Source organism: Rhodococcus jostii NBRC 16295, assembly GCF_001894825.1.
In the GTDB taxonomy this organism is placed as follows: Bacteria; Actinomycetota; Actinomycetes; order Mycobacteriales; family Mycobacteriaceae; genus Rhodococcus_F; species Rhodococcus_F jostii.
On record NZ_BCWY01000022.1, the window covers coordinates 57,672 to 112,636 of the forward strand.

Below are 54,965 nucleotides of genomic sequence, written 5' to 3' on the forward strand. Positions count from 1 at the left end.
TGTCATCGCCCGAGTGGCCGCCGCGGGTGCCGTCGATGTGGATCGTGCGGTCACGGCCGCACGCGCGGCGTTCGAAACCGGACCGTGGTCGCTCCTGGGTCCCCTCGATCGAGCAAAGATTCTTCGTCGATGGGCCGATCTGATCGACACTCATCGCGAGGAACTTGCGCATCTCGAGTCGCTGAACAACGGCATGACGCTGGCGACGGCGGTTGCGTCGATCACCGATGCAGCCGAGACGGTCCGATTCTTCGCCGGCGGCGCAGAACACATTCACGGCGATACGCCGCAGACCGACCCGGGCTCGTTCAACTACACACTCCGCGATCCGATCGGCGTGTGTGGTGCCATCATCCCGTGGAACTCCCCGGTGACGAACTTCGTATGGAAGTCCTCGCCGATTCTGGCTGCGGGCAACGTACTCATCATCAAGCCCGCGGAGACGACGCCTCTGACGGCGGTTCGCCTGGGGGAGTTGCTCGCGGAAGCCGGCCTCCCGGGGGGCGTTCTCAATATCATCACCGGGTTGGGGCATTCTGCCGGAAGTGCGATCTCCGAACATCCGGGAATCGACAAGATTGCATTCACCGGTTCAACGCCGACGGGCCGTCAAATTCTCGCTGCGTCGGTATCCAATCTCAAGCGCGTCTCGCTCGAACTGGGCGGCAAGTCTCCCAACATCGTGTTCGACGATGCAGACCTCGACGCCGCGGTGACTGCGTCGATTATCGGATTCGTGTCCATCACGGGCCAGGTGTGTCTCGCCGGAACACGGTTGTTCGTGCAGCGTGGGATTCACGATCGGTTCGTGGAGGCGATGGTGAAGCAGGTTTCGGCGCTCACTGTCGGTGATCCGCTGGATCCGAACTCGTCGGTGGGACCGCTCGCGTCTCGCCAGCAGCTCGACAAGGTGTCGAGCTATCTCGCATTGGGCAAGGACGAGGGTGCGGTGGCAGCGGTGGGCGGAAATGCCTCGGGCGGAGGCGGAAAGGGTTTCTTCGTCGAGCCAACGGTATTCATCGGTGTCAGCAACGACATGAGAATCGCACGAGAGGAAATTTTCGGACCCGTGCTGGCCGTCATTCCATTCGATGACGAGGAGGAGGCGATTCGGCTCGCAAATGACACCGAGTACGGCCTGGCAGCGGCGGTCTGGACGAGCGATCTTCGTCGAGCACACACTGTTGCGAGGCGTATCAAGGCTGGAACCGTTTGGGTCAATGATTATTTCAAGCTCGACCCCAGGATGCCGTTCGGTGGTTTCAAACAGTCCGGGATCGGACGCGATTTCGGGCTCGACTGGTACCACTCCTGCACCGAACCGAAATCGGTGTTCGTGACTCTCTGACGTCGCCGATCTTTCGCAACTGCGCACGCGCCTCCTCCGTACATTTCGGAGGAGGCGCGTGTGCTTTGGCGTGGGGACTAGATTTTCCTTAGGCAATATTGGAGCCAATATTGCCTAAATGACGTGACGCGCATTACACTTGCCTTGCATCTCCGGGTGGTCCGAGGAAGTGTCGGTCATATCGAACGCGCAGGACGGGCATTCGTTCCGTACCCGCTGCACCGGTAATCCGGCTGTACCTCGTGCGTTCTGATCGACCCGGTCGTTATCGAGAGCATCTGTCGAAAGTATTGGTGGGCAACGGAAGTTGTCCTGGCAGTCTCCAGTCCCCCTGACTCGAAGGATCACTATGCGATACTTCCATGCGGCATCCGGCGTGCTGACAAAATATCTGTCGATCTGGATCATTTGTAGCGCAGGTCTCGCCTTGCTGATTCCCGACCAACTCGCGCCGATCGCGGCCTATGCGAAGTACATCATCATGCTCTTGATGCTGATGATGGGATTGACTCTCTCTCCGCAGGATTTTGCGACTATCGCAAAGCGTCCGGTATCGGTGGTGATCGGTACGGTCTGTCACTTCACGATCATGCCGTTGCTGGCACTGGGCATCGCCACAGCACTTCAACTAAGCTCCGATCTCACAATCGGACTCGTGCTGCTCGGTTCCATCGCAAGTGGTTCCGCCTCGACCGTGATGGTGTTCATCGCCAAAGGTGATGTAGCGCTTGCTGTTGCGTTGGGAACGCTGTCGACGTTTCTTTCCATCGGATTGACACCGCTGCTCATGAAGCTGTTGGTCGGTGAGATGATCACGATCTCGGTTGCGTCCATGGCTCGTGACATCGCCCAGATCGTATTGGTCCCGATCGTGTTGGGTCTGGTCATCCGGTATGCGTTTCCGAAACTGGTACGCGGCTTCATGCCGTTGGTCGGTCCGATATCAGGTGTCGCGATCATCGTGATCTCCGGTGGTGTCTTCGCAGCAGGAAACGCAGCGTTCCTCGCGAGTGGCCCGATCATCATCCTGGCTGTCATCCTCCACAACGTTGGCGGTTTCGCTCTCGGTTATCTGGGTAGCCGTGCGACAGGTCGATCCTTCCGGGAAACTCGCGCGATCACCCTGGAGGTCGGTATGCAGAATGCCGGGCTTGCGTCGGCTCTCGCCAACACCTATTTCAGTCCGGCTGCAGCTCTCCCGAGCGCAATCGCCGGATCATGGCACGTCATCTCCGGTGCGATCCTCGCTAGGTTCTGGGCAAGCAGAACCGAGTCGGAGGATCGTCGTACATCGACTGGTGTAGCAGCAGATGTAAGAGAAGGGACATCGGGTGTGCTCGCCCAGGAGTGAGCTACCCCGCAGATTCATGGACGGAAGCGGTCCAGTACTTACCGGGAAGGTCTTCACATGAACTTCCCGTCGCACTATGAGGAGCATGCCGCATGACAACGGACACGATTCGTACTTCCGACGGCGCGGATCTCGTGCAACCCGGTCTCCTTCCCGAACTGCGAGATCGTACGGTGGACAACCTGTGGCAGCGGGCGGTGCGGTCGAATCCGCAGGGGACGTTTCTACTGTGGGAGACCAGTGAGTTCACCTACGCCGAGGCGGATGTCGAGGTCGCGAAGACGACCCGAATGTTGCGTGACGCCGGCGTCACGCCTGGAACTCATGTCGCGGTTCTGCTCGACAACAGGCCGGAGTACATCTGGCTTCTCCTCGCGATCGGACGGATCGGAGCAGTGGGGGTACCCATTCACGCGGAGGCCAAAGGCCAACTGCTGGGTCACTTTCTAAGATCCACCGACTGCAGCTACGGCGTCATTGCCTCATCCCAGACGGCGAACGTCGAATCCGTTCTGGGAGAGGACCGTCTCGGCTACGTGTGGATCCTCGATGACGTACCGGCCGGCGAGATCGGTACGGTCCCTCGGCTGGGACGCGTTCAGGAACCGTACGCGCCCAAAGATGTCGCGGATGGCGGCAAAGATGATGAGCACCGAGTTCCGCGTTTCAGCGACAACTATCTGCTGATGTTCACCTCTGGGACGTCGGGACCGTCCAAAGCCGCCGTAGTGAGCCAGGCTCAACCGATTACCCACGCGCTGAAGATTGCGGAATCCTGCGGTTGGAACGCACAGGAGCGCTTCTACACCTGCCTGCCCCTCTCCCATGCCAATGCGCAGTGTCACACGCTCCTGCCGGCCATCGGTCTCGGTGCGACGGTAGTGTTGGGCCGCCGCTTCTCGGTGCGCAAATTTTGGTCTGATGTACAGCGTTTCGACTGCACAGCAGTCAGCTTGCTCGGGAGCATGTTGCAGCTGTTGTGGAAGAAGGCGCCGTCACCGGAAGAGTCCGACAACCGCGTGTCGACGGTGCTGGTGGTGCCGTTCCCGCGCAATGTGCAGGAATTCGACGACCGCTACCAAGCCCGGTTCGCCACTCTCTACGGCCTGACCGAATGTGCACCGGTGTCGATTTCTCGACCTGGGGAGGGATACGACCGTCCAGCAGGAATGGCAGGTCGTATCCTGCGGGACCACAACGACGTGCGAATCGTCGATGCCGATGACATCGAAGTTCCGCTGGGAACGGTTGGCGAGATCGCGGTGCGTCGACACGACCCCTACATCACCGTGCAGCGCTACTACGGACGTGAGCGCGAGACGTGGGACGACTTCCGCAATCTATGGTTCCACACCGGTGACTTCGGCTACGTGGACGAGGACGACTACCTGTATTTCGCGGGGCGCAAATCCGATTCACTTCGACGACGGGGTGAGAACGTGTCCATCAGAGAGCTCGAAGAGGTCCTGCAGTCGTTCACCGGGGTGTTGGAAGCGGCGGTCATCGCCGTCCCATCGGACCTGGGCGACATGTCCGAGGACGACATCGCCGTGTACTTCACGTCCGAAGACGGTGCACAGCTCACCGCAGAGCAACTCGATCTGCTGGCGGAGGCGGAATTGTCCCGATACATGCGTCCCCGCTACATACGCCACGTCGACGACCTACCCAAAACCCCGACCTCGAAGATCCGCAAGGACGTTCTCCGGCGTGATGCCGAGGTCAACCTGACCCAGTTCTTCGACGCGGAGACACGCAGGCAGATCTGATCCAGCATTGTTCACGTCTTCGCCTCGACAGCGCCACGACTTCGGTCTATGTCGCGTATGCGCCCCGGTTCCACCATTCGTCCTGATTTTCCCCCTCGAGAAGGAGAAATCATGCACACCGCCACCGCAGACGTACCCGACATCCTGTCGGACGAGCACGACAACGATCCGCAGATCGCCTACCAGTATCTGAGGGAAGTGTCTCCGGTGGTCTACCATCCGGGATCCGACAGTTACCTGGTTTCGAGGCATTCGGACGTCCAACGGTTACTGCGCGGACAGGAAACCAATTCACAGAATTACGCGGACGGACTCGGTCTCATCTTCGGACGTACCGTGCTCGAGTTGGACGGCAAGGAGCATCAGTCACACCGCTTGTTGCTGAACCCCTTGTTCCATACTGTCCGAATCGACGACCTGCGCCCCACTGTGACGACAACGGTGGAGCAGATGTTCCTGCCGCAACTCGATGCAGCAGCAGACCGCGTTCGGACCGGCGAGCGAGAGTTCGCGTCGATAGATTTGGTGTCTACCTACTTCGGCGAACTCCCCATCTCCGTCATCGAAACGATGCTCGACCTTCCACGAGAACGGCACGAGGACTTTTCCCGCTGGTACCGGGCTTTTCATGCTTTCACCGCCAACCTGTCGGGTGATCAGGGAGTCATCGACCGCGGATTGGCGGCCCGAGCAGAGATGACGGAGTACGTGCTACCCCTCATCGAAGAGCGGCGTGCCAAACCTGGCGCCGACCTGATATCGCAGATGGCGTTGGCGGAGATAGACGGCAATCGACTCAGTGACGAAGAAGTACGCGCGTTCGTCAGTCTCATGATCACGGCCGGTGGAGAGACGACCGACCGCGCGCTCGGTCTGATGCTGCTCAACCTCTTACAACATCCGGACCAGCTCAGTGCGGTTCGAGACAACCGCGAGCTCATCGTAGACGCGTTCGTCGAGACGATGCGTTACACGCCACCCGTCGGGATAGCGGGTAGACAGGCTGCAGTCGACATCGAGCTACACGGAGTGACAATTCCGAAGGGCGCACGAATCAACCTTCTGATTGCCGCAGCTAACAGGGACCCGCGAAAGTTCCACAGACCGAACGACTTCGACATGTTCCGCCAAGACAACAGCACATCGAAGGGTTTCAGCGGTGCGTCTGATCATCTGGGTTTCGCAACGGGAAGACACTTCTGTGTCGGGGCCCAGTTGGCGAAGGCCGAGATCGAGATTGCAACCGGCATGATCTTGGATAACATGTCGAACTTGAGGCTCGCCGAAGGGTTCGTGCCTAAGCCGACCGGGCTGTGGACGCGAGGCGTCGATGTCCTCGAGGTCGCGTTTCTGCCGAACAGGTAGACCAGCGTGAGCAGATCCTCGGCAGCCGGAGCATTGCGGTGCCATCGCCCCCAGATCACGCGCACCGCGTTGATCAGGACTCGCGGCCAAGGGCTTGCTTTGGAGCGAACCTCGCTACCGGCCATCTGTCCGCAGGTCGGTAGCGAGGTTCGCAAGACGAAACATCGAGGCTAGAGGAGGCTAGAGGCAATTCCGTTTACTTATGGAGACGGTACGGAGTCGCCCGAGAGGACGACAGGGCGGCGGCCGATGGGGTGCTTGACGTGGAAGACGGACATCTTGCGTTTGACCGCGCGGGGTTGACGTGGGGACGTCGGGGCGGCAGGCGGTCGTGGAGGATCTCCGTGGTGACACATATCCTCGCGTTCGGTCAACGACAGGTACCTTCCCGAGACCGGGGTCAACTCGATCGGTGACATCCCACCAGCCTGGCGGAACCACCGGGTCCCCACCGGCCCCGACACGCCGCACGTCTTCGCTGCGTCGTCGCTCGTGAGGCCCTCGGCGATCCGCGCCCGGAACGCCAGCTCAAGGTCCCGGCGCACCGGAGGGCGTCCCGGCGACCGCATCACCGCACGCCCCGTTAACGCTGCCGCCCATCCTGGTGGTCGTCCCATCCCACACCTCCATTGTCGAGGTGTTGCTTCCACCGGTTGAACCTGGTCAGTTCCGTTCTGGATTGTTCGTAGAATTGTTGGCCTGCAATGGTTTACAAGGCTCTATGGGGAAGGTGGGGGCATGTGATGACAATGCGGCGATGGAATCGTTCTTCGCGTTGCTGCAACGCAACGTCCTTGACCGTCGCCGCTGGAGCAGCCGTGAGGAACTACGGTTGGCGATCGTCGGGTGGATCGAGACGACCTACCACGGGCGGCGCCGGCAACGCGGGCTTGGTCGACTGACGCCCGTCGAGTATGAGACGCTCCATCAGACCGCACACGTGCACACCCCGTGTGTCAACCAGGGTGGGGGCAGTCCCGAATTCGGCCCCTTGAACCTACAACCGCACCGGGCCGATAGTGGGCCGAACGCGGCGGCAGGCACAAGGACCCCGAGCGTGAACCGAGACGCCGCCGACGGGCCACATGCAACCGCCAAAACGGGGTGCGGCACCTGTTCGCCGCCTACGATTTGGCCACCGACAGGCTCTACGGGCATGTCAAGGACACCAAAACCCGCACCCAGTTCCTTACGTTCTGCCGCTACCTGCGCAGCCTCTACCCGGCCGGCATGCGCCTGGCGATCGTGTGCGACAACTTCTCCCCGCACCTGACTACGAAGAAGTGCCGCCGGGTCGCCAACTGGGCGGAGGCGAACAACGTCGAGATCGCATACACGCCCACGAATAGTTCGTGGTTGAACCGGATCGCGGCGCAGTTCACCGCGCTGGGCTACTTCGCGCTCGATGGCACCGACCATGCTTATCATCGCGAGCAGGCCAGCATGATCCGCCGCTACATCATCTGGCGGAACAAGCATGCCGCCGACGAACGGTGGCGGGAGATCGTGAACAAGGCAAACGTTGCCTGATGCGGCACTAGTTTCCGTATCTCTCGATGATCACAGCTCGATTCAGGAATGACCTGCCACAACTGCTCGTTGAATTGGCGCGTTGTCATTCCGAAGTGGATGAGATTTCTTCTTCGGTGGCACACTCGTATGGCGCCCACATGCTGGCGAATTCGATGAGGAACTCCGCCTCACTGTCGGGATGCTTGCGCTTGCGGTTGACTTCACTCCTGGCGGCGCGACGTTGTGGCGCCATCGGCGATACGATTGAGAGTCCATAGGGTTCCACACATCTATCCGGGCCTGAGGAGGCCGTCGGAATCAAGATCGCCTCCGCCGCAACGAGGTGGACACGCGGTGCTGTCAGTCGTTCTCGCGTGACCGTCAACTTTCCTATCCAATGCCGAACTACGCACCGTAGGGACGCGGGAATACGACCGTTGCTTGTTCTGATGCAGCGGCGCGAGTTTGAGGGTGCACAGCGCGTCGAGCCGGCGTCGGACGCTGTCGTTCACGCCGGGGTGGTGGGTGAGGAGACGTTGTAATCGCTGGTAGAACACGGTGGGGAAGACGCCGAACTCGGGCAGGATGTGTTCGTCTCCGCCTCCGAAAGGCGCCCACTTGACCGCGAAGTCGAGCATGGCGAGTTCGCCTTCGGTCACGTCGTCTCCCATCTTCCAGCCTGATATATGCGGGTGTGTAGGCGTGGCCGCGCGAGGCGTCGCACGGCCACGCCGACCGGTCATTGCACGTCGAGATAGACGCTCGTCCGGTGGGCGCATCCACCGACCCGATCGCGGTCGTGTGGACCACCTCCGGGACGCCGAAAGCCACTGGCCAGCCGTGTCGGTGGTACTACTCCCTGGGGGTGTTCCAACGCCAGGTCAATCATGGTGGTGAGCAATCGGTTTCGCCGGCGGCCTGGGCACGATGAGGAGTGCCGTGCCGGCAGTCTGCCCATCGGTAGGTGGCCATCCGAAGGGGACCGCTTCGACTGCAACCCCGACGGCGCAGACTTGCATACGCGACATCGATTCGGCACGCGATCCACCATGTCGGCAGTGAGGGGAATGCCGCGTAGCCGGCCAACCTTGGCGCCCTCGTCCCGGCCGCCGGTGCTACAGGTCGAGGACCAGTCGTGGGCCGAGGGCGCGGGACACGCAAATCATCATCGAAGTGCCTGCCTCCCGCTCGTCGTCGCCGAGGAGCAGGTCGCGGTGGTCGGGCACGCCGTCGAGTACCTTCGTCTCACACGTGCCGCAGACGCCCTCTCCGCAGGAGGTCGGGACGACGACGCCTATGCCAGCCAGCGCGTCGACGATCGACTGCCCCGGCGCTACCGAGCAGACCACGCCACTGCGTTCGGCGACGACGGTGAACCCGTCCGTCGGCGCGTCTGTGATGGCGCCGGAAAACCGCTCCAGGTGCAGCGACCCCGCGGGCCACGGCTTGCACAACCGCTGCACGGCGTCGAGCAGACCGGTGGGGCCGCAGCAGTAGACCTCGGTGTCTGGCCGAGGCGTACCCAGCAGAGCGGGGAGGTCCACAAGCCCGAGCTCGTCCTCCGGGACCAGTTGCACCCGGTCTCCATAGCGCTGTAGCTCGCCGGCGAAGGCCATCGAGTCGCGGGTCCGCCCGCCGTAGACGAGTGTCCACTCGTTGCCGTCCCGCTCTGCCTGTGTGATCATGGCGAGAATCGGGGTGATCCCGATTCCGCCGGCGATGAACAGAGTCCGGTGCCGGGCAGCGAAGGTGAAGTTGTTCCGTGGCCCACGCGCGGGAATCACGTCTCCGATGCGCAGTTGCGTGTGTATGTGCTCGGAGCCACCGCGACCTTGCGGCGCGCGCAGCACCGCGATCTCGTAGCCCGCATCGTCCCGGGGGTCGCCACACAGTGAGTACTGGCGCACCAGTCCGTTCGGCAGCAGCACGTCGATGTGCGCGCCGGGCTCCCAGCCTGGCAGCGGGGTGCGGTCGCGACGCTCCAGGCGCACCTGCCGCACCCCCGCTGCCGGAGAGGCTACGGCGGTGACCTCGAGTGGAAACTCGGGATCACTGGTCATCGCGACCGCCGAAGCTGATGGATTGCGCTACGTCCCAGCGTCCGGTGAGGTAGGCGGAGGCGAGCTGGGCCTGGAAGGCGCGCACGCCGTCCTCCCGCGCGTCGAAGGGGCCAGGCCGGTACCCGTTGCTCAGCAGGCCCTGGTACACGGACTCGCAGGCCGCGAAGTCCTGTCGGTTGGTGATGTCCCAGAACCCCGCGGCGTACGAGGGGTCGAAACCGGGGCGCTCGGCCACGTGGCGGGGGAAGAGCCAGGAGCACTCCACGAACGTCTCACCGGGTGACAGCGGCACCAGACGGTGGGTCATCACGTAGTCCGGCTGCAGGGTGAGCAGCAGATTGGGTGCGAGCATGAAGTAGATCGTCCGACGGGCCTGCTCGTCGCTGATCCCGGCGATGCGCTCCCCGTCGCTGCGGCCGTCGAGGCTCATGGTTTCGGCATCCTCGCGCAACTCCAACGGTCCGCCCAGCCACATGCCGGTGTGCCGCAGGCCCATCGCCGTCTCCGGCGGGCTGACCCGGCAGAGCTCCGGGTGGATCGAGGGGCAGTGGTAGCACTCGAGGTAGTTCTCGATCACCAATTTCCAATTGGTCTGGAGCGTGTAGCTGTGCGACTCGCCGACGACCATGTCCGTGGGATCCCAGGGGGCGACGACATCGGTCAGATTGCCGACCCACTCACTGAAGTCGGGGGCGTCGTCGGAGGCGTTGACGAAAATCCAGCCGAACCATTCGACCGAGCGTAACCCGACAAGCGGCCATTCCTCTTTGGCGAGGCTCTCCGTGCCGGTGAACTGCGTCGCGGAGCGGAGCGCGCCGTCGAGCTCGTAGACCCACGAGTGGTACGGGCAGTGCACGACTCTCTTGTTCGTGCACGTGTCTACCGCCAACAATTCGTGCCCCCGGTGCCGGCACGCGTTGTAGAAGGCGTGGATGGTGCCGGAGGCATCGCGGGTCAGCAGGATGCCCTGGGTGCCGACCCGGACGGCGCGCTGGTCGCCGGGCGTGCCGACGTCGCTGCTGCGCCCTACACAGACCCAGGCGGCCTCCATTAGGTGTTTGCGCTCCCAGTCGAGGACGTCGGGGGACAGGTAGGCTTCCGCCGGAAGCGTCCGTGCATCGGAGAGTTGTTCTTGCAGTACGGAGTCCAGCGCAGCAGGGGTGAGGGGTGCGGGCGGGAGGGCGGTGGTCATGTCGTCTCCATCGTGGGGAGTGCGGATCAAGTAAGAATGAACTTAATCACTAATTCGACCCGCCAACATATACGCGTGCACAGTTTGAGGCGCGCATTCTGTGCATGCCCACACTCAGGTGGTGCTTGATACGTACTCTCTGAGGAGATCGTCGGAGGCGGGCGTCTGGATTCCGAAGGTGACCCCGAATGGATCGGCGAGCACGGCGAAGGGACCCATCGCTGATTCGGTGGCCGGCACCCGGACCCGGGCGCCGAGGTCGCTCAGGCGGGCCACCTCCGCTTCGAGGTCGAGAACTCGCAGGAAGGGGATCCAGTGCGGCGCAACGGCAGAAGGTAGGACGTCGAGCATGTCCACTACGCCGGCGCCTGGACGGTCTGCGAACACCAGCAGGCGGTAGTTGCCCGGGCCGGGCGCAGGCTCGTCGATCACCTCACAGGCCAGCGTCCGGGCGTAGTAGGCCGCGGCTTCTTCGGCCAGCGGCGTGTACAGATCGACAAAGGCCACGTCCCCCAGCTGCCGACTCGAGGGTCGGGGACCGGCCAGCTCGGTCAGGGCGAACAGTGCTCCGTCGGGCGCGGAATACACGGGCAGCGTTTGGCCGTCGGCAAGTACCGTGCCTGCCGGGCGGGCGCCGAGGTCGAGGGCGCGGCGGCCGGCGGCGGCGCTGTCGGTGGTGCCGAAGCAGGGTACCCAGCATCCTGACGGTGGTGTGGGTACGTCACCGGCGGGTACGAACGAGATGCGTTGTCCGGAGTCGTCGCCGTCGCGCGCGTGGTCCATGGCGAGGGTGTAGAACGCTTGACTGGCCGTGGTGTCACCGCCCACGAAAAGGACGGTGTCGAGGGCGATCTGGGCGCTGTCGGTCATTGTGGTCCCCGTCCGTCGAGTAGTGACGACAGGTCGGCGGCGGAGCCGAGTTCCCAGCCGGTCGTGGCGAGCCAGAAGTGTGTGCGGCTGCTCGGCGAATCGATATCGCGGCCGGTGAGTTCCTCGATCAATTTCAGCCGGTTGCGTAAAGTGTTGCGGTGCACGAACAGTGCCGTCGCAGTCGCCGCCGGTGCGCAGTCCTCGGCCAGGTAGCGGCGCAGCGTGGTCACGAGTGAGGTGCCGTTCTTGCGGTCGTACTCGAGGAGCGGCGCCAGTGCCTCGGCCGCTAGATCGCCCAGCGGCATCCCGGCCTCGATACTGGCGATCAGCAGTGCCGTGGCCAGATCCTGGATCCGGTGCACGTGCACGCCGTGCCCTTCAGCCAGGGCGTTGCGCGCCTCGAAATAGCCCAGACGAAGACCGCGAACCCCAACGCGCGGCTTGCTCACCCCCACGCGGGCGTCCGGTCCCAGACCGGTGAGGTGCTCGTGGCACAGTCGGGCCACGAACAGTCCGGCGCCCTCGGGGACAACCAGGACGACGCGGTCGTGCACGATGGCACGCAGGTGCGGGTCGTGCTGCTGGCTCAGCAGGGTGTGCAAGTTCCACGGGTAGGAGCGGAGCCGTCGAGGCGGACAAGCCACGGACCCGACGACTACCTCATGTGCCTTGGCGGCGTCCAAGCCGTGCTCGCCGAGCCGCCGCGCGGCCTCCTGTTCACTGGATTGACCGGCGATGACGTCCTCGAGCACCTGGCCCAGCAGCTCCCGTCGCCCGCTCAATACGGCGTGCCGGCGGGACAGCTCGATGCCGGCCAGCGTCGCGGCGAACGCGAGCAGCGCCGGTGGGATGTCCTGTCCCCGCGCGCACAGCACAGCGACCGGCTCGCCTTCCAACTCCACCGGCCGGAGCATGCAGCCCGCCACCAGTTCCCCGGGCGGGGGCGAGGCAGCGACCAGTTCCTCAGCCTGCCACTCGGCCCTCGCTGGAACGCTGACCAGCACCCCACCGCGCAGATCGATCACGGCCACCGGTGCGGCAGAGAGCCCGTGGAGCGCGGTCACCAGCGCATACAGCGGCCGCTCAGCGGTCAGCGCGTCGGCCAGAACACGGTGGTCGGCGAGGTCAGGGTCGGCCGACGTCATAGCGTGCATCCTACGCACGTGCGACGTGGGTCACGCCAGTCGATGTCGGCGCGGAACCGGTAGGCGATTCCTCCGAGACCTACGGAGCCAAACGCGGAAAAGTGCGGACTTCTCGACGTCGACGCGATCACCACTGCCGTTGATTCAGCGTGCCGGCGACGCAGCCGGAGGTGTTGTCCGCGAAGAGGAAGGGCAAGCGCTGCCCCCGCCGAGCACGGCGACGTTGACTTCTCGCTCGTTCACTGTGGCTCCTCTTCCGAGTACGTGGCGAGGCCCGCGTCGAGGACTGCCTCGCGAAGGAACCGCACGACCTTCCGGGTGATTTCCCAGCGCAGTTGCGCGGCCGGCAGGACCGTCCAGTATTGGCCTTTGTACGTGACCTCCGAGGGGAGGACGCGGATCAGGGACGGGCGCCTGCGTGCGATGTAGGAGGGCATGACGGCAATCCCCGCCCCTGCCAGTGCTGCTTCCTCGTGTATCAGGAGATTGTTGGACTGTAATCGGATGATGTTGGGCAGCAGCGGTCTGAGAGTCGCAAAGTCGGGTACGGCTGCGAGTGGGTCCTCCGCATACCAGCACAGGACGTGGTGCTGTAGGTCCTCGATCCGACTGATTCCGGGGTGTTCGCGCAGGTAGTCCTCGGTAGCGTAGAGCCCGATTTCGTAGGTGACGAGTTCTTGGGTCCTCACCCGGGGAGACGTGGGCTTGGTGCGGACCACCGCCGCGTCGTAGGACACTCCGTCACGGCTGGCCAGGGAGTCCGCGGTCACGATACGAAGGATGATCCCGCTCTCGGCGATCAGGCGACCGCAGCGCGGTGCCAGGACTGTGGCCGCGAACCCGTCCGGGGCCAGGACGGTCCATTCTTCGGGGCTGGAGACGATCGGGTCGCCGTCCGCGAACACCTCGACACCGAGGGAGACCATGCGCGCGGCCGGTAGTAGACCTTCGCCCGTGGGTGTCAGCTTCCACCCAGCCGTGCTTCGGCTGAAGAGTCGAGTGCCGAGCGTTTTCTCCAGCCGACCGATCCGGCGGCTGACGGTGGTGTAGTCGACCCCCAGCTCTTGGCTGGCGCGGACCAGCGATTTGGCCTCGGCCACGACGTGGAAGTACTTCACGTCTTCCGCGTCCACTCTCATTTCGATCCCCTCATTGCCGATTTCACTTCGATGCGATCCGGACGGTCAGCGATGCGGGACCGTTGCCACTGCCCGGAAACGAGAGATCCGAGTGCGTTGTGCATCCCGCGAGTTGACGTTCGCGGGATGCACAACGTTTGTAGCGCTCAGCGGGATTCCGGGGTCGACCACCGCACCTGGAGCGGGCGAGCTCGAACTGACCGAGGTTCATCGCCTTGTCTGCGGGGCGTAGTGCTTGCAGGGTTCCTCACAGATGTTCTTTCTCGAGTTCGGTGGGCGTCATCGGGTCACTGTGCTTCGCGCGGGTGGGCGAAGCATGCATCTGCCGCATCTCGTGCTCGAGGGCGAGAGCGTCGGCACCCTGAGGCATCGCCGGAGCGGGAAGCCGCCAGAGCATGGGAAGTTTGTCTTGGACCACGCGCCGATACGCATAGAGAACGACCGAGAACAGCAGAACAGCCACCGCGACCAGAGACTCCCTGGCGCCCCCATAGCCCAGCAGTTCGGGATTCAGGACGCCGATCACTGTGATGAAGACATTGAACACCACCAGGACTGCCACGACAGGAATCCAGCCTTTGCTCCGCCGAATCGGCCGTGGCCAGTTCGGTCGGTCCTTACGCAGCAAGAGGAATGCCGCCAAGCCCAGGATTATCGCCAGCAGGTAGCCGAGGTTGCTCGCCAGCAAAATACTCACCGGATGGCCCACCAGGACCATGACAGTCGCGTTGAGGAGCACGTCCAGAGTCAGGGACCGGCCAGGCACACCCCAACGGTTGACCCAGTCGAGTTGCTTGATGGTCATGCCTTCCTGCGCTAGCCCGAAGAGCGCGCGGCCCCCGTCGGCGGTCGTGGAGATGATAGAGATCAGCAGGGCCGACGCGATCACGATCGTTCCGATCCAGGCCGCGCCACCGAACGCCTGGTCGAATGCCACAGCGACATAATTCACCGGGTTGTCCCGAATTGCGTCCTCTCCAAGACCGCCTGCGAGGGCGGTCGGGACGACGACGAACAATACGATCATGAACAACGAAATTCGCGACATGGCCTTGGAAGTGTCGCGGGCGGTGTCCTTGTACTCGGGTGCGAACGAAGCAACGATCTCGCCCGCGTAGATCGTCCACGCGGTCACGTAGAACACGACAGCGACCGTTCGCCAGTCGCCCGTGACCGACCACGACAAGTTGGTCGTCGACCAATGGATCGACGGGCTGACCAGGCACGCCACCGTTATTACCGCTAGACCCGCGACAACCAGCAACCCGAGCACCTTGTTGACCGTGGCGCCGAACTTCAAACCGAAGTAGTTGAAGGCCCAGGCGAACAGCATGGCACCGAGAGCGAAGAGGTGTTCGAGGCCTAGTTTGTTGCCGAAGATGCCGAAGGTGAGAGTGTTGTCCTGAAACCAGGTCGCCTCGATCAATTCTCCGAAGACGACCGAGGCCATCGAGATGGACAGTGACCAACCGAGCCAGTAGCCGAACGCAGCGACGGCTCCAAGCGGGGCAAAATACTTCTTCCAGCCCTCGATTGCGTAGCGTGCGACCCCTCCGGAGTCGCGGGGGAACATTGCCGCCATCTCCGCAAAGACTTGGCATTGCAGGAAGCTGATGACAGCGCCGATGAACCAGACCGTAATTGCGGTCCACGCGCCGACTACGCCGAGCAGGTACCCGAACGTCACGAACAACCCAACCGGCAGGGTCAGCGCCATGGCCATGCCATCGCGCCAGGTGAGCTTCTTGGCGAGTCTTCGATGGTCCATGCTGTTTTCGGTCATGTCTCGTCCTTTGTTGTTACTGTATGTCCCCCCGGTTGTCAGGTCGACGCGATCACGTTGCCCGGACACCGCCCGATGATCCGTACGACGGCAGGGCCGGGACGCTAGGCCGCCACTAGCGTCCCGGCCGGCAGGCCTGGCCTTCATCCCCGACTTCGTGTCCATTCGAGTGGCGCGAGTGTGGGACAAACCCGTGACGTGGGGCTAGCCATGATGCCCAGAGATCTGCGCATGAACCTCTCGATCAGCCCGGATTCCTGTTTCGATTGCGCCATCGATAAACCCGTTCCATCCGTTGGCGATATCCGAACCAGCAAAGAACAGCCTGCCTTCGGGCTTTTGTAGCTCGGCGAGCAAATTCGTTGTCTGGCCCGGTCTGAACATGCACCACGTGCCGCGAGAAAATTCGTCACTCGCCCAGTCGTGGCCTGTGGTAGCGACGACTTCCAGATCCCCAAATAGTTTTTGCAGTTCCGCACCGACTTGGTCAATGTCATTGGCATTCAAATCTGCCCCTTCGGGACCGAATGCGATCAGCAACTGGCCGTCATCGAGAACCTTGTCCGTGACGACATAGTTGATCAAGTGGTTCTCCGGAGCAACGGCGAAGAAGGGCTTGGGTAAGTCGCCTCGAACGTGCACCCACGCTTTCGAACCACGACCGGGCTGGCCCTCGGAGATTCCGGTCTGTTTCGCGGCGGATAGTGCGGGACTGAATTCAATTGCACCGAGGGTGTTCAACGGTGCGGCGACGACCACGTATGTGGCCCGCAAGGTATCGCCTTGTCGGGTGGTAACGATCACTTCTTCATCGGATTGTTCCACCGCGGAAACCGGAGTGCTCAGCCGAATTTCGGCCGAGGAGTCGTCCGCGATGGCCTGGATCAGAGAGCGTGTTCCGTTCTTGAGTTTGTAGCGCCCTACCGTATCGAAAACTGCGTTGATGTCGAATCCGCTGAGTGCATACCAACGCAGCGCGGCAACCAGGCCGACGTCCCGACACGGAGCGGAGCCCATGGCCGTCCACAAGCCGTTGGCCAGGTCTTTCTCTTCTGGAGTCAGGTCGAGTTCGTCGATCCGATCTTGGATCGACAACTTGTCGACCACCTCTAATGCGTCCTTGTGGAAGAAGGGCTCGAATGGTCGCTCGAGAACTTCCCGGGCGTCCTGAACGACCATCTCCATGAGGGACTCGATGGCCGAGGAGGCCTCCTCGTAGGGGACGCTCTTTCGATGGCCTCCAGTCACCGTGGCTGCGATTTCAGGCGCGGAGACTCCGATGGTTTCGACAAGCTCCAGGTTGTACCGCGAGATCTCCGCGAATGCATGTGGCTGGAACCAGTGGACCCACGTGCCGCCCAACTCCAGCGAATGTCCCGGCAGAGCGTCGTCTTTGTACCATGTTCTGCCTCCAATGCGATCCCTGCCTTCCAGCACCACCACGTCGTATCCCCGGCGACTGAGTTCCCGAGAGGCGGTGATGCCGGCGAAGCCGGCGCCAATGATCACAACATCACACGACTGATTATTTCCCATGTCCTCATCCACTAATAGCAAAGAATTTGGCTATCGGTGATACACCGATTTGGTCACCTTCGGAACGGAGTAACGTCCCAGGACTTGCGGAGTTACTGTCCTCCAGCTATCTACACGTCACGCGGCCTCGAATAGGCACTCCCTCACTCCATGAACGCTTCAGTCGCTTTTCTTAACGATGTGAATAACGCTGGTATCGGTGAACTCCAGGAGGCCCTCCATGCCGAACTCAACGCCGAGACCCGATTGCTTGCGTCCGCCGAAGGGAACGTCGGGTAGGACTGCGCAATGCGTGTTCACCCAGACGGTTCCACTATCGAGGCGCTGCGCGACACTGGTGGCGCGCTTCACGTCGGTGCCCCATACCGAATTGCCCAGGCCGTATTCGGTCCCGTTGACACGCTCGATCACCTCGTCGAGGTCGTCGTACTTCAAGATGGCGCGGACCGGCGCGAAGGTCTCCTCGGAGACGAGCGGACTGGCGTGGTCGATGTCGCGGACGACGGTGAGTTGCACGAAGTAGCCGGGGGTGTCGAACACGTTGCCGCCGGCGATGATCTTTCCATCACGCGCTGCGATGTCGAGTGCCTTCCTGGCGGCCTCCAGCTGCTTGGGATTCTGCACCGGACCGTATTCGGTGTCCGGGTCGAGCCCGTGGCCGATCTTGGCGTCGGTGGCCAACTTGGCGAACTCGTCGCAGAACTCGTCGTATTGCGAAGCGTGCACGAAGATCCGCTTGATGTTGATGCAGACCTGACCGGAGTTCCAGAAGGCCCACTCGAAGATGCCTTTGGCGACGTTCGGTATGTCGGCGTCGTCGAGAACGACCGCTCCGTCGTTTCCGCCCAACTCCAAGACGACTCGCTTGAGGGTCTCGGCGCTGCTGGCCATCACCTTGCGGCCCGCAGCGGTCGAACCGGTGAAGGAGATCTTGTCGACCTCGTTGTGGGCGGTCAGGTAGGGGCCCAGGTCGCCGCCGTCGCCGACCACGTTGACTACTCCGGCCGGCACCAGGTCCTGAAGCATCTCACCGATCAGCATCGCGTTGAGCGGCGTGGTTGGTGCTGGTTTGATCACTATCGTGTTGCCCGCGAGTAGTGCCGGCGCAACCTTGTAGATGGTCTGGAAGAAGGGGAAGTTCCACGGGATGATCCCGAGCACCACGCCGATGGGCTTGCGGTGGATCTCGATCCGCGCGTCCTCGTCGTCACGCACCACCTCGGGGTCGAGGCGTAGGTCGGCGATGTGCCGCATCCAGATGAGGGCCGAGTCGATGTCACCGTTGGCTGAGGCAGTCGGCTTGCCTGTTTCCAAGGTGATGATCCGTGAGATCTCCTCCCGCCGAGCCTCGATGCGCTGCGCGAATTGGTGCAGGATTCGTGACCGCTCCTCCACAGTGGTGTTCTGCCAGTGTCCGAAGGCGCGAGCCGCAGCCCGGTATGCCTCATCGGCCTGCTTCTCGTCAGCGACCGGCGCCGTTGCGATTTCCTCACCGGTTGCCGGGTCGCGGACCGGCTGACTCGATGCCCCTTCGACTAGTTGCCCATCGATCAGCTGCTTGAAGGTCTGATCGGACAGGTCGACTTCGGCAACCGAAGTGTCCATAAGATCGGGTGCGGGCGAGGGGGCGGTGGTCATGTCGTCTTCTCCATCGTGGGGGAGGGATCTGCCATTCAGGGCATCGTCGGTCGCACCTTGCTTCGTCGGATGCGGAGTAAGCAGCACCGGCTGACCGTCGATGGGTGATGGTGATCCACTCGGCTGGATCAAGTGAGAATGAACTTAATCACTTATTCGACGCGACAACATATGCGCGTGCACAGCTCACAGCACGCATTCTGTGCACGTCCACAGTCGTATGGTGATCAATGCGTCGTGGTGATCAATACGTCCTGCTGGAGCAGGTTATCGGAGGCCAGGATTGTATTCCGACGGTGACTCCGAATGGGTCGGCGTGGACGGCGAAGGGGCCCATCGCTGATTCGGTGGCGGGCACTCGGACCCGGGCGCGGAGGTTGCTCAGGCGGGCGACCTCGGCTTCGAGGTCGAGGACGCGGACGAGGGGGGCCTGGTGCGGGAAGGGCGGTGGGTAGGACGTCGAGCATGTCCACTACGCCGGCCACGGATCGGTTCGCGGATACCAGCAGGCGGTAGTTGCCCGGGGGGTGCGGGTTTGTCGATCACCGGGTAGGCAAGGGTCTGGGCGTACTGGGTTGCTGCCGCTTCGGCCGATGGGATGTACAGGTCGACGAAGGCGACGTCTCCGAGTCTCTGACTCGGTTGTGTGGGACCGGTGTCGGTGAGCCCGAACAGTGCTCCGTGGGGTGCGGAGTGCATGGGCAGGCTTCGGTCGTCGGCAAGTACCGTGCCGGCCCGGGCGGGCGCCGAGGTCGAGGGCGCGGCGGCCGGCGGCGGAGCCGAGTTCCCAGCCGGTCGTGGCGAGCCAGAAGTGTGTGCGGCTGCTCGGCGAATCGAGATCGCGGCCGGTGAGTTCCTCGATCAGTTTCAGCCGGTTGCGTAAAGTGTTGCGGTGCAAGAACAGTGCCGCCGCAGTCGCGGCCGGTGCGCAGTCCTCGGCGTCAGCCGACGCCATAGCGTGCATCCTACGCACGGTGGGTCCGGTTGATGTGTGCTCCGCAGGTGGCGCGAGACGCGTGCCCATGCACTGGCGATGAATGACGCCGCGCTCGGACTATGGCGAATAACTCGGCGGTACTGGATGAATGGCGAGTCTCGACAATTTGCCTCTGACCGCATACGCGCAGGCACGGAATCAAAACCCATCTGACCTGCAATTTCTGCACGAATGCATATCGCCATGCAGGACTGTCCCTTGTTTGTTCACCGCGCTCGTTTCTACCTTTCTTCTCACCGCAACAGAAAGGGGACATCATGGTCCAGCGCGACTCAGTCTCGTCAATTCGTGGTCTGATTCCAGCCCACCTCACTCCAATGTCGAGGGGCGGAGCAATTCACTGGGATGCACTCACCACTCACCTCCGGTGGCTTGCGGCAATACCCGGAGTCGAGTGGATCACCACCACTGCCCACGCATCGGAGGTCGCGACCCTGACCACCGAGGAACGGCAGCGCATGATCGAGCACACCGTCTCGGTGGTTCCGGAATCCATCGGCGTGGTTGCCGGTGTCTACGACGACGGCAGCGCGCGGGCCGCTGCCGAGGCACGACGTTCGGTCGAGTCTGGAGCGAAGGCGCTCTTGGTGTTCCCCTCGGGGGTCTTCGCCGGAGGGTCGCAGCGGCGATCGGAATCCCAGCGCTCCCACTACGAAGCGGTCGCTGAAGCCGTGGACGTGCCTCTGATCATCTTCAAGTATCCGGTCGGCAATCCTCTCACGCTGCCGCTCGAGACCACCCTGGATATCTGTCAGACCATCCCGACCGTGGCGGCCATCAAGGAATGGTCCTACGACATCGTCGAGTACGAGGACACCTGGCGGGCGATCAAGGCCGACGCTCCTCACGTCTCGGTCCTGAGCAGCTTCAGCCGCGCCCTCTTTGCCTCCCTTCTGGTGGGCAGCGACGGCGTGCTGAGCGGTCACGGCAGTATCGTCGCGGATCTGCAGAGTGAACTCCTTGCCGCTATGCAAGCCGGTGACCTGAACGGGGCGCGGAAGGCCTGGGATCGCATCTACCCCCTCGCCGTTGCGTGCTACGCCGATCCCTTCTTCGACCAGCACAATCGGATGAAGGCGGCCCTGGGCATCCTGGGTCGAATCCCGCGCGACGCCACGTATGTGCGACGCCCCTTGGTGGAGGTCGACGAGGCTGAGCTCGCCACTCTCGAGGCCGCCTGCATCAGCGCCGGGCTCGTGTAACGCCCATGTCCTACGTCCACCTCTTCAGTCCGAGCGCGATCGGCGGCGTCGAGATTCGTAACCGGGTCGTCCTGCCCAGCATGACCACTCGGCTGGCCACCCCCTCCGGAGAGGTCACGCCGGAGCTCGTGAGCTACTACCAGGAGCGGGCCAGGGGTGGCTGCGGTCTTGTGATCGTAGAGATGGCCTCGCCGCAGCGTCGTGGTCGACACCGAGGGCGCGAGCTGGGCATCGACTCGGACGAGTACATACCCGGGTTGTGCTCTCTCGTCGATGCCATCCACGAGCAGGGTGCCCGGGCCGGCATCCAGTTGGGTCACGGCGGAGCGAGGGCGCTCCCGACGGAACTCGGCGGGCGCCCCCTGGCCGCGACGGCGGGGCCGGTACCGGTATTCGAGACGGCACGCTTCGTGAACTTTCCCGAGCTCTTCGACGAGGACTCTCTGGAGCAGCTCGTGGTGGATCACGTCGACGCGGCCAGGCGGGCTGAGGAGGCGGGGTTCGACATGGTCGAGCTTCACGGTGCCCATGGGTACCTTCTAGCGCAGCTGATCAGCGCCGACGAGAATGGGGTGCTTCCGGACGCCCCGGCCAGGTACGCCTTCGTCGCGTCGTTGGTGCGCCGCATCGTTGACGCTGTCGACATTCCTCTGACCTATCGCCTCAGCGGTCAGGATTACTACTCCGCCGGACAAACCTTGGACGATTCGCTCGCGTTCCTTCCCTACATAGAGGACGCCGGCATCTCCGCCGTCTCGGTGACCGGCGGGCACTACAAGTCCGTCGATCCCGAGATCATGATTCCGCCGATGCCGTACGAGGACGGCGTATTCCTCGACGCAGCGCGCGTAGTCAAGGCACATACGCGTCTGCCCGTCATCGCGGTGGGGCGTGTGAACACCCCGGCGGTGGCGGAGGACGCGCTCGCGCAGGGGTGGGCGGACTTCGTCGCGGTGGGGCGCGGACAGATCGCCGATCCCCATTGGGCACGCAAGACGCAGCAACAGCAGCAGGTGCGAGAGTGCTTGGCGTGCAATCACTGTGTGCGGACCATGCGCTCGGGTAAACCGCTGGCCTGCGCGGTGAACCCCACTGTGACGACCACCGACCGGCCCGCCTCTGGACTGGCTGCGCAGCGTCGACTCGTGATCGGTGCCGGCCCGGCAGGCCTGACCTACGCAGTGGAATCGGCACGAGCGGGACACGAGGTGTACGTCATCGCACGGGACCGCACCTGGAAGGCGGCGGCAGCACCCGCCTTCAACGGCTACCGGCCGGATCGGCAGCGGATGCATCGCTACTTCGACGGACTGTGGAAGGAGGCCGTCGACGCCGGCGTTCACATCGGTGTGGAGGGGGAGCTGGAACCACCGCCCGAATGGCGTACCGAGGTCGACGTGGTCGCTGACGCCAGGGGCGCCACGTACGTGGGCAACCTCGGTCCCCTCGTCCGCATCCTCATCCGAGTCCTGTCCCGCGTACCCCTGCCGAAGCGGCTGATGAAGAGCGACCGGATCCACCACATATTGCTCTACGACCTGCGCAACCCCCGGAGGAAGGAGCCGACCCGCATTCCGGGAGCTCGCACCATCAAGATCGGTGACGCGGCACAGCCGGGCGAGCTGGCCGCCGCCGTACACGACGCATACATCCAAGCTTGGAAGGAAAACAGCGATGACTAGTAACCCGACGCGGTGCATCGTCACCGGGGGCAGCCAAGGCATCGGCGAGGCGATCGTCGAGAAACTCCTGTCAGATGGAGCTGCTGTCGCCGTAATCGACCGGCAGGAGCCCACAGCCCGACTGAAAGGCCGGGTAGCTTTCGCCGAGTGCGACGTGAGCGATTCCGTTGCTATGGAGAACGCAGCTCGTGCCCTGGCGGATGCATTGGGAGGGCCGCCCGACACGGTGGTCGCAAACGCAGGCAGATGCGTATCCGGTCGGTTGGCGAGCGACCCGGTCGACAACCTCGTCAACCACTTTCAGATCAACACTTTGGGGGTGCTCAACACCTTCCGTCCCCACATCTCCCACATGCGCGCCGCGGGTGGTGGGTCGCTGATCGCGATCACCTCGAACTGTGCGCACAAGCCGCGCCTCGACCTCGGCGCCTATTGCGCCACCAAAGCCGCGACCAAAATGATGGTCGAATGCCTCGCACTCGAGCTCTCAGCTGAGGGAATCCGAGTCAACGCTGTCGCTCCGGGTTCCTGTGACACCGAGATGCAGCGTCGTCAGTGGGAGGAACTCGGTGTCCCGAAGGACCGACAGGTCGTCGGCGACCTGACATCCTTTCGATCCGGCATCCCGGCAGGCAGGCTGGCGACGCCAAACGACATCGCACAGGCGGTCGGCTTCCTGGCCTCACCGGCAGCGGAGTTCATGCGAGGTGTGACGTTGGTCGTCGATGGCGCGCAGTCAATGTGAAATCAAAAGCCGCGCAATCGATGTGACTCGAACAGACCGTTCGGCACCATCAATCGTCCTCGCAATCACAATTGCGCCCGGCCGGAACCGACCATACCCGCCTCAGGTCTCCACGATGTGAGAGGATTGCCCCGTCGGGAGCTCCGCGCCCAGGGCTCCACCGAGTGCACCCAAAATGGGTCCTCCCGACATCCCCGGAGCGTTCGTAATGACCGACACCCAGGACCCCACGGCGAACTCCGAGTCGGCGACGCAACGCGCCAGCGCCTCCCCGCCGTCCACCCGCAGGGCGATGCTCGGCCTCGGCCTCGGCAACACCCTCGAATGGTACGACTGGATGATTTTCGGCCTGCTCGCCGCGTTCATCGGGCCGCAGTTCTTTCCGTCGCAGGATCCGGTGTCGTCCACCCTCGACGCGCTGGCCGTATTCGCGGTCGGGTTCTGCGTCCGGCCGCTGGGGGGAGTCCTGCTCGGTAACGTCGCCGATCGCGTCGGCCGGCGCCAGGTGATGCTCTGGTCGGTCGGGATCATGGCCGTCACCACCCTGAGCATCGCGCTGCTGCCCTCCCACGACTCGATCGGAGTCTGGGCCGGAATCCTACTGCTGGTATGCCGGCTGCTACAAGGCCTGTCCACCGGCATCGAGGCGCCGCTGTCCACGGCGTACGCCGTGGAGCTGATGCCGGCCGGACATGAAGGCCGGGCGGCCGGCTACATCAGCTTCTTCCAGAACTTCGGCATCCTGCTCGCCTCACTGGTCAGCTTCGCGACCAGCTACGTCATCGGCGGCGACGCCATGTCGACGTGGGGCTGGCGGGTCCCGATGCTGGTCGGCGCCGCGATGAGCTTCTTCGTGCTCTACCTGCGCCGCGCTCTACCCGAGACGCTGTCGGAGGACGAGAAGACCGAACGCACATCGGGCACCTGGGAAGGCGTCGGACGGCACTGGCTCGGCCTGGCCGCGATAATCTTCGTCGTCGGTGCCGCGCAGGCCTACAACTACGCGTGGAACGTCGGCCTCCCCAGCCTGGCTCGCGGCGCCTACGGCGAGAACCCGACCACGATATTCGCGATCACCAGCGTGCTCGGCGTGATCATGCTGGCCGGGTCGATCATCACCGGCCGGATCGCAGACCGGGTGCGCCTGTCCCGGGCATTCGTGGTCACCCGACTCGCGGTCGTCCCCGGCATCTTCCTGATGCTGCTGTACGCCGGCCCCGGCCTGAGCACCTTCACCGTGGTCCTGCTGCTGGGCGGCGTCTTACTTGCGGCGAACATGACGCTCTACAACGTCGTGTCCACGTCACTGATGCCGAAGTACTGCCGGGCGACCGGCACCGGTCTGGGCTACGGCGTCGCGGTCGCCGCCTTCGGTGGCACCGCGTCCTATCTGATCGTCTGGCTGCAGAGCCGTAACTTGTTGTGGGTCTTCCCCGTTTACACCGCTCTTCTGTCGGTCATCAGCGTTGTTCTGTACCTCGCGGCCCGTCGCCGCAGCGGCATTTTCGCTGGTGATTGAGCACCAACCCGACGAACATGGGGACCCTTAGCCATCGGGGTCCGACGAGTACACGGCATTAGTGGTCGCTGCCCGAACTAAGTTGGGTTAGCGCATCGTTCCCAATCTCAGGCCATGCTGACCAAAAAAGTAGGAGCACCACGATGAGCGATAGCGTCGACCATCACACACTCTCCAAGACACTGACCTGGCGCGATGGAATGGCGCTTGGGCTTGCCCTACCTACTGGGTTGTTCGTGACATTCGGCTACCTACTCGGCGTAGTCGGCGCGTGGACCGCAATTACGGTCTGGTTCATCGGCGCTGTCATCAGCTATCTCCAGTGCCGGGTCTTTGCGGAGATGGCGGCAATGTTCCCGCGCGACTCCGGAGGGGTCGCACGCTATGCAATCGAGGGCTGGAAGAAGTATTTTGCCCCGCTTGGAGCCATCGCCGCGTTCGGCTACTGGATTGGTTGGTCTCTGACTATCTCGATGGCGGCGGTCGTCTTCGGAGAATTGATCGAGGCGACCTGGTTTCAGGACAACACTCTCGCCTTCGGCATCTTGGGTAACCAGCTCGGGCTCGAGCACCTTTTCGCTCTCGGTGCCATGCTGTTCGCGTGGGCCTTCAACTACTTCGGTTTGAAGTTCGGTGCCACGGTCAACAAGGTGCTCGGGTTGCTGGTTGTTGCGGGTCTCATCGTGGTGTCGGTGGCGTGCCTGGTCAGCCCGTCGATCCATTGGTCGACGGCCAACTTGTCGTGGTCGGTCACGGGCGACTGGCGAACGGTCGCTGTCGTGTTCTACGTGACCGCGTGGGCAGTCTACGCGGGCGAGATGGTTGCTTCGTTCGCTCCCGAGTACAAGGACACAGCCCGCGACACTTCCAAGGCCATGTCGCGAATTTCGTTGTTCATGATCGTGTTGTTCGTGGTCGTCCCGACCGCCCTCGCAGGTGGTCTTGGTGAGGGCACGATTCGGGACAACCCGGTGAATTATGTCGCTGTGGCATTCGGCCAGGCGTTCGGTGGCGCGGCCTGGATCGGAACGATCGTGATCGCGTTCTCACTGCTGGTCGGGATGATTTCCACGACCGCCGATGGGGGCCGCGCGCTCTTCGGGCTCGCGCAGGAAGGCATGACCATCAAGCAACTCGACTGGGTCAACCGTTGGGGTGTGCCTGGCCGGTCCCTGACCTTGGACGTGCTCCTCAACGCGACTGTCATGGTCCTGGTGGGCCATCCGGTGAGTATTTTGCTGGCGAGCAACCTCGGCTATCTTCTATCGATCATTTTGGGACTGTCGGCATTTCTGTTGCTGCGCAAGGACCGACCGAATTGGCCGCGGCCGATTCGGCGGAGCAATGGCTGGATTCCTGTCGTGGCAGTCCTGGTGGTGTTCAACGTCTTCATCACCGTGATCGGCGTCCTGAATCCCGAACTACTGGGCTATGGGGGCGCCAGGGAGTCTCTGGTCGCGGTGGCCGTCCTGCTGTTCTCGGTCGTGCTCTACGCGTATCGGCGCGTGGTCCAGGACAAGCTTCCCATGCTCTGGCGGCTTCCCGCTCCGGCGATGCCCGAGGGTGCCGACGCTCTCGCCCTCGAGCACGAGATGCGTGGGACAACGGGTGCTCACACTGTCTATGACGTAGTCAACGACGCGGGACTGTCCAACGTTCGACAGAAATAGGAATCGAGCGTGCGGCCCGGTACGGGCTTTCACCGACCGCAACAACTGATCCGGCGCACAAGACCCCACACGCTGGAAGCGCGGCGCGGTCAGCTACACACGGCGGACCTGCGATCTTCGCCGCGGTGGAACTGAGAAGTCCGCAGACGCTGGGAGAGCCGATCATGCGGTGATTGGCGATTCGGGCGCAGCGTAGTTCGGGGCCCACCGTGTGCACGACAAGAACGATGCGGCCCGCGTCGGCCGGCGCGAAATTCTATCCAATCGAGGAAAGGAGCAACTGTGAACAACTCGAAATCTCTTGTGGACCAACGCGTCATTATCACCGGCGGTACGAAGGGGATCGGTTATGCGTGCGCAGAGCTGTTTGCACGGCGAGGCCACCAGGTGCTGATCTGCTCGCGGAATGCAGACCAGGTCGATACTGTGGCTGCGGAACTGAACCAGCACAACGGTCACGTTGCCGGAATGGCCGCCGATCTGGCGGACCCGGAAGTGGGTAACAGCATTGTCGGTCGTTGTATCGATCTGTTCGGCGGGGTCGATCATCTTGTCAATAATGCTGGCATCTATCAGCCGATCGCCATGGTTGACATGACCGCCGAAGGATGGGATGCGAGTTTGCACAACAACTTGCGTGGTGCGGCACTCACCTCTGCCGCTGCGGCGCGTTCCATGCGGTCCACCGGCGGCGGATCGATCGTCAACATCGCCTCGATCAACGGTCTGGCGGCGGAAGCCAACTTCGCGCCATACAACGCCGCGAAAGCCGGACTGATGTCTCTGACTCAGACCAGCGCCATTGAGTGGGCCGATGAAAATATCAGGGTCAACTGCGTTGCGCCCGGCTGCATACGAACACCGATGGTTGATCCCTTGGTTGCCGACCTATCCGATGAGGTCATCGCACGGTACGTACCGATGCGCCGACTCGGTATGCCGGCGGAGATCGCATCGGTGGTGGCCTTCCTTGTCTCCGACGATGCGAGTTACATCACGGGGCAAACCATCACTGTTGATGGTGGCACGCTGACCCGCCAGCCGATGCTCTAAAGAAAGATTGGGCTGCCTGGCGCAGGGCGCGACGACGCTGGCGTTTTAGGAGGTGCCGAGTTGGCGTCGCTTTCTCCGCGAAGTTTTCCGCAGCAGTCCACCTAAAGGGACGCCGTGAGGACAGGCCCCGACACCAATCCCTGGTGTCGATGAAGGAGTGCCCCATCTTCTCCGCTCTCCCTAAAATTTTCGCGGCTGTACTCGCGCAATTTTTCGAGCAATCGAAACAGTACTGCGGTCCCGGACTGGGCACGGATGAGAGTCGACGTGTCCACCAGCGACGGCAGCACTGCGATCAGATCGTCCGGCGTCCTCCGTCACCGTAGATGTCCTCTGTCGCATCGAGTTCGACGCTACTGGCGAACACCGACAGTCGAGATCACAGGAGTGTTTCCGCGGGGTGCAGAGGTGGTAACTCCAGTCGATGCACCACCGCAGCGTCTGCTGCGGTGTCGGGGCCCTGGGCTGTCCCGACTCATAGAAGCGTAGCGGTCGGTGAGTCGACTGAGGATCTGCTCAGGCGACATCGCCGAGAGCCTGGCGGCCGCCAATTCGATCGGAAGCGGCAAAACCTTCCGGTCGCTGACAGATCTGTGTCATCGTGCCCTTGTTGTCCTCGGTGGGTGGGAACCCCTGGACAGCGGCGGCCGCTCGTTCCGCAAACAAGGTAACCGTGTCATGCCCGAGCATCCCCTGCAGCGACGGCTCTCTGTCTGGACCAGGAACCGCGAGCGGCGGAGCTTGCCCTTGGCTGGCACTCTGGGCTTGCCGCGGAACGCGCGTCCGTCCAGCCCAGCCTGGGTAGGAGGCTCAGTACCGCGGCCGACGGGTGGTCGGGACTGAATGCAAGGGTCGGCTGCACCACGAGGCCGTCTTCGCAGTCGTGCGCCTCAGTCCGAGCGATAGGACGATATGCGATCACACCAGGGCGCCGGTCTGGCATGTGGTTCGACTGGGGTATGTCCGCCGTGCTCGCAGTGAGCCCTCAGGGGAGCCGGAGCAGCCGGATCTTCAGCACTAGCCGGGCAAATGTGCCGGGTAATCGTCGGGTATTGGCAGAGATGCGGTGTCGGGGATCGGGACGGCGACCTCGGGCGTGACGGCCGAGCAGCTCGGAGACCGCGCATGAGCTCGCGGTCGTAGCGGTGAGGTCCGCGCAACGTGGAGAGCCCAAAGAGTTTGCGGCGTCGGCGCTCAGTACAGCGGGTCATGGCGGATGTTACAAGCGTCGACTACGGCGGCCATCAATCGATACTTGGTTGTGCGGACCATTGACGGTGATCCCACGACTTCGATGTCGTGATCGGTCCAGTCCGCGTATCCGGCGACCACACGGCTGATCTGTCCGGTGAGTGGATCGTGGACCCCGCCCGAGGCGTGCGCCGTTCGTGTCGCTTGCCAGGGTGATGGGACCACCTCGTTGCCACGAGCATGGGACCACCCGAAGGTGTCATCGAGCATCGACCTCGCCTTCTGAACTGTCAACCGCGCCATGCCCCGGACGGGTGCGTTGCCGGTAGGACGGGCCCTCGATGACGAGGGTGTGCGCCGAGGAGGTGAGCCGGTCGATCGCCGACTGCGCGAGCAGGGCATCGGTGGTCATCGACAGCCACTCGGAGGGCTCCCTGTTCGAGCTGACGATCGTCGCCTTGCGGCGGTGGCGCTCCACGACCAACTCGTAGAAGTCGTTGGTCTCGGTCGCGTCCAGGGGCCGAAGCGCAAAATCGTCGAGGACCAGGAGATCGACGGTGGCGATGCGCCGCATCTCCGCCTCGACCGAGTTGTCGAGCCGGGCGGCGCGCAGACGGGCGAACAGCTTGTCGGCGCGGGCGCAGAGCACCGTCATCCGGCGCCGGATCGCGACGTGCCCGAGGGCGGTCGCCAGGTGCGTCTTGCCCACCCCCACCGGTCCCAGAACCAGAACCGAGTGGCCGGCCTCGGCGAACCGCAGCGACACCAGATCCGACAGCAGGGATCGGTCGTAGCGGAGGTCGTCGAGGGCGTTCCAGGTGCCGATTCGCATCGACTGATCCAGACCGGCCTTCGCCGACCGTAAAGTGGCCGAGCGTGATTCCCGCCGGGATACCTCGTCGGCGAGCAGCAGCTCCAGGAATGCGACGTGGCTGAGCTGGTGCTGGCGGGCCAGGGCGAGTCGCTCGGGCAGGGTGTCCTTGAGGGCGCCGAGTTTGAGTGTTTTGAGGAGGGCGATCAGGTCGGCGCCGATCGGATCGACCGGCCCCGTGGGGGCGGGTGGGGTGGTCATCGTGGCTCCTTCGTGTCGGTGTTGCCGCCGAGGATCACCGTCAGATGCCCGGTCCTCTCGGTGGCACTATCGGTCCCGGCAGTGGCAGGGGTGGTTCGCTCGGTGGCAACGCCGGTCCCGGTAGTGGCGACGCTGGTCCCGGTGGTGGCAGGTGTGGTCCTGTCGGTGGCGAACTCGGCGGGGTCGCGGGTGAATCGGGACGGTGCCGCCGACCCGGCGGCCGGCAGCAGCGGTGCGGTGGTCTCGGTGGCGCGTTCGAGCATCGAGGCGATCTTGCTCACCGACACCACATCCAGATCCAGCGCCGTCGAACATGCGGACTCGACCGGGCCGGGCCCGTAGCGGCGGACCAGCCCGAGCAGCCGGTAGACCGCCCTCATCCGGATCCAGGGCAACGGATCGTCGAGCAGTCTTTCGGCGTAGATGCCGATGGCGCGGCCGTGCCCGGCGCAGGTGCCGATCAGTCGGTCCAGGTCCCGCATCGCGTATCCGACCTTCTCGGTGGGCAGGTCCTCCGGGTCGGTGCTGCGCCCACCGGCGGGCTGGCGCGGGTGCACCTTCACCAGGTTTCCGCGGGCGTAGAACTTCACCAGCGCACTGTCGGCCCGGGCCTCGAGCACACTGCCGATCCACTGTCCCGGGATCGAATACAGTGCCTTGGCGACCTCGGCATGGAAGTCGCGGTGCACCTTGACCTGTTTGAAGATCGGCACGTCGTAGACCGGTGGGACGGGCAGCAGCATCGGTGCCTCGTCCTCGTCGAACACCTCGAGTGGGCGGGCGGCGGTGGTGCCGTGGGTCCGCATCCCGGCGGTGTCACGGCACCACGCTTCGGCACGCTGTTGCGCCTCGGCGAGATCAGCGAAGTCCTCACCGGCCCAGTAGTTTCCACGTACATATTGAACTGCGCGCTCGACCCTAGGTTTGTCCTTTGGGGATCGGATCCGGGCCGGGTCCGTCACGAACCCGGTGTGCTGGGCGTAGTCCAGCCAGCCCTGCGACAGCCGCGGGTTGACCGCGTCCGCGTCGGTCACCACCGGTCTCAGGTTATCGGGGATCAGGACCTTGAAGACACCTCCGAAGAAGGTCCACGCCGCCTCGCAGCCGGCGATCACCGCCGCCAGGGTCTGCGAGTACGTCAGCCACACGAACATGTGCCGCGAGTACACGGCGGTGAAGATCAGTGCGTGCACCTTGCGGCGCCGCCCGGTGTCCGGATCGGTCAGATAGCCCAGGTAGCCGAAGTCGATCTGGCATTCGTTGCCGGGATCGCCGTCGACGATGCGGACGGTGGTGTCTTTGCGGCCGAAACCGCACCGCTCGGTGGCGAATCGGTGCAACGTCCGATACGGCACCACACAGCCCTGGCGGGCCAGCAGCGTTTCGATCTTGGTGATCGTCAGCGGTGGATGGTTCCCCTCGCCGGCCACCCACGCCCGAATCTGGTCCTCGAATCCCAGCAGCTGGTCCCAGGCGGCGCCGTGTCCGCTCGGGCGGGCCGGGCGCACCGCCTCGATCACCGTCCCGATCAGCCCGTCGTCGAGGGCGTCGACACCGTCGCCGCGCTGCAGCCCCGCGGCCTGGGCGGCCTCGATGTATCGGCGCACGGTCTTGCGGTCCACCCCGCAGTGCGCCGCAATCGTGCGCAATCCCGGCGGCCGGGACCCGGGCACCCCGAGCCAGACCCGGAGCACTTCCTTGACTTCGTTCACATTGACCTCCCGAAACGCCATGCCCGTCCGCCTTCGTGACCGGGGATACCGACACGACGATCCAACGAGCGATCCGACGGGACTTCGGCGCGACGCGCCGGGGTGGTCCCATAACTGGCAATCCGAGTGGTCCCATGAGGGTGGCAGAAATCAGGTCAAGACGGTCCCATGCTCATGGCAGGCGACACCGTTCGCGAGACCCACCATGGATTGTCGCTGTACTCGGTTACCGTAATGACGGTCAGCCGCGGATTCGTTCGCGTCAATGCCCACAGCATGTCGAGGTCGTACAGGTCACATGGGTAGGTGCCGCCGACAAAGAGATGCGTCCGAGGGTTGTCGCCGCGCTGCGCGGTTTCGATCAACTGCGCTCGCAAAGGAGCGATTCCGGTGCCTTCACCGATCATGTGCCGACTTCGGCGCGGTTCTCGCCACACACCGAGGGAACCAAGTGGTGATCCGATCAGCCAGGTGTCGCCGATCTGTGATTCTCCGACGATCGCGGGACTCACCCAGCCACCGGATACTCGTCGGACATGGAACTCGACGATCCGGTCCGGAGTGGGTGGCGTTGCCAACGACAGGTAGCGCCACATTCTGGGACGGTTCGGTACCTGCACGCTGACATACTGTCCCGGTTCATACGACATCGTGTGGTCGAGTTCCAGCCGCACGATGGCGAGGTCGCCGAGTACTCGGCGGTGTTCGATCACCGTGCCCACACGCGTCGGCGGTCCCTCGTCGGAGTTGGCGGCCTCGGTCATGATCGAGGCAATGAGTGCGATCGTCAGTCGCCACGCGTGATCCGTCTCGTCGGTCCAGAGTTCAGGTCCGGCAAGGTCGGCCAGCGCGGCGGCGAATGCCTCACCTACGGCGATGTAGTGCTCCTCTGTGACTCCGTATTTGCGGTGATCTCGTCCGAGTTGGGCTAGCAGCGGGAGTACGGATTCCGGCGTCTCGAGTTGGTCGATGACGTACCTGATCGCCCGCATCAGCCGATCGCGTTGCGTGTCCATCGCTGCCGGGAAGTGCTGGCGGGTCTCGGGATGCGTCGCAAACAGAATGGCGTAGAAGGAACGTGCGAACTTCTCCTCGCCCTCAGGGATCGCTCCGATAGATTTGAAGCTTGATCGGACGAGTGAAATCGTCAGGGGATCCACGGCAATCGGTGCCCTCTTGTTTTCGTTCAGAATGGTTCGTGATGTCGATTCTGTCCTCCCCCGGATGAATCACGCTGATCGTGGTGACGTGAGCGGCGTGCCGGGGTGGAGCGAGTGTAGATGATGCTGAAGCGCTGAACAGCGCCTACGTCGATCGGGCCGACCGAATGGCGGCGGTTCGCATTGCACCGGGCCTCGTGATCGAGATGTCTGGTCCGTCGTAGCTGACGATGCGATGTGGGGTCGCGAGTTCTCCAGGCCAGTAGTCGCAGGGGTGTTTGGTCCTGTCTGCAGGCGGCCAGCAGTCGGCGGCGGTGACGGCGGTCGGCACTGAGGGCATCGTCAATCTCACCTCATCGATTGGGCGGATGGATCCTGTCGGTTTCCGTTTCGCGGATTTGGGCGACTCCATCCGGGTGTTTCTCTCGGATTACACACCTGGTGGGGCGTTCGCGGGCACGCCGTGGTGATTTTCGGTCGAATACGAAACGAATCAGCAGGATTCCACTACCAATTGGCGACCGCAGCGATCACCTGCTCGGGTCTGCGGCAGACTGCGGCCTGCCGCACTTGTGACGGCGCGGCATGGTCTGGCCGAACAGGTTCACGACACGAACTCGAATCTGCGGGGTTGAATCACGGCGCTTCATCGTTGGTTGGTGTGGATCGGCAGGCGCGAATGTGTCTCCGACCTATGGGTAGTCCGGTGATTGCCCCGGCAGGGCCGCGCATCAGGGATCTTTCATGTCGCAAAAGCTGACAGAAATTAGTAATTGACGAGTGAAAAATCAATGCCTACGGTAATTCTGGATGTGAGCGGTATCACTCGGCACTGTCGCGGCGTGCTGTGCGTCAGCGCCGAGGCTCCCTCCAGTCTAGTGAAATGTGCATCTGCACAGCCTATTTGAGACAGATTTACCGAAGAGGAGTCGAACCGATGACCGACAAGCTGTTGTTTTTCTCGCAGGAGTGGTGCGAACTGGCGCTCGAGGCTGTCAACGCGAACGCGGAGGTGTACAAGGGATTCAAGGACCCCGATTCGTTCACCAACCGTATGGAATTCGGCACCATCGGTAAAGACGATGTGGCCTGCCATATCGAGTGGGAGCAGGCCAAGATCATCTCCTGGACGATCCGCAAGTTCGACGAGAGCGACCTGTGGTTGAAGATCAACGGAACCCTCGAGACGTGGCAGCGCGCGGCCGAGGGCGACGCCGAAGGCGGAAAACTGCTGCTGGCCGGAAAGGTCAAATTCGCCAAGGGCCCGATGTCGGCGGCCATCGAAAACGCCGGCGCCTTCAACAATTTCCTGTTGTCGTGGGGGCAGGTGCCCACGGACTGGGACGTGTGACCCGATAATAAACGGCCCGTGTGGGACTTGCGTGTTCTCGAGGCGAGTCCCGCGCAGGGGCCGATGTGACATATCGCCGACCCCTGCTGTGAAAGGCCATGATCAATGACCACTGTTGAATCCGAGACATACCCGGTCACCCTGTACGACGGGGAGGACGCGAACGGCGTTGCCAGCATCGTCGGGATGCTGATCGGGCAGAACATCGAAAACTTCCCGTCCCGAGTCAAGTTCGCACGCAAGATCTCGCGGCCGGTGTCGATCTACAGCACCGACACCGACAGTGCCTGCACGATCGTGTTCGGCGCCGACGAGGCAATTGTCTACAACGACATCGTGGGTCGGCCCAGCGTCACCATCAGTGCCAGCGTGGATCAGATCCTCGACGTGTCACAATTGCCGATGAAAGCAGGCGGGCTGATCCCGGTGGGCTTCTTCACCAACCGTGGGATGACGGTGCTCGGCGGAATCCTCACTCACAAGCTCGTGGTAAAGGGTCTTCTCACCCACACCCTGACGGCATTGCGCACCATTGCGCTGGTCTCGGTCGTCGAGTCATGACGGCGATCTCGGGCCGGAACCGTCACACCCTCGATGCCGAGGCCACTATGCCGATCGCATCACCCGATGAGATCGCACCGGACGGATTCGCCGAGCAGCCGCGGCGCGCCTCGACCCGAATGAATGTGGCGCGCGTCCTCGTGGTTCTCGCGCTGATTCCGGTGGGTGCGCTATACCTGTATCCCCGGATCTACGACTTGACGGCCACGCCCTATCGGCTCGACCAAGCGGTGGTGTCCGCCGGCAACTACAACCCCGCACTGGATCAGATCGTCGAACACGAAAAGGTCACACTGGCCGCGTTCGACGCGCTCGACAAGATGAAGTCGTCATTGGCGAGTGTCCTGAGCACCGATGCGGCCGTGACCACCGAACTCAACACCCTCACCGGGCAAATCGCCGGCGACGTGCAGAAGACCCTCGACCTCGCCGGCGCGAACGTAAGCGATCTCGTCGCCTCGCTCGACACATTGACCGCGCACATCGGCTCACTACAGCAGCCGGTCGACGGCGCCACGGCGGCTGTCGCCGCCGACCGCGCCACCTTGGACGCCATCCTCACCGACGCACGATCCACCGCCGCAAAGGTCCACAGCGCCCGCCTGTCAGCGGAAGAATCGGCCAACGACCTGTCTGGAAAGTAGGAGAAGTACCGTGATTTTCTTCGGACGCCGCGGCGGGCCGGCGCGCCTGGTTCTCTCGATCGTCGCGGTGGGTGTTCTCGGCCTGCTCGCCTTCGTCGTGTTCAACCTGAACACCCGACTCGACAACCAGCAGCGCGCCAACGAGACGAGCATCTCAGCCTCCCAAGGCATCGTCGACGTCAATGACCGACTGACCAATCAGCTCCACCAGCTCACTGAACTCACCCGCACCGCGCAGACCGCACTCGATGCCACCTCCGCGCTCGGGCCGTTGCTGACCAAGCTGGATGAAGCGATCACCCCAGTAGCGCAGATGCTTGCCAGCAGCACCGACGTGGCACAACTGACGAACGAGCAACTGGCCAACATCCAGGGCATCCTCGGCGAGGTCCAGAACACCGTGCTCCCGCTCGTGTCGTCAGCGGAAGCGTTCGGCGACCAGGGACGCCAGCTGCTGGCCATCGTTCAGGGCCTCGTCAGCGACCTGCAGGGTTCGGTCGCGGCCGCGCAGACCATCAACCAGATGCTTCCGCTCCCGGGCTGAACCCACCTTCTTCCTCCAACCGATCTGTACCTACTCTCGACTGGACGTGAAATGCAGCAGGGCACCGACTTACCGCCAGAGGCGTACCCTAGCCGAGGCCTGGCCGGACTTCAGCGACTCGACATCCCAGCATCGGCGCTGCCATACCGAAAGGGCGTTCTGCCCCACCGACTGGACATACCGAATGCTGCGACACCCAGTTCCACCGGGTTTGCCATCGCAACCGAATGGATGGGCCGCCTCGCTGCGGTGCTGGCTGTGGTCCTGTTCGGGCTGGTGTTGGCGGCCATCCACAAGGGTGAGCTCGTCCAGGGCAGCGCGCGCACGATCGTGGACAACTTCCGGCTGACCAACGAGTACTTCGCCCAACGGGCAGATCTCACAGCCCCGGCCACGGCCCACAAGCAACTCGATGAGCTGGCAGGGGTGTTGGCCCAGCTCAATACCGCAACTGCCGCTGACGTCGACCACCTGGCTGCGTTGCTGCCGGATGCACGTGCGTTGCTCGCCGCCGGGGAAGGCGACACCCAGATCGCAGGACAGCTCGAGACCGTTGCCGCCACGTTGCAGGGCTCCGCGGCGTCGCTGCATCAAATTTCGGCGGACGCGAACACCACCGTGAGCGACGTGAACAACGAACTCAGCACTGCGATCGATCTTGTGAACGCACTCAACGCGGAGCTGACTCGGACGACGAACAAACTTGCGCTGGTTCCTGAACAAGGAGCCTTCATTCCTGCACCGGGAGGCAACTGATGATCACCAAGAAGGCATGGCTCGGGGTAGTGCTGGGACTGGGCCTGGCACCTGCTGTGCTGCTCTGCGCCGTCAACGGGTTCCTTCCCGGACTCGGCGACGTGGTCGACCCGCTGGGGCGACCGTCGCAGCTGAGTCTCGAGGTCATCGATTCTGCCGGCCAGTTCGACACATTGACGTCGATTCTCGTCCCCAAACACGCCCGGCTGGCCGCCGATATCCAGGCGTTGGACCCGCTGGCAACCGACCTGGAGGGCCTGACCGACAAGGCGGGAGAGCTGACGGGACAGGCCAAGACACTCAATGCCTCCACTGGCACAGTCAGCACGATCGCCTCCCCGTTGCCCGACCTCGTTGCGAACGTGACCGCCCGTGCCAACCAGGCCAGCCCGACGGTGGCGGGACTGTCGACGGCGGTCGGCTCGGTCACCACGCAACTCGAGGCCATCAACCAGGGACTGACCACGATCGAGGGCACCCTGGGAACCCTTGGCCCCAAGGCCACTGCCATCGCGGCGACCCTGGCGAACGTCGAGGAAGAGGCCCGGCACATCCAGGAGCTCGGACCGCTGCTGGCGGCAGTCGGGCCCCCGGTCAATTCCCTGAACCTCCCCGCTCTCGGCGTCGCGACCACCCCCAACCCGTAACGCTCGGACTGGTCAGGTACTGACACGGCACGAGTGAAAGGCAGAACACACACCATGTTTCGGCTCTCCTGGGCGATTGCCCTGGCATTCACCATTGCACTCTTGTGCGGCATTCTGATCGTCACGCGAGACTTGAGTATCACCAACGACATCTTCAAAGACGGTGTCAATCAGGCGAAGATCGTTGACAAGACCACAAACGACGCACTATCCGGGGCGAAGGAATTGCCTCCGGCAAACGCCGCGATCAACCAGGGCCTTCCGGAAGTCGTCGGGGTGCTCAACTCCCTCACCCGCGCGGACCAGACCCTCGGGGACCTGGGCACCCAGCTCCAGGCGCTCGGTGACGCCCTGAAGTCCGCGGATGCCCCACTCGGCGGCATCATCGACGCAGGTGCAGCTGCTACCGATCAGGCCAATGCCGCCGCCGTTCCCGCGGAGCAAATCGTGTACACCCTGGCGGACGCCGACGCGAAAGTACAAGCACTCGCCCCGTTGTTGGACCAATCACTCGCGCTCGGACAAACAATCGACGAGAAGCTGCGGATCGCGCTGATCCTGCCGGTCGTCGGAAACTGACACGACACCGACGCTGGGTGAGCGACAAGACCTTCGATACTCCGGGCAACACCCGGAGTATCCGAGGTCGTGTGGATCCGGACTCGATACCTCGGTCCACTTCGGATCGGGTGCGGCTGAGCCGACACCCGGGGACAGTGACCACATCGCGGGAAACGTCCTGTGATGCCGGCGCATCTCAGTCTTGGCGAAGGGTGTCCTGCCACACAACGGGAAACAGATCACCGCTGATCGGTGAGCCGGGGGTCATCGGAGGGACAGAGAACCCGCCGGTGCTGGCAATATGGTCGAAGCTGGTGCCGGGCCTCGGATCCCAGACGACTTGGTCGCCGGTGAAGATCGTTGTGACGGCGCGGCGGAGGTGACTGGAATGGTTGGCGGGCGATCCGTGGACGGTCTTCGGATGGTGCAGCAACGCATCGCCCGGCTCGGCGTCACCAATGAACCATTCATGGCGGTCGTAGTCGGTGGAGAAATCGGGTGGTTCGGGGTAGGGCGAACGTTGATAGACGGCAGCAACCTCAGGATTGCCGCTGAAACTGCGGGGTCGGTAGACCGGACCGAGGTGTGAGCCTTTCAAGTAATGAACAGCGCCGTTGTCGGTTGTGACGGTGTCGAGCGGGACCCAGATACGGAAGTACTGATCACCGTCGATAGGCAGATAGGCGAAGTCCTGGTGGAAGGGCGCACCCTGCGCCGACCCCGGCTCCTGCGCGAACACCTGGTCGTAGAAGAAACGCAGCGACTTCACTGCAGGATGGATTTGGCGGGCAATGTTCTTGGTCGGCCCGCACAGCGCCCAGGCGTCGAACGCCGAGTCGACGAAGCGAGGAAAGGCCTGGGAGAAGAAGCGAGGCTGACCCGGGGACGTGTAGTTCTGAGAGGTGGCGTGCACGTCGGTCATCAGCCGATCCACCGCGGTCCGGAGGTAGTCGATCCACGACGGAGCGATCACGGCTTTGAGTCGAGTAACTCCATTGGCAGCGAAATCCGCCCGCTCCTCGTCGGTGATCTCGCGGAGCAGCAGCTCGGTGGGATGGTCGGTGGTCATTGGCATTCCTTTGCAGGTGATGACCGCGTCAGCGCGGCGGTCATTGTGATGTCCCTCGTCTCCGGCGGGGCAGTGATGGCGCGGAGCGGTGCTACCGAAGCGGACCTTGCTTTCTGATTACGGTTCTTGGGTCTGATTACACAGAGGCGGCGCGGGTGGCGCCGGCCGTCAGCGTGATCATGCGGGAATCTGCAACGAATAGGCAGAATCCTTGTGCCCGCGGGGCACAGAAGCGGGCGGGTCCCTCCGGCGCTCAGCGGTGAGTGAAGGCGCGCGTTTCTCGATGAACGCGGGCATGCCTTCCTTCTGGTCGTCGAGTCCGAACGTCGTGTGGAATGCCCTCCTTTCGTATCGCAATCCCTCGCCGAGCGTGGTCTCGAAGGAGAGCGCGCAGCGCGTCCGGTTAGTAGTAGGGCCTTGGCCTTGCCTTTGCCGATTGCCCGACTATGACGTTGTGAGCCGCCGAGACCGGGGGTCACGCCCAAGGTGACGTCGGGCCGGCCGAGTTTCGCGGTGTCAGCCGCGATGACGAGGTCGCACATCATCGCCACCTCGCAGCCGCCGCCGGGCGCGTATCCGGCTACGGCAGCGGTGGTCGGCTTCCGTACCGCTGCTTACCGTGCTCCGAGCCGGTCAGGACGATGGCGCCGATTCCCGGGTCGTTCTCTCGGTCGTCGAGCGTTGCGATGACGTCCGCACGCATCGCAGTGTCGAGGGCGTTGAGCGCATTGGTCCGATTGAGTGTGACAGTACCGACCCGGCCCGTACGGCTCGAGCAGGATCGTTTCGAACTCGTGCACCGCTGTTCCTTTCGGTCCCGTCTTGATTGTGGCCTGTGTTGGGTTTGTGAAAATGCCGATGTCAACGCGGTAAGGAGTCCCGTCACCAGTCATGGGTGTGGTTCGGGACGCTGGCAGAATCCATCCGCACGTGCTCCGCGCCGGGGCTGCCGAATCCTGCGACCCGGCGGCTAGGCGGGTAGTCGCGTGCCCCGAGGTCGGCCGCGGCGCCGAAGTGCGGGCGGGGAACCCGGAGTCCTGCGGACTACCACCGGTAAACACCGGTGCGACTATGTCATTGGGTGGTGAGCACCGCCGCAACACCTACCGTCGCTGCGATCACGATCACCGACCAGAGGATCAGATCCCACAGTCGGCATTGTGCTCGGGACTCGTCCCCATGGACGGCCGGCGTCACCAAACCCGATTGTCTTTTCATCCGTCAACACCTCATGACCTCGACTGGTACGGACTCGAATCCCCGCCATGACGCAGCGGTGCGCCTGGGGTTGGTTGGCATGGTCCGGTTCTGCATCCGACCGACCGGCCGTCCCGATTGCTGTGCCAGTCCCGCTCGGCTAGCATCTGTGTGCAACGAAAACCTTTCACGACTAAGAAAGTCTATCTCGAAAATAATTGACTGGAGATCTTTTCACTCCTATGATTATGTGATCCACAACACAATGTTGGGATCGGGTGCAGGCCCGGAAGGACGATCGGATTCACAGAAGAGGCGCGACCAATGGACGCGACGGACGAATTTTTCAGCTGGACCTCACGGCGAACCGTCATCGGGGCGGGTCATCTAGCCTCGACGGCGTCGGGACTGCGACGGGTCCATGGTGATTCGGCGGGCGATCTGCCGCAGCGCGGCCTGGACGTCAGGCTCGTGGTTGCAGGACGCCACTGCCGCTTGATCACCTTCACTCATGGCGGCGATGACTACGTCGTCGTCGTCATCGGTTCGGTTCGCGGCCGACGCGACGTGCCCATCCGGGCGGTCGACGAGGAGTCGTTACTGGTAGATGCGAGCCGGAGTGCGACGTCCGCGGAGATCCTGATCGGGATTCCGATCGATCCGAGGACGGCAAGTCCCGAGCGGTGCCGCGAACGGATGCTGGCTTCCCAGCTGTGCCACGGCGGCCCGATCCGGCAGATGCTCGGTGTGACGGGGGTTCACTCGGTCCTGGTGCCGGTGCTCGCGCCCGCCAATCATGCGGCGTAACCGCCTGTCTGTCACGGTGAGGGCCCACGGGAATGCCGCCCCTTGCTCGACGAATCATGGGGGTGGTACGCGGGCGGAGGCGCGCGGTGCAGCACCGAATACAGATGGTCCCCAGTGGGGACAGAGAGCAGGCTTTCGTGCCATTCTTGGAGAAGTTCTTCACCGCGATTCTCACTCTGACCGGCGCCAACTTCGGTGCCTGGCCTCTGGACGAGGAACAGGATTGAGACGACGGCACCTTCTGGTGGGAACAGGAATGATCGAGTCGGGCCTGGCGGTGCAGCTGGTGCAGGAGTGCCTATCGCCGACTGCAGCAGAGAAATCGGCCGCAGATCTCGGCCGGAGCCCTGGTGAAACGATGGTGAAGCGAGCCTTCAGTATTCGAGACCGTCGACATCGCCTTTCTCGGCGGGTGAGGCGGCGGATTGGTTGTCGGTGTGGACCCCTTGTCGAGGGCTGGCAGGGCAGCGCACGGACCTCCACCGCTTGCGCCAGACCTCAGCCGCATATGGCGCGCATGGAGTGGGGGGACTGCGCAAGTGCGGCATGGAATACGCAACCTGAGGGTCAGCGCGAAAGCGACTGGCACTCCCGTATTCCGTCGCCGCGCCGAGACCCCCAATGTCGAAGTCCTCAGTACAGATCAGATCTGTGAATTTCCATGAACTCTCGTAAGTATAGCCACTGGCGTCAGAGGCGTCGCGCCGCGTGGATCGAAGCCAACCGCCCATCCAATCATCCGGACCCCGAGGCGGAGCGGCTCATCGAGTTCGCCGTCGTCTGGGCACCGTTCGGGGGAGCTGCCGAGGAGGACATCCTTGTGAACTTCGGAATGACAACGCGGCGGTTCATCGAGCGATTGTGGCAGGTCATTCCTGAATCGAATTGTGTCCAAGACGAGATACGCAGGTTAGCGAGCGCATACCCGCACCACCGCCGACACCGACGGCCCGGCGGCTGATGGTCCGACAAGCCCCAGGAACTGGTGCACGAAACCTGAGCAAGCACACTGCAGCCGGAGTGATCGTGGAAGTGCCGTAACTGCAATGGCATTCTCGACTTGCGCTTCCCCGGGAACTGTTTCAGGCGCCCGTTCCGGAGGACATTGCAGCCGAGCCTCGGCTGGGGTGTACGAGCTGGCTCACGCATCGCTAGCCCGAGCACGCCGGCGGCAACCAAGACCGCGCCCGGAACAAGGAACCGCAGGGTCAGGGCGGTCGTCGACGTGTGCGAGGTGGGAATACACTGGCTGGCGATTGGAAGCTCGCGACGTTCCCTTGATGCCGTCGAGAAGTCTCTGGACGCGGGGGAGTGCGGCGTTGTGCTGGCCGACGCCGGTGGCCACGTCGGGGTAATTCTGCGACATGAAGTTCTGGAACTGAGCCGGGTCCGTTTTCAAGGCCCCGCGAGTGTTGGGAGTGTCTGCTCCTGCAATCGATCGGACATCTCTTGAAGGGCAGTAATGTCTGGTTAGGTTCGACACGTTGCGCGGATCCAGTGCTGCACCGATGTGTGAGGTCGGATGCATCGCGGTGTCAATTTCACGGGACGACATCCGCCGACTTTCGCGTATCAGTGGCCTGCGGGGAAGTGCAAGATTTCTGCGGTTCTCGCATCGACGCCGGTGTGACGGTCGACGACTTCCACTGCAGCGCAATGGTACTTCCCGTTCGCATATTCGCGGGGTGTGACCGCGTACCGACGTTTGAACTCGGTGATGAAGTGGGATGCGCTCGAATAGCCCACGGCGCGTCCCACTTCGCTCACCTTGTTGCCGGATCCGGTGATGAGCATGCGTCGCGCAGCGTCGAGTCGCTCGGATTTGAGGAACTGATAGGGACTCACGCCGATCGTCGCACGGAAGGTGTGCGCAAAGGTCGACTCACTGAGCTGAACCTCCCGCGCGATGTCGTTCACGGTGATTGATTCAGTGAGGTGAGACCTGATGTACTCGATCGCCGCCCGCGTGGGATCGGCGTCGGACTCCCGTGAGGCAACTTCCAGCGGATCTTGGCAGCATACGATCTGCAGAAGGCGATACACGATCTCCTGCAAACAGATCGGCGCGAGTACTCGCTCGTCAAGTTCGCCATCGAGTGCGCGAAGAAACCGGAGAACGGAGTGGAGTAGTCGTGCTCCCACACCGAAGGTGCCGCTGCACTTGTTGCCACTTGCACGGCCACGGCGGGTGATCGGCACCGCCGATGCGTCACTGACCAACACGTCTGTCGATACGCGGCGAATGATTGCCGTGTCGATCTGCAAAAACATCGCGAGGAAGGGAGCGTCGGCGGAGGCCTCGACCACTTCTATCGCGGGGCTCAGCCGGTCCGTGAAGACAACGCCGTCGAGGGGGCCGCAAGCGTGCGCGGTGCGATCGATTACCACCGACAGATGTCCCTGGACGACAAGACAGAAGGTGATGCCCGGTGCCGGCTCCCACAGATACGGTCCGGGGGCATCGAACCGGCAGACGGTCAGCCCCGGCCGCACCTCCCGGGCCCCGACCCCGCCCGCCCAGCAGTCCAGTTCGGCGAGCAACTCCTCCATCGGCATCGCCTGGGTCACACTTTCCACAACTGTGCCTTTCGTCCGGAGCGGTGGATGATTCGGCGCGGTCACATCCGATCCGACAGGCGGCGCGCGGCGAGCTGAATCGCCTCCCACACCGTGGCGAATGGTGGGGCGTACGAGAGATCCATCGTGGCAAGGTCGTCGACGCTCATCTCGCCCCACAACACCGCGGCGGCAGTGTCGATCCTCTTGGCTGACTGAGCCCCGCCCACGATCTGGACGCCGAGCAATCGCCGCGTACGACGATCAGCAATGATCTTGGTGGCGATCGGCGACCTTTCCGGCATATAGCCACTGGCTGTGCCGCCGACAGTGACCAGAGATTCCACGTCGTACCCCGCCTCGGTCGCCTCCCGGGTCCCGAGGCCCGTACGGGCGACCTCCACGTGAGTGCCGGCGGATACGAAGCGGGTGATGGCGGTGCCCAGCACGCCCGGAAACGCGTGCGATCCGCCGAGGACGTCGTACCCGCAGATGCGCCCCTGCTTGTTCGCATGAGTGCCCAGTGGCGCAAGGACGTACTTCCCGCGGATTCGTTCGATGACCTCGCAGCAGTCCCCGGCGGCCCATACGCCCTCGGCGACCTCTTGTCGCTCGTTGGGCAAGTAGCCACCCTGTTCGCCGATGGGCAACCCGGCGGCCACGCCGAGTTCGGTGGCCGGGCGCACACCGAGTCCGAGGACGACGACGTCGGTGGGGTAGACCTGGCCGTTGCTGGCGGTGACCGACCGAACGTGGCCATCGACGATGTCGATATCGGCGATCGTGGTGTTAGTGATGACGTCGACTCCGCCGGCTTGGACGGCCTCGCGGACCCTCTCACTCATATCGCTGTCGAGGCTGCTCATCACAGCACTGCGGGTCAGGAGCGTGGTGCTGAATCCGCGTTGCACCATCGCTTCCGCCATTTCGACGCCGATGTACCCGCCGCCCACCACCGCCGCGCGGCGACGGATGGCTATTCCACCGCGTGATCGGCGAGAGACGAGATCGAGCCAGTGCCGGGCATGATCGAGATCCTTGACCGGGTGCACGCCTCCCACCAGCTCACCCCCGTCGGTCACCGCCCACTGCGGAATGATCGGATGGGCACCGGTGGCGAGGACAAGCTTGTCGAATCGGACGACCTCCTCACCTCCGGCGTTGTGGGCGTAGGTCACCGTGCGAGTGTTCAGGTCGATCTTCGTTGCGGTGACGTTCATGCGGAGGTCCACTCCCATCGCCCGATGCTTCTCGGGCGTGCGAGCGCTCAATTCATCGGTCGCGCCGACCGTCCCGGACACCAGATACGGGATGCCGCATGCAGAATACGAGGTGTCGGAGGTTTTCTCGAGCGCGATCACATCGACGTCGCGCCCCGCGGCTTTCGCGCTGCGCAGCGCCTGATGGGCTGCGCTCATACCCGCGGCGTCGGCGCCGATGACGACGATCCGCTCGCGCTTTTCCGTTGGGTCCGCCGTGGTCATCGCACCTCCGTCATGTTCGTGCACCGGGCGATCGCCCATTCGATCGTGTCGGCGGCAAGGTGTGTGCCGCTGAGCGCATCGATCTCGCGGATTCCTGTCGGGCTGGTCACGTTCACTTCGGTGAGCCTGTCTCCGATGATGTCGATTCCGACGAACACGAGTCCGCGCCTGACGAGCTCGGGTCCGAGTGCGTTGCAGATTTCACGATCGCGGGCGGTCACCGTGTCGCGGACGATGCGTGCACCGGTGGCCATGTTGCAGCGGAATTCATCGCCGGCGCCGCCGGTGTCGACTATGCGGCGGACGGATCCGATCGGCTTTCCGTCGAGGACGATCACGCGACGGTCTCCCGCCGTCTCCGCCTCCGGAATGAACTGCTGGACGACCACGTGCTGGTCACCGCGAACGGTGGCGGTGTCGAGTATCGAGTGCAGGTTCGGGTCATGCGGTCGCAGGAGCATGATGCCCCGGCCGGCCATGCCATCGGTGGGTTTGAGAACTGCTGTTCCCCAGGAACGTACGGCTTCGCAGATCTCGTCTCTGTCCGCGGAGACGATGGTGGGGGGACCCAGCTCGGGCATCCGCAGGGCGAACAACTTCTCGTTCGCGTCGCGGAGCCCGGCAGGGGAATTGATCAGCAGCGTCTTTGTGGGATCGACAAAGTCGAGGATGAAGGTGGCACGAAGATAGTTGCTGTCGACCGGAGGGTCGGTCCGCATGAAGATCGCCGATACCTCGTCGAGAGACAGGCGGCGGGATGCACCACTGGTGTACCAGTCAGTGTCGGCGATCCACTTGTTTTCGCTCAAGACAGCTGGGCGTAATGTCACCTCCCGGCAACGAGCGAATGCGCGCCCTCGGTCGATGCCGATCTCGCCGATGGTCGTGGTCAGCACGCGATGGCCGGCCAACTGCGCTTCCTCCATCAAAGCGATGGTGGTGTCGTGCGCAGGTGCCAGTCCGTCAAGGGGATCGGTGATGAACAGGAAGTCCAACCGAAGCCCAGAGCGGGCCTGCGAGTCGCTGAGCATCGAGGGCCCGCTCATGACGCCATCTCGCCGATAGTGCGATGCGCCGACTCCCCTGTCCATGCGGCCGGTACCAGACCGCTGTACATGGCACTTTGCGGCCCCTGTTCGCGGGCGGCGACCCCGAACCGGGTGCGGTCGTCAGCGGAATCGTCCCCCCAGATCGATGCGTAGCCGTCACGATGGTGCCGAGCGTCGAACACCCTGTCGAGGTCGGCGAGGGTGTCCCATTGGACGATGGTGAGCACGGGTCCTAGAGGTTCACGGGAGTGGGCCAGTGCATTTGCCGCAGCCTTCGACGTCGCGTCGCCGAGGTCGACGACTGTGGTGGGCAGCCGCCACCCCATTCGGTGCCTGATGTCATCGGGAATCGTTCCCCCCAGCAGTACTCGCGCGCCGCCGGCGTCCAACTCGTCGATCCGGTCGAAGGCGCGTCGCCGGATGGGTTCGCTGGGCAGGGGAGCGGCACGATTCTTGAAAAGGGTCAACTGGCCGAGAATCGCGGAGATGGCATTTTTGGCGACGTCCCGGTGCACCGCGACGGTGTGCAGCCCGAAGGGTCCGCCGGCGTTGTGGACCCGAACTGCGTCAGCGACGTCGGAGGCCATCGTCGCGAATTGGTCTTCCGCGAGTCCGGGGTAGGCGATCGCGGCGTTGCCGCCGCCGCTCAGGGTTCGCAGGGGCACGTGTGTCCGGCGTCCGGCTCGGCTTGCCCGGCTCAGCGTGGACTCGTTCGCCCGTACGTGCAGGGTCTGGAGTGCGGTGCTACTGATGAGTGCCGCGCCCACGTCGACGCCTGTGCCCTGCACGATATTGAGAACTCCGGCGGGAAATCCCAGCTGGTCTGCGATGAACGCGACCGCCACCGGTGACAAGGGACCGCGCAGCGACGGCTTGATCACGACGGTGTTGCCGGCGGCCAGTGCCGGGAAGACATTCAGGAGCATCTCCGTGAATGGTGCCCCCCACGACAGCACGTGTCCGGAGATTCCTGCGGGTGCGGGCCGGGGGTGCAGGACCTCCCGGGTGAGGATCGCGCGCGCGATCCTCAATGTCGATTCGATAGCGGCGAGCGAATCGTCGTACCCCAGACCTGTCTCGGTCGATTGCAGGCGTGCCAGTTCGGGTGCTGCCTCGGCGAGCTGGTGCAGCAGCAGCGCCAGCAGTTGGTCCCGGGTGTGTAGGTCGGACCAGGGTCCGGACAGTGCGTCACGGGCGGCCGAGATCGCCCGGTCGACGTCGAATCGCGACGAGAGCGGAACAACCGCGGTGATCGTGCTGTCGGAGGGGTTCCGGATCTCGTACTCGTAAGGCGCGGCCGGGAACACCCACCTTCCGTCGATGAGATTACGTGCATAGTGCTCATCGGTCGGTAGTTCGATGGTTTCCAGCAACATGATGGATCCTTCCGAGTTCGAGAGTGGTACTGCGTTCAGGCGATGAAACGGTCGAAGAACAGCCGGTCCGCGGAGGCCCCGCGCTCGCGCACCAGCGCTCGCAGCGCCGCATCGACCATTCCTGCAGGGCCGGCGAGATAGACATCGTGAGCACTGAGATCGGTCCAGTCTTCGGCGACGTGGTCGATCACCCGCCCTACCCGGGAAGCGGCAAACATGTCCCATCCCGCTGGCTCGTTGCCCGCGAGGTCGGGATCTTCGACCGAGACGGCGACACGGGCCCCTAGTTCGTTCAGGCGGGCGAGCCGATCGAGGAGAACGATGTCCCCGGCCATACGTGCGCCGATGTACAGGTCCACCCGCCGCGCCCGGTCCTCGACGAGAAGTTCCTCGGTGATCGCGAGGATCGGTGCCAGTCCGGTGCCGCCCGCGATGCACACCGCCGGACGATCGGACCGCGGTTGTGCGTAGGCGCGCCCATATGGTCCTTCGACCAGGATTTCCTCGCCTACCTGTACTTTTTCGAAGAGCCAACTCGATGCGGCGCCGCCGGGCTTGGCGCGAATGATGAACTCCACGGTGGTGGAGCCGGCACCGTCGGCGGGGTGCGCCATCGAGTATGCCCGCCGAACTCCGTCCGGTGATTCCAGGAGCATGAACTGCCCTGGCAGGAAGTCGATGGGTGAGCTGAAGTCGAGGGTGAACAGAGCGGTGTCGGGGGTCAGCGCTTCCCGGCCCAGGAGTCGGGAAGTCACACGCTCGGGCACTGCCTCTCGGCTCACAGTCGGACCGTCGAGTATCGGTGCCTTGACTGTGCAGTCGGCCGTGGGAATCGATTGGCACATCAGGACCCGATTGCCGCGTCGGCGATCACGTTCGGAGAGCCCGGCGGCGTCGGGCCAGAGGTTCTTGACCTCTCCGTCCACGAGTTGCGCGCGGCAACTGCCGCATCCACCGCTGGCGCATTCGTAGGGCAGGGTCAGTCCGGCCCGGAGGCCGGCCCGAAGAAGTGTCTCTTCGGGCCCGCACGCCACCGGTCTCTCGTACCCACTGAAGTTCACTGTGACAGTCATGGTTACTGATCTCAATCCGATTCGGGCCGCAGACCGACGGAGTCGAGGAACGAGTGCCAGTCCTGACGGACAGCCGCGGCAATCTCGTCCGCGGACGCTCCATTCGGCGACGCGACGATCCGGGCGCCGGCCTGGATCATCTCATTCCCCCGTGCGGACCATTCACTCAAATGACCTTGAAGCACGTCCAGATTGCCGGGATCGGCGGCTGCGAGGAATTCGACGAGTGCCACCGACCAGCGCTGACTCCGCAGGCTGTCACGCCAGAGGTTCTCCAGAATCAGCGAGTCCAAGCGCGCTCCGACACGGGCGGTTTGGCGCCGGAGCTGGACCAGGAAGAGCTGATCGGCAATCGCCTTGGTCACCAGATTGGTGGCGACAAACGCTCGGTCCCAATCGAATTCCACGAGGGCCCATTCGAATGCGGCCCGAATCGGCTGCCAGTCGGGGCGCTCGGTCCAGAATTCCTTCTCCGCGGTGCCGAAGCCGCGTTCGGGATGTGTCAGCTGCAGCTGGGTGGTGCGGTACGCGGTGAGCTGCACCCGGCGGAGCTGGTCCGCGGTCTGGAAGGCGGCACAGTTGCCGATATAGCTGCTGATCGCGAGCTGCTGAACGTAGGCGGACAGCATCTGCTGGCTGTGCGCGACGTACCGCGTCGGGGTCAGGGCCCGCACGAGCAGGGTCAGTGCCTCATCCGAAAGCGTATCGTCGGAGCCTTCGCCGTCGAACTGCGCGATCAAACCCTCGACGTACGTCTCCTGATCATCCTGGTCGGCAACATAACTGCCGTAGGTGACGGTATCGGGATCCCGGAAGCTGTCCCAGTCGTCGACCGCCAATTTCATCGAGTCGCGGTGCTCGCGCAGCCACACGTTTCCGTGAACGTCTGGTCCCATTTCCAGTGGCACGGGCCCGGTGGTGTGGTTCATGTTGTGCGTGAGCACTTCGTACTCGGTGGGCCGTCGCCCGAGATTGCCGAACGCACTCCAGGTCTTGAGCCCGCGCGAACGGGACCGCGGTGTCTTGTTGGTCATGACTTCTCCTGTCCGGAGTTCTGGTAGAACCAGACGTATTCATCGGTGCGAGTCTTGAGGCGCCCCTTGAACGAGGGCATGTCGATCTCGAGCGCGGCCAGCTGATAACTCTGACCGAAGTGCTTTTCCAAGCTCGACTGCGTCAGGCGGCACGCTCCGCGTGTGTGGATGCGGACGTAGTCCTCGCGGTCGAGTACCAGCACGTCCTGTCCCGGGTTGTCCTCCTCGATCGCATCGATCACCGCCTCCGCAAGGTTGCCGGCCCGGATGACCGGACCCACAAGGTCGGGGGAGGACTCGTCTGAGGCATCCATGTCGACAATGGTCATGAGTGTGAACTCCTACGGTCAGTGATGCGCCTGGACCGGCGACTTGAGGCGAACTTGAATGACACCGTCCACGATTCGGACGTCGTGCTTGTGCAGACAGGTGTCTCGGGGATTGACCCCGGAACCGGTCAGCGCGTCGAACTGCCACTCGTGTGCGCGGCAGGTGACGACACCGTTCTCGAATTCCCCCTCGACCAGCGAGATGCTCTGGTGTGGGCAGATTCCGTCGTACGCGCGGACCTCACCGTTCACCTTCACCAAGAGCACCTCGTCGTCTCCGACGTCGAACGATTCCATCTCGTCGTCCCACAGTTCGTCCTCGGCGACCAGGTCGACGAAGTCGTTGCCGGGCTCGTCAGCCATCGGAACCCACCTGCTCCCGGAAGCGAACATCGACCCATTGCAGCGGTGGGATCGTGCGGGTGCCGAGTAGTTCGCCGAGTGTGGCGTCGGCCGTCATCACGGTGCCGTCCACCAGCACGTCGTATCCAGGGCTCACCTTGGGTTTCGGGACCCGCCGGCCCACCGAATGCGTAGCGACCTTGCGGGCGATCTGATCCCAGGTGTCGTCGGTGTCCACGGCCACGAGGACCGGGACGAAGTCGCCGATGAAACGGCCGGTGATGGGAAAGGGTGCCATGTCAGTTCTCCTTGGCAATCAAATGAAGTCGGGTCTCAGATCGAGATCGGTTCGCGTTCAACGGATTCCTCCACCTGTGCGGGCTTCGACGGGAGGTAGTCCTTCGCCCAGGCGTAGTCGTACACGTCGTCTCCCATCACGTCCGGGGTCAGGCCCATGTAGAGCAGCCCGCCGGCGAGGTCGGCCGGGAGAATCTGGCCGTCGATGAAACGGTCGATGAAGCTCTGGTGGCCGGCGTAACGCTCGGGGTCCTGCTCGAAGCACCACTTGGAGATCTCGGAATCGAAGTGGTAGAGCCGGCCCTTGTAGGTCAGGCTGTGATCGGCGAGATCGTGCCGGGAGAACGCCGATCCCAACGGGAGTTGGGTGAGGTTGCACAGCGCCGGCAACGTGTCCGGCAGAGTGTCCTCGATCCGATCATCGTTGACGTTCTTGATGATCTCGTCCCACATCCCACCCCAGTTCTCTTCCCAGGTGGGGTACTTCTCACGCAGCCATTCCCGTTCGTCCTTGGAGACGCCGGCATTCGGCTTCCAGAACAGCGTGGGGCGCCAGAACCAGGTCCCCAGATGCATGGCGTGATGGCCGTTCTCGAGCGAGTACATGAACTGGTCCCAATACCAGGGCTTCTTCAGCCCGTAGTCCTCGAGGATCCGTTCGTGGTGGTTGACGATCCACTCGAGCATGAACTCCTTGAAGCTCATCTTGCGCTGATCGAGGGGTGTGTAGTAGTCCATCGCCGGCCCGGTCAACGTCTGGAACAGCCGGGTGGACCGCCAGAAGGCGACATCGAGTGCCTGCTGCGCGCGGGCGGGGTCGTGCTCCATCAGGATGGACAGGGTGGGGAAGCCCTGCTGAGCGTGGCGTGCCTCATCGGTTTGGATGGAGGACAACAGGTTCGACCAGTTGATGTCGCCGGCAGCCATGGCATCGGCGGCCAATGCGACGAACTGGACGTTGGTGAATCCGTGTTCGACGGTCAGGCTCGTCGCCAGTGCGGCCTCGACGCAGTCGGCGTTGAGCATCGCATCGTCGAAGAAGTTCTTCACCGCCAGGACACCCCACTCCTTGGTGTGGAACGCCTTCTGCGACCAGTCGAAACGCGGATCCTGCTTGAGCAGATCGTGGGAGAAACGCAGATCGAGCTGGGCATGGCGGGTCTCGTCGAGCATCCCGAAGACCCCGAGATTGCGCCAGCGAGGGGTCGGCGCGAACCGGCAGAATCGGCTCTGCATGGTCACTGCCATGTGCTCGACCATGCACGTGGTGCCCATGTGTAGGTGCGTCGTGGCGACATGCGCAGGGTCGAGCTTTTCGTAGGTGCCGGAACGCACCAGGGCGCTGCTGACAGCCTTGACGCCCGACTCCTTCTCACGCTGGATCCGGACGTAGTCGCGGTACGACACCCGGAACGGTTCGTCCCACTTGTCCCAGGCCTCCTTCGGTACGTCTCCCGCACCGCTCCAACTCGTCGGGAACGCCACTGCCGGATCGACGTAGCTCAGTTCCCAGTCGAGGTCTCGCGAGATGTCGTACCAATCGTCCCGGTTCAGTAACATATTGTGCGCCTTCCAGTTTGACGGTTTGGTCGGTGATTTTCGGGGTGGTTCGGTTCCGCGGTCATCGTTTGACCCGCAGCACTCTGTAGTTGGTGTACTCGAGGACACCGTGGATGGACTGCTCGACTCCGAGGCCGGACTGCTTGACGCCGCCGAACGGCACATCGGAGGAGAGCATGGGATGCTGGTTGACCCAGACCGTGCCCGCGTCGACCCGTTCGGCGACCTCGGTAGCGCGCTGTTCGTCGGAGGACCACACCGAGGCGCCGAGCGCGAGGTCGGAGTCGTTGGCCCGTGCGATCACATCGTCGATGTCGGTGTAGGTCAGGATTGGCAGGACTGGGCCGAACTGTTCCTCGCGAACCAGGGGCACGGAGTCGTCGACCCCACGCACCAAGGTGACCGGGTGGAAGTAGCCGGGGCCCTCGGGGACCTCACCGCGGAAGTACACGTCGGCGCCGCGGTGGGCGGCATCATCGACATAGCCTCGAACCTTGGCGAACTGGGCGGCGTTCTGGACCGGGCCCATGTCGACCCCGTCATCGAGCCCGTTGCCCACCTTCACCCCCTTGGCGACCTCGGCCAGAGCTTCTTCGATTGCGGGGGCGAGATGCTGCGGCACGTAGAGGCGCTTGAGGCCCGCGCAGACCTGACCACAGTTCGACAGGGCGCCCCAGTACAGATCCGGCGCGATCGACGCCACATCGACATCGTCGAGGACGATACCGGGATCATTGCCACCGAGTTCGAGGGTCAGACGCTTGAGGGTCGCGCCGGCGCCCGCCATGATCGACTTCCCCGCGCGTTCGGACCCGGTGAACGTGATCTTGTCGATCCCGGTGTGAGCCGTCATCGCCCGGCCGAGATCGTCGCCGCCGCTGAGTACCTGCAGCACACCCGGAGGGAGGATCTGTTGCGCGAGCTCACCCAGGCGCAAGGTGGCCACCGGGGTCAGGGGTGAGGGTTTGACGATGATCGGATTGCCGGTGATCAGGGCGGGACCGATCTTCCACAGCGCGAGCAGGAGGGGATAGTTCCAGGCGGTGATGCCACCGACGACCCCGACCGGTGCGCGGTGCACCTCGATCAGCTCGTCGTCGTTGTCGCGGATGACCTCGACCGGAATGTCCCAGCTTGCATACCGCTCGAGACCGCGCAGACCCGATTCGATCTCGCCGGCGGCCTTCGCCAACGGTTTTCCCTGTTCGAGGGTCACCAGCCGTGTCAGTTCGTCGATGTTGGCCCGCACGTGGTCGACCAGGCGGAGGACGATGCCTTGTCTGAACGGGAGGTCGTGGGTAGCCCAGTGCTTGGCGGCGCGGCGAGCGGCAGCGACCGCGGCGTCGAGGTGCTCGACTCCGGCGTCGGGAACCTCGATGAAGGTCGACTCGTTGGCGGGGTTGATCACGGGGATCACTGCTGCCGTGGTCGTGATCTGTCCGTCGATGGTCAGCCCAGGTGGGGTGATGTTGGACAGGGAATCTGCGGTGATACTCATGGTTGACTTCCTTCCGGGCGGAAGAGGGTCTTGAACTGTTCCGCGGTGTAGACGTGGTTTCGGGCCTTCTCCTCGCGCGGGTCGGAGATCCGGACTTTGGCGGCGGGACGGGCAGAAATCCGGTCGGCCCACGCTTTGACGTTGGGGTAGTCGGCGACATCGATCCCGTGCCCGGCGGCCACCCGAGTCCACGGGAAGGCCGCGATGTCCGCGATCGAGTACTCGCCGGCGAGGTACTCGCGATCGCCTAGCCGGTCATCCATGACGCGGTAGAGGCGGGCCACCTCGCCCGCGTATCGGTTTCGGGCGTACGGGTTGTCGATCCCCTGCTTGGGTGCGTGGGAGACGAAGTGGGCGGCCTGTCCTGCCATCGGTCCCTGGTTGGCCACCTGCCAGAACAGCCAGCACAGCACTTCTTGGCGCGCGATCGGATCCTCAGGGAGCAGGCGACCGGTCTTCTCTGCCAGGTAGAGCAGGATGGCACCAGATTCGAATATCGCCAAGCGCCGGCCACCGGGGCCATCGTGATCCACGATGGCCGGCACTTTGCTGTTCGGATTGATCTCGACGTACTCCGATTCGAACTGATCGCCCTCACTGATATCGGTCCAGACGATCTGGTAGTCAAGTCCCAATTCCTCCAGCGCGATGAGCACTTTCCGCACGTTGGGGCTTGTGTAGTAGTAGAGATCAATCATCGAACGATGCTCCAAGAGAGTCGATTACCGACAGGTCAGATGTCGTACTGCTTGCGGATACGGTCCATGTAGTCCACGAGGTTCGCCTTGGACTGGACGTGTCCGGATCCGAGCCACTGCTGCGGCTGGTCGGCGATGTGCCGCAGTGTCGAATACACCGAGGCGTCGATCGAATGCAGCTTGTCGCCGAGGAAGAAGGCCTTGTCGGCCAAGAAGTCGGACAGAGCATCGATGTCTGCCCGGAAGAACTCGGCGACGACCTCCGCGCTACGCCGGCCCATGCCCTGGCCGTCGAACTCGGTGAGGATCCGGCCCCGGAACGCGTCCAGGCCTTCGCGCATCTCCGGGGTCACCTCGGCGCCCTGAACGATGAACGGGATATAGGTTTCCCACCCGGTGTCCTCGCGCCAGCGCGGCTGGATGATGCCGCTCCAGTACAGGTGCTCCTCGATCAACCGGTTGAAGGCGAGAGCCAGGGCACGTTCCTGCTTGCTCAGATCCGCATCGAGCTTGTCGCCGTACTTGTCCTTCAGGTAGGCGATGATCGTGTTGGAGTCGCCGACCTTGGTTCCGTCCTCATCGACGATGTACGGCAGCTTGCCGTGGGGCGAGTCCTGGTCGAGCGTCGCCAGGTCTTGCGTCCTGTGCTCGAACTCGGCACCCGTGAACTTCAGGTAGTTCACTACCTTCGTCACGTACGGGCTGATGTCCGGGATCCCCCAGGCGGGAACATATCCGTAAACGGTGATCATCGTGTGTGTCGTCCTTCTGTCTCGATGGGATGGAGATTCACTGGTGAACAGGGTGCAGCTTTCGTCCTC

General features: G+C 63.5%; 48 protein-coding genes and 3 pseudogenes (1 of these 51 only partly in view). 20 read left to right on the forward strand and 31 right to left on the reverse strand.

The features are described 5' to 3' along the window. From RJ1_RS16080 to RJ1_RS16095, 4 genes are all read left to right on the forward strand, one after another. Positions 1–1,348: the 3' portion of an aldehyde dehydrogenase family protein gene (locus tag RJ1_RS16080; protein ID WP_073361452.1), read on the forward strand. 77 nt of this gene lie to the left of the window's left edge; only the last 1,348 of its 1,425 coding nucleotides appear in the window; its start codon lies beyond the left edge, outside the window; it ends in the stop codon at positions 1,346–1,348. Between the two features lie 349 nt (positions 1,349–1,697). Beyond that, positions 1,698–2,699 (forward strand): bile acid:sodium symporter family protein, encoded by a 1,002-nt coding sequence (locus tag RJ1_RS16085; RefSeq protein ID WP_073361454.1) that lies wholly within the window; start codon positions 1,698–1,700, stop codon positions 2,697–2,699. A 92-nt stretch (positions 2,700–2,791) separates the two neighbouring features. Continuing rightward, the gene (locus RJ1_RS16090; protein ID WP_073361456.1) at positions 2,792–4,468 is read left to right on the forward strand and encodes an AMP-binding protein; all 1,677 of its coding nucleotides are present in this window, start codon (positions 2,792–2,794) and stop codon (positions 4,466–4,468) included. 111 nt (positions 4,469–4,579) lie between these two features. Further along, positions 4,580–5,833 (forward strand): cytochrome P450, encoded by a 1,254-nt coding sequence (locus RJ1_RS16095; protein ID WP_073361458.1) that lies wholly within the window; start codon positions 4,580–4,582, stop codon positions 5,831–5,833. Positions 5,834–6,186: 353 nt separating this feature from the next. Here the strand turns inward: RJ1_RS16095 and RJ1_RS49295 are convergent. After that, positions 6,187–6,450, reverse strand: a pseudogene (locus tag RJ1_RS49295) (IS30 family transposase); the annotation flags it as partial. Between the two features lie 47 nt (positions 6,451–6,497). On the opposite strand from RJ1_RS49295, the pseudogene RJ1_RS16105 reads away from it, so the two are divergent. After that, positions 6,498–6,761: pseudogene (locus RJ1_RS16105) on the forward strand (integrase core domain-containing protein); the annotation flags it as partial. A 176-nt stretch (positions 6,762–6,937) separates the two neighbouring features. Further along, complete coding sequence (locus RJ1_RS16110) at positions 6,938–7,363, forward strand: transposase (RefSeq protein ID WP_240320064.1); 426 nt, start codon at positions 6,938–6,940, stop codon at positions 7,361–7,363. A gap of 85 nt (positions 7,364–7,448) precedes the next feature. Here RJ1_RS16110 and RJ1_RS48830 read toward each other — a convergent pair whose 3' ends face one another. The 11 genes from RJ1_RS48830 to RJ1_RS48670 all read right to left on the reverse strand — a co-directional run bounded on the left by RJ1_RS48830 (position 7,449) and on the right by RJ1_RS48670 (position 19,732). Then, positions 7,449–7,598, reverse strand: coding sequence for a hypothetical protein (locus RJ1_RS48830; RefSeq protein ID WP_338049604.1), 150 nt, complete (start codon positions 7,596–7,598; stop codon positions 7,449–7,451). 37 nt (positions 7,599–7,635) lie between these two features. Beyond that, positions 7,636–8,004, reverse strand: coding sequence for a DUF3263 domain-containing protein (locus RJ1_RS16115; RefSeq protein WP_240320065.1), 369 nt, complete (start codon positions 8,002–8,004; stop codon positions 7,636–7,638). A gap of 456 nt (positions 8,005–8,460) precedes the next feature. Further along, entirely contained in the window at positions 8,461–9,405 is a 945-nt protein-coding gene (locus tag RJ1_RS16120; protein ID WP_073361460.1) for a PDR/VanB family oxidoreductase, read from the reverse strand. Beyond that, a complete protein-coding gene (locus tag RJ1_RS16125; protein WP_073361462.1) occupies positions 9,395–10,597 on the reverse strand; it encodes an aromatic ring-hydroxylating oxygenase subunit alpha in 1,203 nt (400 codons plus the stop codon). The genes RJ1_RS16120 and RJ1_RS16125 overlap by 11 nt, the downstream gene beginning before the upstream one ends. 114 nt (positions 10,598–10,711) lie before the next feature. Continuing rightward, entirely contained in the window at positions 10,712–11,467 is a 756-nt protein-coding gene (locus RJ1_RS16130; RefSeq protein WP_073361464.1) for a VOC family protein, read from the reverse strand. Then, positions 11,464–12,612, reverse strand: coding sequence for a PucR family transcriptional regulator (locus RJ1_RS16135; RefSeq protein ID WP_073361466.1), 1,149 nt, complete (start codon positions 12,610–12,612; stop codon positions 11,464–11,466). Before RJ1_RS16135 ends, RJ1_RS16130 begins: the two co-directional genes overlap by 4 nt. A 239-nt stretch (positions 12,613–12,851) precedes the next feature. Then, on the reverse strand, positions 12,852–13,751 hold the full coding sequence (locus RJ1_RS16140; protein WP_083400797.1) for a LysR family transcriptional regulator: 900 nt from the start codon (positions 13,749–13,751) through the stop codon (positions 12,852–12,854). 247 nt (positions 13,752–13,998) lie between these two features. Beyond that, entirely contained in the window at positions 13,999–15,534 is a 1,536-nt protein-coding gene (locus tag RJ1_RS16145) for an APC family permease (RefSeq protein WP_073361470.1), read from the reverse strand. Between the two features lie 204 nt (positions 15,535–15,738). After that, positions 15,739–17,070, reverse strand: coding sequence for a flavin monoamine oxidase family protein (locus tag RJ1_RS16150; RefSeq protein WP_073361544.1), 1,332 nt, complete (start codon positions 17,068–17,070; stop codon positions 15,739–15,741). A gap of 159 nt (positions 17,071–17,229) precedes the next feature. Then, on the reverse strand, positions 17,230–18,708 hold the full coding sequence (locus RJ1_RS16155) for an aldehyde dehydrogenase family protein (RefSeq protein WP_073361472.1): 1,479 nt from the start codon (positions 18,706–18,708) through the stop codon (positions 17,230–17,232). Between the two features lie 472 nt (positions 18,709–19,180). Beyond that, positions 19,181–19,732 carry a helix-turn-helix domain-containing protein gene (locus RJ1_RS48670; protein WP_083400799.1) on the reverse strand — a complete coding sequence of 184 codons (552 nt, stop codon included), beginning with the start codon at positions 19,730–19,732 and terminating at the stop codon, positions 19,181–19,183. Positions 19,733–19,962: 230 nt separating this feature from the next. Here RJ1_RS48670 and RJ1_RS16165 point away from each other — a divergent pair, with 230 nt between their 5' ends. The 6 genes from RJ1_RS16165 (at position 19,963) to RJ1_RS16190 (ending at position 27,576) form a co-directional block, all read left to right on the forward strand. Then, a complete protein-coding gene (locus RJ1_RS16165) occupies positions 19,963–20,907 on the forward strand; it encodes a dihydrodipicolinate synthase family protein (protein ID WP_073361476.1) in 945 nt (314 codons plus the stop codon). A 5-nt stretch (positions 20,908–20,912) separates the two neighbouring features. Further along, positions 20,913–22,589: an oxidoreductase gene (locus RJ1_RS16170; RefSeq protein ID WP_073361478.1), complete on the forward strand. Its 1,677-nt coding sequence runs from the start codon at positions 20,913–20,915 to the stop codon at positions 22,587–22,589. Beyond that, positions 22,582–23,334, forward strand: a complete 753-nt coding sequence (locus RJ1_RS16175) for an SDR family NAD(P)-dependent oxidoreductase (RefSeq protein WP_073361479.1) — start codon at positions 22,582–22,584, stop codon at positions 23,332–23,334. The genes RJ1_RS16170 and RJ1_RS16175 overlap by 8 nt, the downstream gene beginning before the upstream one ends. A 208-nt stretch (positions 23,335–23,542) precedes the next feature. Continuing rightward, positions 23,543–24,853 carry an MFS transporter gene (locus RJ1_RS16180; protein ID WP_073361546.1) on the forward strand — a complete coding sequence of 437 codons (1,311 nt, stop codon included), beginning with the start codon at positions 23,543–23,545 and terminating at the stop codon, positions 24,851–24,853. 143 nt (positions 24,854–24,996) lie between these two features. Continuing rightward, positions 24,997–26,523, forward strand: a complete 1,527-nt coding sequence (locus RJ1_RS16185) for an APC family permease (protein WP_073361481.1) — start codon at positions 24,997–24,999, stop codon at positions 26,521–26,523. Positions 26,524–26,805: 282 nt separating this feature from the next. Then, positions 26,806–27,576 (forward strand): SDR family NAD(P)-dependent oxidoreductase, encoded by a 771-nt coding sequence (locus tag RJ1_RS16190; protein ID WP_073361483.1) that lies wholly within the window; start codon positions 26,806–26,808, stop codon positions 27,574–27,576. Positions 27,577–29,026: 1,450 nt separating this feature from the next. On the opposite strand, the gene RJ1_RS16200 is transcribed toward RJ1_RS16190, so the two are convergent. The 3 genes from RJ1_RS16200 to RJ1_RS16210 form a co-directional block, all read right to left on the reverse strand. Then, a complete protein-coding gene (locus RJ1_RS16200) occupies positions 29,027–29,839 on the reverse strand; it encodes an ATP-binding protein (RefSeq protein WP_073361487.1) in 813 nt (270 codons plus the stop codon). Further along, positions 29,836–31,572 carry an IS21 family transposase gene (gene istA, locus RJ1_RS16205; RefSeq protein WP_083400801.1) on the reverse strand — a complete coding sequence of 579 codons (1,737 nt, stop codon included), beginning with the start codon at positions 31,570–31,572 and terminating at the stop codon, positions 29,836–29,838. Before istA ends, RJ1_RS16200 begins: the two co-directional genes overlap by 4 nt. A 134-nt stretch (positions 31,573–31,706) precedes the next feature. After that, on the reverse strand, positions 31,707–32,711 hold the full coding sequence (locus RJ1_RS16210; RefSeq protein WP_073361489.1) for a globin domain-containing protein: 1,005 nt from the start codon (positions 32,709–32,711) through the stop codon (positions 31,707–31,709). A 937-nt stretch (positions 32,712–33,648) separates the two neighbouring features. On the opposite strand from RJ1_RS16210, the gene RJ1_RS16215 reads away from it, so the two are divergent. The 7 genes from RJ1_RS16215 to RJ1_RS16245 all read left to right on the forward strand — a co-directional run bounded on the left by RJ1_RS16215 (position 33,649) and on the right by RJ1_RS16245 (position 37,793). Then, entirely contained in the window at positions 33,649–34,062 is a 414-nt protein-coding gene (locus RJ1_RS16215) for a hypothetical protein (protein WP_073361491.1), read from the forward strand. 105 nt (positions 34,063–34,167) lie between these two features. Continuing rightward, positions 34,168–34,623 (forward strand): hypothetical protein, encoded by a 456-nt coding sequence (locus tag RJ1_RS16220; RefSeq protein ID WP_073361493.1) that lies wholly within the window; start codon positions 34,168–34,170, stop codon positions 34,621–34,623. Positions 34,624–34,670: 47 nt separating this feature from the next. Next, positions 34,671–35,267 carry a hypothetical protein gene (locus RJ1_RS16225; RefSeq protein ID WP_378382505.1) on the forward strand — a complete coding sequence of 199 codons (597 nt, stop codon included), beginning with the start codon at positions 34,671–34,673 and terminating at the stop codon, positions 35,265–35,267. 10 nt (positions 35,268–35,277) lie between these two features. Further along, on the forward strand, positions 35,278–35,811 hold the full coding sequence (locus tag RJ1_RS16230) for a hypothetical protein (protein ID WP_073361497.1): 534 nt from the start codon (positions 35,278–35,280) through the stop codon (positions 35,809–35,811). 51 nt (positions 35,812–35,862) lie between these two features. Further along, positions 35,863–36,567, forward strand: a complete 705-nt coding sequence (locus tag RJ1_RS16235) for a hypothetical protein (RefSeq protein WP_073361499.1) — start codon at positions 35,863–35,865, stop codon at positions 36,565–36,567. Next, complete coding sequence (locus RJ1_RS16240; RefSeq protein WP_073361501.1) at positions 36,567–37,214, forward strand: hypothetical protein; 648 nt, start codon at positions 36,567–36,569, stop codon at positions 37,212–37,214. The genes RJ1_RS16235 and RJ1_RS16240 overlap by 1 nt, the downstream gene beginning before the upstream one ends. A gap of 54 nt (positions 37,215–37,268) precedes the next feature. Continuing rightward, positions 37,269–37,793: a hypothetical protein gene (locus tag RJ1_RS16245; protein ID WP_073361503.1), complete on the forward strand. Its 525-nt coding sequence runs from the start codon at positions 37,269–37,271 to the stop codon at positions 37,791–37,793. 178 nt (positions 37,794–37,971) lie between these two features. Here the strand turns inward: RJ1_RS16245 and RJ1_RS16250 are convergent, their stop codons facing one another. The 3 genes and pseudogenes from RJ1_RS16250 to RJ1_RS46755 all read right to left on the reverse strand — a co-directional run bounded on the left by RJ1_RS16250 (position 37,972) and on the right by RJ1_RS46755 (position 40,062). Further along, complete coding sequence (locus RJ1_RS16250) at positions 37,972–38,844, reverse strand: phytanoyl-CoA dioxygenase family protein (protein WP_240320066.1); 873 nt, start codon at positions 38,842–38,844, stop codon at positions 37,972–37,974. A gap of 258 nt (positions 38,845–39,102) precedes the next feature. Beyond that, positions 39,103–39,644, reverse strand: a pseudogene (locus tag RJ1_RS16255) (enoyl-CoA hydratase-related protein); the annotation flags it as partial. A gap of 274 nt (positions 39,645–39,918) precedes the next feature. Continuing rightward, on the reverse strand, positions 39,919–40,062 hold the full coding sequence (locus tag RJ1_RS46755; protein ID WP_162850409.1) for a hypothetical protein: 144 nt from the start codon (positions 40,060–40,062) through the stop codon (positions 39,919–39,921). Positions 40,063–40,365: 303 nt separating this feature from the next. On the opposite strand from RJ1_RS46755, the gene RJ1_RS16265 reads away from it, so the two are divergent. Further along, complete coding sequence (locus tag RJ1_RS16265; protein WP_240320067.1) at positions 40,366–40,848, forward strand: hypothetical protein; 483 nt, start codon at positions 40,366–40,368, stop codon at positions 40,846–40,848. Between the two features lie 1,572 nt (positions 40,849–42,420). Here the strand turns inward: RJ1_RS16265 and RJ1_RS16275 are convergent. The 13 genes from RJ1_RS16275 to isoI all read right to left on the reverse strand — a co-directional run bounded on the left by RJ1_RS16275 (position 42,421) and on the right by isoI (position 54,896). Then, positions 42,421–43,341 carry an AraC family transcriptional regulator gene (locus tag RJ1_RS16275; RefSeq protein ID WP_240320068.1) on the reverse strand — a complete coding sequence of 307 codons (921 nt, stop codon included), beginning with the start codon at positions 43,339–43,341 and terminating at the stop codon, positions 42,421–42,423. A 125-nt stretch (positions 43,342–43,466) separates the two neighbouring features. Continuing rightward, complete coding sequence (locus RJ1_RS16280; protein WP_073361551.1) at positions 43,467–44,888, reverse strand: FAD-dependent oxidoreductase; 1,422 nt, start codon at positions 44,886–44,888, stop codon at positions 43,467–43,469. Next, the gene (gshB, locus tag RJ1_RS16285; RefSeq protein WP_255284885.1) at positions 44,885–45,934 is read right to left on the reverse strand and encodes a glutathione synthase; all 1,050 of its coding nucleotides are present in this window, start codon (positions 45,932–45,934) and stop codon (positions 44,885–44,887) included. The genes RJ1_RS16280 and gshB overlap by 4 nt, the downstream gene beginning before the upstream one ends. Next, the gene (locus tag RJ1_RS16290) at positions 45,931–47,313 is read right to left on the reverse strand and encodes an aldehyde dehydrogenase family protein (RefSeq protein WP_073361514.1); all 1,383 of its coding nucleotides are present in this window, start codon (positions 47,311–47,313) and stop codon (positions 45,931–45,933) included. Before RJ1_RS16290 ends, gshB begins: the two co-directional genes overlap by 4 nt. A gap of 35 nt (positions 47,314–47,348) precedes the next feature. Continuing rightward, positions 47,349–48,386, reverse strand: coding sequence for an isoprene monooxygenase reductase (gene isoF, locus RJ1_RS16295; protein WP_073361516.1), 1,038 nt, complete (start codon positions 48,384–48,386; stop codon positions 47,349–47,351). Positions 48,387–48,397: 11 nt separating this feature from the next. Further along, entirely contained in the window at positions 48,398–49,420 is a 1,023-nt protein-coding gene (gene isoE / locus RJ1_RS16300) for an isoprene monooxygenase oxygenase subunit beta (RefSeq protein WP_073361518.1), read from the reverse strand. Further along, on the reverse strand, positions 49,417–49,749 hold the full coding sequence (gene isoD, locus RJ1_RS16305; RefSeq protein ID WP_025432436.1) for an isoprene monooxygenase effector protein: 333 nt from the start codon (positions 49,747–49,749) through the stop codon (positions 49,417–49,419). The genes isoE and isoD overlap by 4 nt, the downstream gene beginning before the upstream one ends. An 18-nt stretch (positions 49,750–49,767) precedes the next feature. Continuing rightward, entirely contained in the window at positions 49,768–50,112 is a 345-nt protein-coding gene (gene isoC / locus RJ1_RS16310) for an isoprene monooxygenase ferredoxin (protein ID WP_073361521.1), read from the reverse strand. Beyond that, the gene (gene isoB, locus RJ1_RS16315; RefSeq protein ID WP_073361522.1) at positions 50,105–50,389 is read right to left on the reverse strand and encodes an isoprene monooxygenase oxygenase subunit gamma; all 285 of its coding nucleotides are present in this window, start codon (positions 50,387–50,389) and stop codon (positions 50,105–50,107) included. Before isoB ends, isoC begins: the two co-directional genes overlap by 8 nt. A 35-nt stretch (positions 50,390–50,424) precedes the next feature. Then, a complete protein-coding gene (isoA, locus tag RJ1_RS16320; RefSeq protein ID WP_073361524.1) occupies positions 50,425–51,948 on the reverse strand; it encodes an isoprene monooxygenase oxygenase subunit alpha in 1,524 nt (507 codons plus the stop codon). Between the two features lie 61 nt (positions 51,949–52,009). Then, positions 52,010–53,365, reverse strand: coding sequence for a non-phosphorylative glyceraldehyde 3-phosphate dehydrogenase TadD (gene tadD, locus RJ1_RS16325; protein ID WP_143049042.1), 1,356 nt, complete (start codon positions 53,363–53,365; stop codon positions 52,010–52,012). 77 nt (positions 53,366–53,442) lie between these two features. Next, complete coding sequence (locus RJ1_RS16330) at positions 53,443–54,144, reverse strand: glutathione S-transferase family protein (protein ID WP_073361528.1); 702 nt, start codon at positions 54,142–54,144, stop codon at positions 53,443–53,445. 35 nt (positions 54,145–54,179) lie between these two features. Then, the gene (isoI, locus tag RJ1_RS16335) at positions 54,180–54,896 is read right to left on the reverse strand and encodes an iIsoprene-epoxide--glutathione S-transferase (protein ID WP_073361530.1); all 717 of its coding nucleotides are present in this window, start codon (positions 54,894–54,896) and stop codon (positions 54,180–54,182) included. Positions 54,897–54,965 lie beyond the last annotated feature (69 nt).

Excerpts from the sequence above, each read along its gene's own strand:
- isoD (WP_025432436.1), bottom strand. The coding sequence starts at position 49,749 with ATGACCATTGTCGACATGGATGCCTCAGACGAGTCCTCCCCCGACCTT.
- RJ1_RS16135 (WP_073361466.1), bottom strand. The coding sequence starts at position 12,612 with ATGACGTCGGCCGACCCTGACCTCGCCGACCACCGTGTTCTGGCCGAC.
- RJ1_RS16170 (WP_073361478.1), top strand. The coding sequence starts at position 20,913 with ATGTCCTACGTCCACCTCTTCAGTCCGAGCGCGATCGGCGGCGTCGAG.
- isoF (WP_073361516.1), bottom strand. The coding sequence starts at position 48,386 with ATGACTGTCACAGTGAACTTCAGTGGGTACGAGAGACCGGTGGCGTGC.
- RJ1_RS16085 (WP_073361454.1), top strand. The coding sequence starts at position 1,698 with ATGCGATACTTCCATGCGGCATCCGGCGTGCTGACAAAATATCTGTCG.
- RJ1_RS16200 (WP_073361487.1), bottom strand. The coding sequence starts at position 29,839 with ATGACCACCCCACCCGCCCCCACGGGGCCGGTCGATCCGATCGGCGCC.
- RJ1_RS16180 (WP_073361546.1), top strand. The coding sequence starts at position 23,543 with ATGACCGACACCCAGGACCCCACGGCGAACTCCGAGTCGGCGACGCAA.
- isoA (WP_073361524.1), bottom strand. The coding sequence starts at position 51,948 with ATGTTACTGAACCGGGACGATTGGTACGACATCTCGCGAGACCTCGAC.
- RJ1_RS16120 (WP_073361460.1), bottom strand. The coding sequence starts at position 9,405 with ATGACCAGTGATCCCGAGTTTCCACTCGAGGTCACCGCCGTAGCCTCT.
- RJ1_RS16165 (WP_073361476.1), top strand. The coding sequence starts at position 19,963 with ATGGTCCAGCGCGACTCAGTCTCGTCAATTCGTGGTCTGATTCCAGCC.
- RJ1_RS48670 (WP_083400799.1), bottom strand. The coding sequence starts at position 19,732 with ATGGGCACGCGTCTCGCGCCACCTGCGGAGCACACATCAACCGGACCC.
- RJ1_RS16220 (WP_073361493.1), top strand. The coding sequence starts at position 34,168 with ATGACCACTGTTGAATCCGAGACATACCCGGTCACCCTGTACGACGGG.
- RJ1_RS16185 (WP_073361481.1), top strand. The coding sequence starts at position 24,997 with ATGAGCGATAGCGTCGACCATCACACACTCTCCAAGACACTGACCTGG.
- RJ1_RS16095 (WP_073361458.1), top strand. The coding sequence starts at position 4,580 with ATGCACACCGCCACCGCAGACGTACCCGACATCCTGTCGGACGAGCAC.
- RJ1_RS48830 (WP_338049604.1), bottom strand. The coding sequence starts at position 7,598 with ATGGCGCCACAACGTCGCGCCGCCAGGAGTGAAGTCAACCGCAAGCGC.
- RJ1_RS16225 (WP_378382505.1), top strand. The coding sequence starts at position 34,671 with ATGCCGATCGCATCACCCGATGAGATCGCACCGGACGGATTCGCCGAG.
- RJ1_RS16290 (WP_073361514.1), bottom strand. The coding sequence starts at position 47,313 with ATGTTGCTGGAAACCATCGAACTACCGACCGATGAGCACTATGCACGT.
- RJ1_RS16145 (WP_073361470.1), bottom strand. The coding sequence starts at position 15,534 with ATGACCGAAAACAGCATGGACCATCGAAGACTCGCCAAGAAGCTCACC.
- RJ1_RS16240 (WP_073361501.1), top strand. The coding sequence starts at position 36,567 with ATGATCACCAAGAAGGCATGGCTCGGGGTAGTGCTGGGACTGGGCCTG.
- istA (WP_083400801.1), bottom strand. The coding sequence starts at position 31,572 with ATGGCGTTTCGGGAGGTCAATGTGAACGAAGTCAAGGAAGTGCTCCGG.
- RJ1_RS16250 (WP_240320066.1), bottom strand. The coding sequence starts at position 38,844 with ATGACCACCGACCATCCCACCGAGCTGCTGCTCCGCGAGATCACCGAC.
- RJ1_RS16265 (WP_240320067.1), top strand. The coding sequence starts at position 40,366 with ATGGACGCGACGGACGAATTTTTCAGCTGGACCTCACGGCGAACCGTC.
- RJ1_RS16150 (WP_073361544.1), bottom strand. The coding sequence starts at position 17,070 with ATGGGAAATAATCAGTCGTGTGATGTTGTGATCATTGGCGCCGGCTTC.
- RJ1_RS16140 (WP_083400797.1), bottom strand. The coding sequence starts at position 13,751 with ATGAGAGTGGACGCGGAAGACGTGAAGTACTTCCACGTCGTGGCCGAG.
- RJ1_RS16215 (WP_073361491.1), top strand. The coding sequence starts at position 33,649 with ATGACCGACAAGCTGTTGTTTTTCTCGCAGGAGTGGTGCGAACTGGCG.
- RJ1_RS16330 (WP_073361528.1), bottom strand. The coding sequence starts at position 54,144 with ATGATTGATCTCTACTACTACACAAGCCCCAACGTGCGGAAAGTGCTC.
- RJ1_RS16175 (WP_073361479.1), top strand. The coding sequence starts at position 22,582 with ATGACTAGTAACCCGACGCGGTGCATCGTCACCGGGGGCAGCCAAGGC.
- isoB (WP_073361522.1), bottom strand. The coding sequence starts at position 50,389 with ATGGCACCCTTTCCCATCACCGGCCGTTTCATCGGCGACTTCGTCCCG.
- RJ1_RS16130 (WP_073361464.1), bottom strand. The coding sequence starts at position 11,467 with ATGACCGACAGCGCCCAGATCGCCCTCGACACCGTCCTTTTCGTGGGC.
- RJ1_RS16245 (WP_073361503.1), top strand. The coding sequence starts at position 37,269 with ATGTTTCGGCTCTCCTGGGCGATTGCCCTGGCATTCACCATTGCACTC.
- RJ1_RS46755 (WP_162850409.1), bottom strand. The coding sequence starts at position 40,062 with ATGAAAAGACAATCGGGTTTGGTGACGCCGGCCGTCCATGGGGACGAG.
- isoC (WP_073361521.1), bottom strand. The coding sequence starts at position 50,112 with ATGGCTGACGAGCCCGGCAACGACTTCGTCGACCTGGTCGCCGAGGAC.
- isoE (WP_073361518.1), bottom strand. The coding sequence starts at position 49,420 with ATGACCAACAAGACACCGCGGTCCCGTTCGCGCGGGCTCAAGACCTGG.
- RJ1_RS16280 (WP_073361551.1), bottom strand. The coding sequence starts at position 44,888 with ATGACCACGGCGGACCCAACGGAAAAGCGCGAGCGGATCGTCGTCATC.
- RJ1_RS16090 (WP_073361456.1), top strand. The coding sequence starts at position 2,792 with ATGACAACGGACACGATTCGTACTTCCGACGGCGCGGATCTCGTGCAA.
- RJ1_RS16155 (WP_073361472.1), bottom strand. The coding sequence starts at position 18,708 with ATGACCACCGCCCCCTCGCCCGCACCCGATCTTATGGACACTTCGGTT.
- RJ1_RS16125 (WP_073361462.1), bottom strand. The coding sequence starts at position 10,597 with ATGACCACCGCCCTCCCGCCCGCACCCCTCACCCCTGCTGCGCTGGAC.
- RJ1_RS16235 (WP_073361499.1), top strand. The coding sequence starts at position 35,863 with ATGCAGCAGGGCACCGACTTACCGCCAGAGGCGTACCCTAGCCGAGGC.
- isoI (WP_073361530.1), bottom strand. The coding sequence starts at position 54,896 with ATGATCACCGTTTACGGATATGTTCCCGCCTGGGGGATCCCGGACATC.
- gshB (WP_255284885.1), bottom strand. The coding sequence starts at position 45,934 with ATGAGCGGGCCCTCGATGCTCAGCGACTCGCAGGCCCGCTCTGGGCTT.